This is a genomic window from Candidatus Poriferisodalis sp. (assembly GCF_965237655.1).
Classification (GTDB): Bacteria; Actinomycetota; Acidimicrobiia; order Acidimicrobiales; family Poriferisodalaceae; genus Poriferisodalis.
Genome location: NZ_CBDEGB010000001.1, coordinates 1,476,255 through 1,533,925, shown reverse-complemented (window position 1 = coordinate 1,533,925; position 57,671 = coordinate 1,476,255). Strand labels below are relative to the sequence as shown.

The following is a 57,671-nucleotide window of genomic DNA, read 5'->3' as shown; positions in this document are numbered from 1 at the left end:
TCCGCCGCCAGGGGACGCAGATCGATCTGGGAGGCGAGTGCCTCAGAGATAGCCGATGACACCGGTCGGTCCCAACCATCGGAGTACGACGGGCCTGAGCGCTCCACCACCACCACGTACCTGATGCCGAACGACCCCAGCAGCCTCCCCAACCGCAGCGTGTCGCCCGCCAGCCCGATCCGAACAGCTTCAAGCAAGCGCTCGGTGCCGGGTGCCTGCGGAGTCGCCCACGAGTGCCTCACGTCGGGGTACCCCCGCACCGAAGTTCCCGCCGCAAGTCCCTCCACGCCGAGATCGGTGCCACGCAACGGCAAGACCTCTGGAGCGCCGATCCAAAGGACTCGGTAGTCGGGTCCGACATCCCGGTCGTCGACCAGTCCCAACGGCACTCGGTGGTCGAAACCCGGAGCTGACCAATTGCCGTCGACCGATGCCCACACCGTAGGGAGCACCATGGCCCCGACAGCGATGCCGCACAGCAAGACCATCGCACTGCGAATCCGGGGCGGCGTGTCGCCGTCGTCGGCTGCGAGCGCCGCCGGTCCCGACGTCGCCGCCCAACACAGACCCACGGCCCCCAGCGCCAGCGACACCTCCGCCAGCGAGTGTCCCAACAACGTCTCGCCCACCAGGACGTCGGCCCATCCTGCGACGATGGCCCATGCAAGGGCGAAGCCGGCGAGCCCTACCAGCCAGCCGCGCACCGCCCACCACAACCGAGCGCCGCGTGCGACCAGGAGGGGCACAGCTGCAGCAGCCACCAGCCCCCAGTTGAGCGGCAACTCGCCGAGCGGACCGGTCTGGAATCGCAGCAGCTCAGGCAGCGATGATGGCGTCGAGGCCGTGCGATTGCCGAGTGAGGCATCGAAGTAGGCCTGCAATGAGCCGAACTCGATCAGCCAGGGAAGGTGCGCAACGAAAGCGAGCGCCACTGCGCCGACAACCTGCAGCAATCCGGCAAGCGGTGTACCGATCGGCTCGCGGCTCGCCGTTCGCCTCATCAACTCCACAACGGCGAGGGCCAACGCCGCAGCCAGGGCCAGCACGACGATGAACGGCTCGAAGGCCGCTGCCACGGCGAGGAGCAACCCAAGCGATGCCACCCTGGCCGAGGTGCCGCGCCGGCTTCCGTCGCGGGGGCCCCGAGCGGGGGACGCGCCGATCAGCCGGCTCACGAGCAACACAACTACCGGTGCAGTCCCGTAGGCCAGCAACACGTCCCAGCGACCGCCGGCGAACGCGTTGTACGGCAGCGGGCAGGCGGCGTACAGCACCAGTGCGACCAACCTGCCATTGCGGCTCGGTGAGGACGCGCACAGTCTCCAGATGCCGACAAGGCCGGCCAGGACCAGGCCCCAGACGGCGATACCTCTCAACAGTCCTGTGGCACCCAGCGCGACGGTCCCGCCGAGGCCCAGCAGGCCCATTGCCGGATGGCCGATGCCCGCGGCACCGACACCGCTGTCGCGCCAACCGTCGAGATACGCCCCGAGCATCGTGCCGGCGTCGGCGAACGCTGAGAACTGACCGTATGCGGGGATGCCTCCCCGCAGCAGGTGGCGGGAGCCGAAGACAATGGAGCCGAGCACGAGCAGCCAGACCACCCACACCGATCGGTGGGCGTTACGTCGCCATGTGCCCAAGATGCTCTCGTCGATGGTGGTTCGTGCAGCCAGACCTCCTTCGGGACTCAGGCGGTATCGGAGCCAGTCGGCGACTCGCACTGAACCGCCCTGCTGCAATCGACGCAGATCGGCGTCGCGTACCCGCCGGTAACGCTTGGCGGCACCTCGCAGCGCGAATGTGCCTCCCACATGGCGCACGTTCCACACCCAGGCCAGTGTCACATCGGCGGCCTGAGCGAACCTCCCGCGCAGCGCCGAAAACAGCACCTCACCCGCTGCGAGCAAGGCTGCGAGCGCCGCAGCCGGCAGCAGGTGCACCCACCCGTAGCACTTGAACAGGGTGCGAAGCCGAGCACGGTGGTCGTGCTGGCGCACCGAGGGACCGTGCGCAACGCGTGCGGGTCCGGGCCCCAGCAGCCCGGTTGCGGCCGGTACGACACGGACGCGAGCACCGGACAGCTGAATCCGCCAGCACAAGTCGACGACGGCGCCGTCGCCTTCGAGAGCAGGATCGAACCCGCCGACGATACGGAAGTAGTCCTCACGCACCAGGAGGGCTTCGGTTGGCGCCACGAACAGATCGCGGGCCTCGTCATGCTGCTGTTGATCCAGCTCGCCTTCGCCGGCGACGGGAATTCGAACGCCGAGACGGTCTGCTGTGCCGCCCAGATCGCGCAGCGTCACGGCGTCGTCGGCGTCCAGCAGCTTGGGGCCGGCGATGCCGACGATTCTGCCTGGGGCATTCTCGGCGTCTTCAATCAGGGTGCTGATGGCGTCGGCTGCCAGCGCGACGCGATCGGACAAGAACAGGAGATAGTCCGCTCCGCGCACCAGCGACGCGCCCCGATTGTTGACTGCTCCCGTGCGCTGGCGGTGCGGGCCGCGGCTGCGATTCCGTCGTGACGACACTCGATTTGCGACAGCGGCGGTTGGGAACGCTTCCTGAACACGGCGGCCCTGTGCGCCCTCCGCATCGCACAGCACCAGCACGGCGAGCCGCGGATAGTCCTGCGCAGCCAATGCGCGCAAGGTGGCCTCGGTGTCGGACCATCGCGATCCCATCGTGACGATGGCTGCTACCGCCGGTGGAGGTGCCAGGACTGCCGGACCCACGGCGCCCTCGGACGACAGTCCGGTGGAGACGGGCGAAGTCATGGCGATGTCACGTTTCGCACAGTTGCTTACCGCACCGATTCGGCAGCAACGACGCCGGAACCCGCCCGAGAGGTGCGGTAGTCCGGCGCATCTCCGTAGTTGAAACTGGTTCCGTCACTCCATACCAACCAGTAGCCGTCACCAGTAGCAGTGCCGGCGATGGCGACCGTCCGCAGACGGTTCTGCCGGTCCGCCCGGTCATCGTGGTGCTCGGCCGACCCGACCGCATGCACCGCGGTATCAGCCCCGGCGAGCCAGTAGCCCTCGCCATCAGGCTTGACGGCTAAGCCGACCGCAACCCCGTCGGCGCTGAGTGGCGCACCGCAGCCGCCGTCATACGCATCGCCAAACGCCAGCACTCGACCGTCGGCGAGTGCCAGCCAGTAGCCGTCACCCGTCGGTGCGGCTTCGATGTCCACCACTGACGACGCCAAACGCAAGTGAGCGACGCCACCCCAGTGTCCGGCGGCACCAAATGCGAACACCGTGCCGTCGCCGGTCGCGAGCCAGTAACCGGCGCCCCCAGGGTGTGCAGCCATTGCCACGACAGGCTCCGCAAGGTTGACACCCATCGCATCACCGTGATCGCCAGCGTCCCCGAATCGGTGAACGTCGCCATCGGATGTGGCCAACCAATAGCCCTCGCCGCCGGGTTGCCCAGCCATCGCGACGAAGCGAGTCGACGAAGACGTGCCATTGCCGAAGTGCTCAGCGGCGCCGTCGGCGAGGACCGTCCCGTCTGATTTCAACACCCACAAGCCTGGACCGCTCGCTTCTACGGGTGTATCGCCCGACCCCGGCTCGCACGTGAAGCTCGGATCGAACTGCGAGAAGCGGTACCAGTCCGACCTCAGCGAGAACGCCCGCCGAAACGGATCGCGGGCCCATCGGCCCCATCGCCCGTCGGTAACACCCCTGTAGTCCTCGAAGTCCTCGACGCCGTTCGTCCCGACGAGACGGAGCCCGCGCGTCCGACCCCCCCAGGCACCGTTCCCGTTCCGGTGCGTCACCTCGATGCAGATCAGCTGGCCGATGTCCGGGAACTTGGTCTCGATGTCCGAGCGACGGATCCCACTTTCCCATGCGTGATTCGGGTTGCCTTGCGTGGCATCGCCGAGATCCTCAACACCCGGGAAGTGGGATCCCTCGTCGATTCCGGCGGTCCAGCCGCCACTGGAAGAATGGAACTCGGCGAACGCAATCCGGCCGTCGGAGTGAACGAGAACTCGCCCGGCGGTATTGATGATGGCCGTGTTGGTGTGGATGTAGCGGGTGCCATGGTCAAGGCCCTGCCCGCTCTTGGCGGCACCTGCATAGACCTGACAATTCCAGTAGTCGCAAGTGTCGGTGAACATGCCGCGGCGTTCACGTGCAGCAGCGAGCGACAGCACATAGGACCGGGCCGCGACGGCCTGGGCTTCCAACGCCGCTATGCCGCGTCCGTCGCCTGCTGCACCCCACTCGGGGATGCTCTCGCGCGGCACCACGCCGCGCAAGTACTGCTCTAGCGGAACTCGGTTGACGGCAACTGGACCGTTTTGATCGACCACTGCGAGCGAGCCGCGGTACGCGACACGCATCGATTCCACTGCTGAATCGGTGTCGTCGCAATAGATCATCACGAGCATCTGAGACTGGTCGTCGACACCGAAGTCATCGTTGCTGGGCAGCACCTCCACAAAACGATCTCCGCGACGGCTCGATGCTGTCAGCCCATCGGCGACGAGGTTGCCCCTCGCTCCGCAACCGCTGTTCGAGCGGACCCAGAAGTCGCCACCGCTGACGCCGACTCGAACGACGGCCCCGCCGCCGAAGTCGCGACCGGCAATGCTGAACGCAGATTCGGAGGTGACGAGCAGGTCGCCACGGTTGCGCGTCAGGTGGACCCAAATGTCCCGTTCTGCGATGTCGATTTGCGAGGTATTGCTGTAGTAGTGGCCAAGGATGCGTTCGCTGGTCCAGCCGTAGTCCAGCGCATAGCCGAGCGCTCCCCATTGGCTCAGACCATTGCCGTGGCCGAAGCCGCGGCCCTCCACGATGATCACGTCGGGCGCCAGTCGGTATTCGTTCTGCTGAGCACCCGCACTAGGTGCCGCTACTGCCAGCGTGGCGGCCAGCACTGCCGCGGCGACGATCGCCCGTATGGCACGCGTCGGCATCGAGTCCATCACTGCAGCTTGCGCCGCTCGATCTCGAGGTCGTGGGAGACCATCGTTGTCACCAATTCGTCGAATGTCATCCGAGGTTCCCATCCCAAGACCCGTTTGGCCTTGGATGCGTCGCCCACCAGCAGGTCGACCTCAGCTGGGCGAAAGAACCGGGGGTCGATCCGAATGTGGCGCTCCCAGTCGTCGATGCCCGCTGCGGCAAATGCAAGCTGGACGAAGTCGCGCACAGCGTGGGTGTGCCCGGTCGCAATCACGTAGTCGTCGGGCTCGGGCTGCGCCAGCATGAGGTGCATCGCCCGCACGTAGTCGCCGGCGAAACCCCAGTCGCGCTTGGCGTCGAGGTTTCCGAGCGCTACTTCGTCCTGCAGGCCCAGCTTGATGCGCGCAACGGCGTTGGTGACCTTGCGGGTCACGAACTCGAGGCCGCGTCGCGGCGACTCGTGGTTGAACAGGATGCCGCTGCAGGCGTACAGCCCGTAGCTCTCGCGGTAGTTGACGGTGGTGTTATGGCCGAACACTTTGGCTGAGCCATATGGACTACGCGGGTGCAATGGAGTCAGCTCGTTCTGAGGGGTCTCGCGCACCTTGCCGAACATCTCGCTCGAAGAGGCCTGGTAGAAGCGGATCGGATTCTCCACCCCGCCCACAAGGCGGATTGCCTCAAGCAGTCGAAGCACGCCCAGACCGGAGATGTTGGCGGTCAACTCGGGCTGCTTGAACGACAGCGCCACGAAACTGATCGCGCCAAGGTTGTAGACCTCGTCGGGCTGGGTGTACTCGAGCGCGGCGATGAGGGACCCGAGGTCGGCGAGGTCGCCGGGCACGAGCTCGACATAGGGCAGGTCGGCAGCCATCGCCTCAGAGCGCGGATTGCGCTGGCCGGTGATGAGCCCGACGACCCGGTAGCCCTCGCCGTGCAGGAACTCAGCCAGATACTGGCCGTCCTGGCCGGTGATTCCGGTGATGAAGGCCGTCGGCACGAGTCGGCTCCGGATCGGGTGGGTGGAGTGCGGGCGTCGGGGCGCGGCGGCGTTCGGGACCGGACCGATGGAGGTCGTTCCGGCTGAGAGGCGAGTCCCGGGTGCGGGATTGTGGCGCCTCGGTTCAGGGTACGGGGCACCGGCATCGCTGTGAAGTCACGTGGGATCGCTCTGAGGCTCACCCGTATGACCGACGGGTTCCGATACCGTGCCGCGGATGGCACTCCGCCCGCCCGCCAGCCGGCGGCGCCCACCGCTCGCAGTGGTGGCCGCAATGCTGGCTGCAACGGCCGTCGTAGGAGTCGGGACTTCGGCTGGCGCTGCGTCGCAGATCGAATCGAATCGGCTGTGGGGGGCCGACCGATACGAGACTGCGGTGGAAATCGCCACCGAATTCGTCTCCGAGGCCGGCGCGATCGACACCGTCATCGTGGCCTCCGGGGAGTCCTTCGCCGACGCCCTGGCAGCCACCCCGCTGGCGAACGTGCTCGATGCACCGATCCTGCTGACGCCCTCAGACGTGCTCCATCAAGCGACGCGCAAGTTCATCGAGAGCCATCGCATCACCGACCTCATCATCGCGGGGGGCCCTGCCGCGATCTCAACCGATGTCGAGGACTCGCTGTCTGAGCTGATCGACGGTGCGCCTGAACGGCTGGAAGGCGTGAATCGCTACCGGACGGTGACAACGATTGCGCGCAAGATCGGCGCCAACGAGATCGGCAGCTTCTGCGGGGACGGCCTCCGGACGGCTTTGCTTGCCAACGGGGAGACATTTGCCGATGCTCTAGCGCTGTCGCCGCTCGCCTTCGCAGGCCCGCATCCGGCTCTTCTGACGAAGCGCGACCGGCTTCCCGAGGCGGTCAAGGAATACGTCGTGGACCTTGAGATCGAGCAGGTCGTGATTGCCGGCGGACCGGCCGCGATCGACGTCTCGGTCGCCGAGGAACTCGAGGAACTGGGAATCGAAGTTCAGCGCCTGTGGGGCCAGGATCGCTTTGGGACGGCAGTCGAGATCGCTCAATCGCTGACCGATCGCTGCTTCGACACTGACGAATTCGGCCTCGCGAACGGCTGGAAATTCCCCGATGCGCTGGTTGGCGGGACGCTGTTGGGCCTGCTGCACGCTCCGTTGCTGCTCTCCGAGCAGGTCCTGCCGGACCCGACATGCGGCTTCTTGGGGAGTCCGACTCCCGATGCAGATGCTGTCAAGCTCACGATCTTCGGCGGGTCCGCAGCTGTCGCCGATTCCGTTGTCGAGGCTGCAATCGACGCCCTGCGCCGGCTGGACCCGGACTGCGATCCGCGCACCGACAGGCCCGGGGTGCCACGCGACTTCGCTGTGCGACCGCGAGACCGGGGATTAGAGGTCAGTTGGAGGCCGCCATTGAACGTCGGCAGTGCCGAGCCGTCCGGCTACCGAGTCAGATACCGGCCAGTGGGCGGGTCGTGGACGACGATGCGCAATGTCAGCTCGCCAACAGAGATCACCGGCTTGCAGAACACGACGCTCTATGAGGTCCAAGTGCAAGCAGACGGCGATTCCTACGGCATCTGGACACCCAGTGCTTGGGCATCACCCTCCAGCGCTGCGACACCGGGTCGCTAGCGTCACAGGCTGTGTTGGGGGCTGAACGACCGACTGCTGATGGCGCAGCGGATTCGGTCGCCGTCCTCGCCGGCGGGGTGGGGGCAGCCCGGTTCCTCAGCGGGCTGCTGCGCGTCCGCCGACCCGCGGAGGTGACCGCGATCGTCAATGTGGGCGACGACTTCACTCTGTACGGCCTGAACATCAGCCCCGACCTCGACACCGTCACGTACACGCTCGCCAGCCAGATCGATCCCGAGACCGGCTGGGGACGGGCCGGCGAGACCTGGCGCGTGCTCACCGAGCTGGGGCGCCTCGGCGGACAGGACTGGTTCAAGCTCGGCGACCTGGACTTGGCGCTGCACCTGTTCCGCACCCAGCGTCGCAGCGAGGGCGCATCCCTGTCGCAGGTGACCGGCGAGATCGCCGCCAGATTCGGACTTGAACTGACACTGCTGCCGGTCAGCGACGATCCGATCCAGACACGGATCACACCGGCAGAGCCCGTCGGGGCCGCTGAGATCGACTTTCAGGACTATTTCGTCGCCCGTCAGCACGGCATCGCGGTGAGCGCGGTTCGCTTCGCGGGCATCGATGCCGCTAGGCCCGCGCCGGGAGTGCTCCGAGCCCTGCAGGACGCCGAGACCATCGTGGTGGCGCCGTCCAATCCGTTTGTCTCGATCGGCCCGGTGGTGGACGTGCCACAGGTGCGCGAGACCCTGTGCCGCCGACGCGACAGCGTCGTCGCCGTGTCGCCCATCGTGGGCGGCACATCGATCAAAGGGCCCGCTGGCGCCATGATGCGTGAGCTGGGCCACGAGCCCAGCGTTGCGGGCGTCGCACGGCTGTACGCCGACTTCGCCGGCACATTGGTGATCGACCATGCCGATGACGACCTCGCCCCCGCAGTGGCCGAAGCGGGGATGACGCCCGTCGTCACCGACACGATCATGGCCGACCCGGACCGCGCTGCCGCGCTGGCCCGGGCAACGCTCGAAGCTGCGAGTGCGAAGGGAACCACGTGACCATCGAATTGCACCCTGTCGAAGGCATCGGCGAGATCACCTTCGGTGCCGATCTCGGAGCGGTCATCTCAAGCGCCTGCGCGGGGTTGCCCGCGGGCTTGCGTGACGGCGACGTGCTCGTGGTGACGCAAAAGATCGTCTCCAAGGCCGAGGGCGCGATGGAGACCATCGATCCCGACGACCCGCTGTCGCATAAGCCGCTCGTCGAGCGCGAATCGGTGCGTATCCTGCGCCGCCGCGGCGATCTCATCATCAGCGAGACCAAGCACGGCTTCATCTGCGCGAACGCCGGAATCGACCTGTCCAACGTCGAACGGGGCTACGCCGCGCTGCTGCCCGACGACAGCGACCGTTCCGCCAACAAGATCCGCGATCGAATCCGGGCACTCTCGGGCCGCACCGTCGGAGTCATCATCTCCGACACGTTCGGACGCCCATGGCGGCGCGGCGTCACCGACGTCGCCATCGGCTGCGCGGGCATCGCCGCCGTCGTCGACCTGAAGGGCACTGCCGATGCACTGGGCCGCGAGCTCATGGTCACCGAGGTGTGCGTGGCCGACGAGATTGCCTCCGCAGCCGACTTGGTGTGCGGCAAGGCGCTAGGCGTGCCGGTCGCCATCGTGCGGGGCGTCGATCCCAGCTGGTTGCGACGTGCCTCAGTGCGCTCGGAAATCATCCGAGATCCCGCCGAGGACCTGTTTCGCTAGTCGTCAGACGGCGGCCGTCGCAGGCTGGGCCGCCCAGCGCACCCCGGCCGGCACCCTCGGCTGAACAGCCTGGCTGACTCGTCCGCGACCGGAAAATCGAGCCCGTTTCCGTCTGGCGCGGCGCTACGGTCGCGGGCGGATTGCCGCGCCTAGCCGCGGCCGACTGCGCAGCCAGCGGCCCAGCCCGAACGGCGGTACCCGAACCGCCGAGCCCGAGCCGCAAAGCCCAGCCGCCGCTGGTGCGCGCGCTCATCGAGCGTGCCCGCACGCCGTCGCGGCCTGCCGCGTCCGGCAGGGCCACGAAAGGGAGTCATCTGTGACTGAACAAGAACGATCTCGGCTCTACGCTTGGTTCTGTGACCACGCCGACGAGCCGCTCGCGGAGTACCTGATGTCGTGCCTGGCGCCCGCTCCGCTCGCGGACATCGCGACCAAGGCCGACATAGGCGACCTCGCCGCCAGAATCGACGCACTCGCAGCACAACGCGAAACCGACCGCACAGAACTGGCAGCACAACGCGAAGCCGACCGCATCGTGACCAAGGCCGACATGCGCGACCTCGCCGCCAGAATTGACGCACTCGCAGCACAACGCGAAACCGACCGCATAGAAGCAGCAGCACAGCGCGAGGCCGATGTGCGCACGTCACGACATCGCCACTACTGGGCTGTGGGCATCATGACGACGCTGTTCGGGGCGAACATGGCAGTGGTGCTGGGCTCGCTGCTGAACGCGCTCTAGCAGACAGCGCTAGCTGGCGGGCTGCGTGTCGAAGGTGGTGACGCGGTTTCTGCCCCGGTCGAAGCCGGAGTCCAACGATGCCTGTATGTAGTACCTGGTGCCGGGCGCAAGCCCGGTGAGGGTGACCGACGCAGTGCTCGACGAAACTTGCACGTAGCGGTACTGCCACCCGATGGTGTTGGTGGCGTAGCCGAAGTACACCAGTGTGTTGTCGGCGTTGTGGATCGGCACGATGACGGTCGCCGTGGTGGACCCGATGGCGCTCACCACGATGTCGCCGAGCGTGATCGCCGGAGCGGTGCCGACACAGTTGGGCTCGGACAGCTCGGTCGGCTGAGGGGTGACGGTGATGCGGTTGGCGCCCGTGGCGGTGTGGTCGTATCCCACGAGCACGCTGGTGGAATAGGTCGGGTCGGCGTCGCGGCGGATCGTGACGATGCGATATTCCTGCCGGATCGTCACGAATGCGTCGTCTCCTGCTTCGGCCGAACTCAACCTCACTCCTGAGGGCCGGGTGACATAGACGGTGCCGTCATCGCGCTCATAGGTGCTGGGGCTGCCCAGGTCCACGAAGCTGAGCTGGGACGGGCTCACCGAGAACTCCTCGACGACGTGCCGTTCTTGGGCCTGCTCGAAGTCCCACTCGTGGACTTTGTTAAAGAACGTCAGCTGGTCCACCCCAGCAGGATCCCTGTAGCAGTAGTGGGTGCGCCGTTCCACCAGGTAGCCCATCACATCAGCCGTCTGCGCCACGAGTGCGTTCCATGCCAGCCTCACACGCGCTTGCACATAACCGTTCGTCTCATCGACCACGGCAGTGCTCGCATCGCCGCCCCCGGGGCTCAGTGATTCACAGCCATCAGCTGTCTCACACCACGTTGACAGAGGGGGGAACTGTTCAGCCGTTTCCTAGGCTGGCTGCAACGGTGGAATCCCCTCGACGATCCGATCGACACGCTCCGTCAGAGCACGCAAGTCGACCCAGAGCTCATCAAACCGACGGTCGACGCCATCGACACGCTTGTCCAGGGCATCGAACCGCGAATCGACCGCATCGAACCGCGAATCGACCGCATCGAACCGCGAATCGACCGCATCGAACCGCGAATCGACTGCGTCAAAACGGGCATCGAAACGCGCTATGAGTGCCTCGAAGCGGGAATCGACCGCATCGAAGCGGGCATCGAAACGCTCCGCGAGTTCGACGCGTATCACCTTCAGCACCGCCCACATAGCGCCCGCCAAAGCAACGAGCGACGCCAGGACCACAGTGAGCAGCGGCGGCACCGACCCCCAATCCATAGACCGATGCTACTTCTCGCCCAGACGCCGAGACAGCGATTTTTCGCGCAGCACCAATGCTCAGGCGGGCGGCTGCCGCTGCGCGCGCAGGACGGCGCCCGGGGCGATTCGCTCGCCGCTGCCGACCACCGAGTACGCAGAGAGCATTGCCCCAGCGCCTACAACCGCGCCTGTGCCGAGCACCGAGTCGATCACGACAGCACCGGCGGCGAGGCGGCAGCCGTCCCCCACTACTGATCGCTGCACGACGGCGTCGGGTCCGATTTCGCATCCGCTGCCAATGACCGACGTTCGGATGCGCGCATGGGGATGGATGCTCCCAGACGCCACCGTGCTGGCGTCGACCACTCTGGCACCGGCACGCCGGCCGTCGAGGATGTCGAGATTGGCTGCCAGATACTGCTGCGGCGTGCCCGTGTCGAGCCAGTAGGTATCTGAGACCAGCGCCGCCAGCGTCCCGTCTGCGACCAGCTGCCCGAAGATCTCCCGCTCGATGGAGACGGGCCGGTCGGGCGCGATGCGATCGAGCACTGCTGGGGTCAGCACGTAGGTGCCGGCGCTGATGGTGGGCCGTTCGCCACGCGGCAGTGCGCTTCGAGCGACGCCCGATTCCGGCTTTTCCGAGAACGACAGCACCCGGCCTTCCGGATCGGCCGCCACCAAGCCATACGGCGTCGGATCGGCGACCGGCTGCAGCGCAATGGTGGCTTCCGCTCCCAAGCTCGCATGGAAACGTGCGAGGGCTCCGATGTCGAGGTCGGTCAGCACGTCCCCGTTGAGCACCAAGAACGATCCGGTGATGCCGCTGGCCTCCGCGGCAAACCGCACCGCTCCCGCAGTGCCCCGCGGTTCCGGCTCTACCGCCACCTCGTACGCCAGCCGGCCGATGCGACCCTGCGGGTACGCCTTGGTGAACGCATCGGCTCGGTAGCCCAGCGAGAGCACCACTTCGTTCACACCGTGTTGGCTGAGATGCTCGCAGACCCACTCGATCATCGGACGCCCGCACACAGGCAGCATCTGTTTCGGAGTGTCGTTGGTCAGCGGCCGCAGCCGGGTGCCCGAACCTCCCAGCAGCAGGATCGCCTTCATCTCGAGGTCCCCGGTGCTGGCCCTCAGGGTGTCGCGGCAGCCGGCTCGCCGCCCATCGAGTTCTCGTCGGTGCCGGGCTCGACAGTCTCATTGGGTTCAGACGTGACCGGCAGGTCGCCTTCGAAGGGCTCGCTCCCGCCTCCGTCATCGAGTACCGGTCCCTCTTCGACCGAGCCATCGGTGAGCGGTTGGTCCTCTGACGGCAGGTTGAGGTAGGAACGCAGGAACGCGTCGTCGGGTCGCGGAACGTCGGCGTTTTCGACGCTCGGATGGACGTAGGCGAACACGAAGATCTGGCCGTCGCCCAAGAAGCGCACATCTCGCAGGTCCTCTGTGAAGGCCAGCGCCTTTTCGGCCTGCAAGGTCTCCCAGCGCATGATGCGCAACTCCGCTCCCGGTTCAGAGATGTCCGGGTCGTCGCTGTCGGGATCAGGCGACGCACATCCCTCGCCGGATTCGTCGAGAATCGTCCCGTCGGGCAGCTCGATCGTCGAGTCGTCCAACTGGAACTCGATCTCACCCATGAATTCACCGACGGTGGCGAACTGCCCTGTCACGCCGGTATGGAACGGATGGATGTGGATGAGCCGGTCGCCGTGAGTGTGTATGCCCGACAGGTCATCGACATCGTTGGGGTAGAGGTCGAGGTTGAATTCGTCACAGTCGTAGATCGCGTAGAGCGAGTGCCAGTGGTCGCCCAGGCGCGGAGGACCAGCGGGGGCATTCGTGGACCGTTCATTTCGGGCCATCAGAATCAGTACGACGCCCAGAATGACGACGAGGAGCATCGCCGCCGGGAACAGAAGGTCGCGCCGAGGGCGGAAGCCTCTGCCGCTTCCGCCGGCGCTCGCCGCTTTGGCGACTTTCTTGGCAGCGGCTGATCTCGCCATACGGGGCGACAAGCTACCGGCGCGCCCGCCCGGTCCGGCTCAGCGAAGGCGTTAGCGCCTGCCGAGGCCTTCGTAAGTGAAGCCTGCTGCGCGCAGCTGGACGGGATCGAGCAGGTTGCGGGCATCCACGATGCGAGCAGCAGCCATCTCGGCGGCCGCCCGGGCCCAGTCCAGCGTCGCGAACTCTGGCCACTCGGTGAGCACAACGGCCACATCGGCGCCGCGCAGGGCCTCGAACGCAGAACTGCGAACGGTCAGGGCCGCCGGCAGCTGTGCGGAGATGTCGGGTCGAGCGTCGAGGTCGTCGCCCAACGCTGGGTCGTACGCCACGAGTTGCGCTCCCACAACTCCAAGCCGGTCGGCCACCCTGAGTGCGGGAGAGCCTCGCAGGTCATCGGTGCCCGCCTTGAAGGTCAGGCCGAGCACCGCCACCGTCACACCATCGAGACACCGAACGTCGGCCTCGGGTGCGCTGGCGCCGAGATCGGATGGCGGGGCAAGCTCGATGCCGACTACGCGAGCAACCTTGTCGACCACTCGGTCGAGCTGCTGCTCGTTCACCGCGATGACTCCTTCGAGCAGATGGAAGACGTAACCAGCGTCATTTGCGACCGACACCAAGGCGCGAGTGTCCTTCGGCAGGCACGAACCGCCCCAGCCGGGGCCGGGTTGCAGGTACGCAGAACCGATGCGGTGATCAGAGCCGACCCCCTCGAGCACCGAGTCGACGTCGGCCCCGACTGCTTCGCACACAGCGGCGAGCGCGTTCACGAACGAGACCTTGGCGGCCAGAAAGGCATTCGCCGCGTACTTGACCGTTTCGGCTGACGTCGGATCGCTGAGAATCACCGGCGCATCCATGCCCGCATACAGCGCTGCGACCCGGTGCGCCGCCGAGAGGTCGTCGGCCCCGATGACGATTCGATCGGGTGCCAGGAAGTCGGCCACCGCCGACCCTTCCCGCAGGAACTCGGGATTCGACGCCAGCGCTACATCGGTCCGTCCCAGCGCCGCCGCGATCTTGGGTGCAGTGCCGACCGGCACGGTCGACTTGGTCACCAGCACCGAGCCAGGCCGCAGTCGTGACGCCACCGAATCGAGTGCAGCCATGAGATAGCTGAGCTCCGTCTCACCGTCAGCACGCAATGGCGTCGGGACGCACAGGAAGGCGAAATCGCATGTGGCCGCAACAGCCTCCGCCGAGATCACGAAGCGGAGGCGACGCTGTGCGATGCCCTCAGCGACCAGCCGGTCGAGATCGGTTTCGCGAATCGGCACGACGCCAGCTGACAGCGACGCCACCTTGGCACGATCGATGTCGGCACAGATGACGTCATGGCCAAGGTGGGCGAAGCACGCCGCCGTCGTGAGGCCGACGTAGCCGGCGCCGACGACGAGGATCCGCTGCGGGGGCGCTGTTTCGCTCATGGCACAAGTTGTTCAGCAGTCGGCACGTCAACCCGCCGGTAGCCCGCATCGACGCGCAGTGGCCGCTCGCCTGCGTGCAGGATCACCGTGGTTGCATCGAGGTCGTCATGGCCGGCGAAGTCTGGCACAGGCACGAGGTGACTGGCGAGCAGTCCCGCTGCAAGGCGACCCTCAGAAGAGAGATAGACGACCGTGCCGACCGGAGGGCGATCAACGCCTTCGGGTATCGCTCCCGCGGCCTCCGCGTCGAAGCCGAGCTCGCTCAGCTCTGCTGCAAGCCGATGGCGCGCCGTGCCCGTGACGTACACCGTCACGCGTGACTCCACAATGTCGTCCCAGCCGATGCCCCGGAACACATCCAGCACCCGCTGGTTGTGGGGGTCGGGCGTGAGCCCCAGCGACCACCGCACGGGATCGTGGACATCCTGCACCCGCAGCTCATATTCCTCGATGTCGGCATCGAAGTCGATGCCCGGGAATCTCGACGCGAGACGCCGGCCATCGTTCACAATGCTCAGAGTGTCAGAGGTCGACAGATGGTCGGCTGCGATGTCAAGAATCGAGAGCAACTTGATCGGACTCGCGAGAAGTCCCGGTGCGACTTGCTCGGCGGCAATACGCATGAACTCGCGTTGGCGGTCGTTGCGAGCGAGATCATTCCAGATTCCATGGCGGTGCCACGTGCCGTCAGGAGACTGCTCTTCGAGGTGGCGGCTCCGTACGTACGCCAGTGCCTGCCGGCCGTCAAGGACGTGCGTGCCAGCCTTGGTGACGAAGCCACTACGGCTCTCAGTCGGACTGCTCGTACCGCCGTTCGGTTGATCTCTGAGGGGCTGGCTAAACGTCATCTGAACGCCGCCGACTGCGTCCACGAGTCGTAGGAAGGCCTGGAAGTCGACTTCGATGAAGTGCTGCAAGGTGATCTCGAGATTCTCCTCCACGGTGTCGATCATTCGTGCAGCGCGACCAGCGGTCGTTCGGTCACGGTTGTAGGCGCTATTTATCTTGGCAATCTGACCGATGCCTGCGATGTCGCTGGTGCCTGCGATCTCGGCGGCGAGATCGCGCGGGATCGACATCATTGCGGCCGTCCCGTCATCGCGCAGCCGAATCACCATGATCACGTCTGCGAGTCGGCTGAAGTCTGAATGGCCCGCGCGCAAAGGGTCGTCCGCTGGGAGCCCCAACGTGCTGTCGATGCCCACGAGCAGGTAGTTCTCGCCCGTCGGGCTGCCTGGGAGCACTGGCTGCCCTGGGGATAGGTTGTCTGTACCAGCCGATCCCGATGCCGCGTCGGCCTCATCGGCTGCTCCGTCGCCATCTCCCGTCGTGCCGCCTCCGCCGCCCTCAGCTGTGTGTCCAAGGGGCTCACCATCGGGATTCCCGAACGCTGTCGACGTCTGGCCGATCACGACATCGGCCGCCGTCACTGGCTGCTGAGGCGCTGAGGTGAGCACGTCTGCGAGGGGGTGACGTTCGATCCGCCCGAGCTGGAGCAGCACGAATGCAGAGCCAGCGGTCGCGACTGCTCCCAGCAGGGTCAACGCCGCCAGCGAAATAAGAATGAGGCGAGCCCGCCAACTGCGGTGGCTCACTCGGCGGCCTCAGGCCTACTCACTCGGCTGCCTCGCAGAGGGCCTCGCTCAGGGATGGATATACGAACAGGCTCTCGGCGATGTCCTGGACTCGCAGGTTCGCGCTCACAGCCAGCGCCACCACCGAGATCAGCTCGGCTGCATGGCGGCCCACGATCGATCCGCCCAGGACCTGGCCGGTCAGCGGGTCTGAGACGATCTTGACGAAGCCACGAGGATTCTCCTCGATCAGCGCCTTGGCATTGGCACCGAACGGCACCTTGGTGACGCGGATCTTGCGGCCCGTGGCAAACGCCTCGGCCTCGGCAAGTCCGACATCGGCGATCTCGGGCTCGGTGAAGATGGCCGACGCGGCCTTGTCGTAGTCGAGGTGCCGATGGGGCCGGCTGTCGTGCGGGCCCATCGAATGCTCGACGATCTTGCGCCCCTGCATGGCCGCCACCGACGACAGCGGCAGCTTGCCGGACAAGTCGCCGGCCGCATAAATGCTCGGAACCGACGAGCAGAGGTTGTGATCGACCTCGACGAATCCGTGCTCGTCGACGCGCACGTCGGTGTTCTCGAGACCCAGCCCGTCGCTGTTGGGGATCGAGCCGATGGCAATCAGCGCATGCGATGCCTGCACCGTTCGCCCATCGCTGCAGACGACTTCTACGGCGTCGCCGTCACGCACGATGCTCACCGCACGTGCGCCCTTGAGCATGTGCACGCCGAGATCGCCGAAGGTCTGCTCGAGCACAGCGGCGGCCTCGGGATCTTTGTGCGGCAGCACCTGCTGTCGGCTGACGATCAGCGTCACCTTCGAGCCCAGCGAGGTGAACATGTGCACGAACTCCACACCGGTCACACCGGAGCCCACGACGACGAGGTGCTCAGGAAGCTCCGCTGGCGGGTACGCGTCACGGGTAGTGAGAATCCGCTCACCGTCGATGGGTGCCCAGTCGGGGATCCGGGGACGGCTGCCGGTCGACAGCACGATCACGTCGGCGGACAGCTCGACCGCTCCGTCGGATGTGTCGGCGCAGACCTCGTTGAGCCCGAGCAGCCGACCTGAGCCAGACAAGATCCGCACACCCTGTCTGACCAGCATCTGCCGGGCCACGTCCGCGAGGCGGTCCTCGATATCGCCGATGCGCTGGCGCAGGTGCGGCGTGTCGACCGACGTGGAGACATTGGCTAAGCCCATGTCGTCAAGGTGGCCGGCGAAGCTGAGCGCGGAGCCCGTCGCGATCATGATCTTGGACGGCACGCAATCGCGCAGGTGCGCAGAACCGCCGACGATGTCACGCTCGATGAGCGTCACCTCTGCGCCGTAGCGCGCCGCGTAGGTTGCCGCCGAATGGCCCGCCGGGCCACCGCCGATCACGACGAAGCGCTTCTGGGCCATGAGTGGGCAGCGTACCGGTGGCTCCCGGCCCCTCTGTCGTCGCGGCCCCGGAGCGGGACGGGCTCAGCTCAGCGTGGGGCTGCAGAGACCGTCGAGCTCGCTGACCCTGATGCGTTCGCGATTGGCGTAGGTCACCTCGTTGGAGGGGTCGGGCCGCAGCCGGAACTCGCGGAACGACATCTCCAGCGAGTCGAACGCGATGATGCGACCCGCCAAGCCGTCGCCGATGCCCAGGATCAGCTTGATCGTCTCGAGCGCCTGGATCGACCCGACGATGCCTGGCAGCACGCCGAGCACGCCAGCTTCAGCGCACGAGGGAGCAAGTTCTGCCGGCGGGGGCTCGGGCAGGTAATCGCGATAGGTCGGACCGTTGTGCGGGTCGAAGACCGTGATCTGGCCCTCGAAGCGGAAGATCGAACCGTGCACCACCGGAATGCCCAGCTTCACCGACGCGTCATTGAGCAGGTAGCGGCTCGGGAAATTGTCGGCGCCGTCCACGACGACATCCCAGCCCGACAAGACATCGAGCACGTTATCGGCTCCGAGCCGGGTGTCGTAGGTGACCACGTTGACGTCAGGGTTCAGGGCAGTGAGGGTCTTCTTGGCCGAATCCACCTTGCGGTCGCCTACCCGGTCGACGTTGTGGAGGATCTGGCGCTGCAGGTTGGACTCGTCCACCACGTCCATGTCGATGATGCCGATGGTGCCGACGCCGGCCGCAGCCAGGTACAGCGCTGCGGGAGAGCCGAGGCCGCCGGCGCCCAGCATGAGCACCTTGGCGTCGAGCAGCTTGAGCTGTCCGGCCTCGCCCACCTCGGGCAGCAGCAGGTGACGCAGGTAGCGGTTGCGCTGTTCGGCGCCGAGGGAGGCAGGCGTGGCCCACGGACGACCTTCGTCCTTCCAGCGGCCAAAGCCGCCATCCATGGAGACCGAGTTGGGGTACCCGAGTTCGGCGAGTGTCTTGGCCGCAAAGGCCGAGCGAACGCCGCCGGCGCAATAGATGATGATCTCGGCGTCGTGATCGAGCACTCGGTTCTCGATCTGCGCCTCGAGATGCCCGCGCGGGATATGGATCGCATCGGTGAGCGCACCCTGCTCGTACTCGTCGGGCTCGCGCACGTCAAGCACGACCGGTGAACGGTCGGAGATCCACTCGGCGGCGGTGGCCGTGTCGATCTCGGTGATCTCGCGTTTGGTCGCTGTCAGCAGTTCGCGGAACGAGGGCATCTGGGCCTCCCTGTTCGTGACTCGGCGTCGCGTCCGGTACGACCTGATCAACCGATCAGGCTCGGATCCTAAATCCTACCTATCTGGTCAAGAATTAGTCACCCCGGACGCCACGCGGGTGTCAGCTCAGGCGGGCGATGCCGCCGCAGATTCGCGGCAGCACCTCAGAGATGGACATCCGCAGGACCATGTCGGCTAGGTGATCCATCTCGGTGGGCTCGGCGTTGACGATCACCACGCGTGCATCGGCCGACTTGGCTGTGGGTACAACCGCAGCGATGGGGTATACGGCCAGCGTCGTGCCCACGGCCAGCATCAGGTCGCAGTTTTCGGCCGCGATCTGAGCGCGCAGCAGGTCTCGTGCAACGAGCTGCTGGCCGAAGCTGATCGTGGCGCTCTTGAGAATCCCGCCGCACTCGGGGCATGGTGGGTCGTCCGCGCCGAGCCGAACCCGGTCCAGCGCGATTCCCATGTCGTCGCGGTAGTCGCACTCCAGGCACGCAACCTCGCGGATGGTGCCGTGCACCTCCACGATCTTGTCGGGGTCTGATCCGGCGTCGTGGTGCAGCCCATCCACGTTCTGCGTCAAGAGCGACACCAACTTGCGACGGCGCTCCAGCTGCACGAGGGCCCGATGACCGTCGTTGGGCTCGGCGCCCCAGGCCCGGTGGTCCATGCGAGCTCGCCACGCCAAGACGCGCACCTCGGGATCGGCCAAGTAGTTCTGCAGCGTCGCCTGCTTCTCGGCGGCGGGGTTCTTCGTCCACACGCCATTGGGACCGCGAAAGTCCGGAATGCCTGAATCGGTGGAGATGCCTGCACCGGTGAGCACCGTGATGGCACGTGCTTCGTCGATCCATCCAGCCACAGTTCGCACGTCGTCGACTGCGGAACTCGAATCGGCCCCAGTGTTCATCTCATCCGGGTTCATCTCACCCAGTCTGACCCATCGCGCAGGACTCGATCTGACGAGCGTTGTAGCACTTCCAATAATTTTCATGTTATTTTAATCTTTTTTGATATACAAGTATTCCGTTCCAGGTGAATGGCAGTCGCGCGAGAACGTGAGGGAGATCCCAGTGCCAGCTGAACAGAGGCCCACAGTCCCCGTCCGCTCGGCCGCTCCAGATGGGGCCACCCCAGCCGCGCTGCAACTGGTCGGCGGCACTGCAACCGGGCCGGGGGGCACCGCACACAACGGAACTGCGGCGGAGCCACTGCGGGTCCTGCAGGTACAGCCTTGGGACGATCCCAACCTGCACCGCGATGGCCACGACCCGCGCTCGGCCTACGTGGAGCGCTTCTGGATCGCTGTGCTCGGCCCCAGTGCGGTCTGGCTGCTGCGGCTGCTTGCGCGCGAATTCGACGAACTGGCCCCAGGTGAGATTCTGCGCCTAGACCTCGAGTCCACCGCGCAGCGACTCGGTCTTCAGCACCGCGGCGGTCGCCAGAGCACGTTCATGAGAACCATCGACCGCTGCCGTATGTTCGATCTGGCCCGCTTCGAGAACGACGCCGTCCTGATTGTGCGCAGGCAGATGCCGCCGGTACCACGCAGGCTGCACGTTCGCATGCCACGCGAACTGCGCGACGAGATCGGTCGCTGGACTCGCACCGTTGGACATACGGACTTTTCCGTGGGCGAAACGCGGCTGCTTGCGACGTGCATGCTGATGCTTGGTCACGGCCTCCACGAATCCGCAGAGCGGCTCGTGATGCTGGGATTGGCGCCGAGGGTCGCCAACGAGGCAACCGCGTGGGCGTGGGCGGAACGCTGCGTACGGCCTCACGCAACCCGAGGTGTGTGACGCGACCAGCCGGGGCGCCGACGCTCTCCTGCACATACAGCGCGGCACCCAATCACCAATTGCAGACCAGTTCGACCAGCGTGCGCACACCGAAGCCGGACGCACCCTTGGACAGCTCGCCAGCATCAGAATCGGCTCGTACTGGCCCGGCAATGTCGAGATGCACCCAGGGGGTCTCGCCGACGAATTCCGACAGGAAGATGCCGGCCACGAGCGTGCCCCCGTAGCGGCCTTTGCCGATGTTGCGCAGGTCGGCAATCGGCGAATCCAGCTGCTCGCGATACTCCGCCGGCAGCGGCAGATGCCACAGGTGCTCCCCCGCAGCATGCGCCGCAGCCTCGGTGCGCCGGATCGCCGACGCGTTGTTGCCCATCAGCCCCGCGTACCTGTCGCCCAGGGCGACGAGGCAAGCGCCCGTGAGCGTGGCGAGATCTACCACGAGGTCAGGCTCCTCTTCGACCGCCAGCGAAAGGCCGTCCGCGAGGACGAGCCGGCCCTCGGCGTCCGTGTTCAGCACCTCGACCGTCTTGCCATTGCGGATGCGCAGCACATCGCCGGGCTTGGTGGCCGTGGGTCCGGGTTGATTGTCCGTGCAGCAGCAGATGCCGGTGACTGCGACGTCGGGTGCCAATCGGGCGATGGCGCTCATCGCCCCGATGACTGCCGCAGCACCGCCCATGTCCACCTTCATCCACTCCATGCCTTCGAACGACTTGAGGTTGAGCCCACCGGTATCGAAAGTGATGCCTTTTCCGACGAGATGGACAACCGCACGCGGAGTGGCCGCCGGCTGCCATCGCATGCGGACGAGGGTGGGGGGCTCTGTCGAGCCTGCGTTGACGCCGAGCAGCCCGCCGCATCGTTCGGCTGCGAGCCGTTCGCGGTCCCATACCTCGACCGACGCCGTGCCCGCTGCGGGATCGCCATCTGCCGCAGCTGCTTCGATTGCATCGACTGCGGCAGTGGCGAGGCCGCTCGCGGTGAGCGCCCCGGCTGGCTGGTTCACGAGGTCGCGGGCCAGCGCGATCCCGCCGGCCATGGTGGCGGCACGTGCAATGGCTGCTGCCGCGTCGGTGCCATCGGGCGCCGCGAGCGCTATCCGCCCGAGCGCAGCCGGCGCCGGCGGGTCGCCCTTGTGCTCGTTGAACCCGTAGGACGCCAGCAGCATGCCTTCGACGACTGCGCCGAGAGCGACATCAGCGCCAACGTCGTCAGACGCTGCAGCCGCCAGCGCCGAGGTCAATGAGTCGAGCTTCGAGGCGGCACGCCAGAGACAGGCCGACGCCTTGCGGATGTCTGCCGTGGTCAGATCCTCTGAACCCAGCCCGACTGCAATTGGAAGCATGTCGTCTGCAGTAAGGGACGCACCGGCCATGAGCGCCGTGCTGCCCAGGGAGCCGTCGAATCCGCTGGCGGCCAAGTAGTTGGGCGTTGCACCCAGCGTGTCCAGGGCATCGCTGCGCACCGGCCGGTCGCTGGCGGCCGTGGGCGGCGCAGCAGCAGGATCGGTGACAACCTCGAATGCGTCGATCGAAATGGTCAGCGGCACGGCATCCTCGCTCTGTTGGTGTTGACGCGGTGTTAGCGGGCGGGGTCCCGCAGCGCGGTTCTACCCGACACCGAGTCTGGGCACAGGAGAGTCTCGCCCAGCGTCGACCACTAGTGGGCCGAGCGCAGATGCACGACATCGCCGACAGCCACTGTGTGGGTAGCGCCGGCGTCATCGGTGACCAACAATCGCCCTTCAGCATCGAGGTCAGTCGCGAATCCTTCGAGGACGCGCGAGGTCCTTGTCGCATCAAACGAGATGCGAACGATCGACGGCCGAGCGTGGCCGAATTCTGCCGCGCCTCTTCCAGCACTTCAGTTGTCCCGGTGGCGTCGCTGGCGCCTTCGCCGCTGTAGCAGAGGCGCTCGTATCGAGCTTCGAGTCCCTCAAGCACCCGGCGCGCCAGCAGCGTTCGGTCCACTGGAACACCAGATTCCAGGTTGAGGCTGGTCGCAATGCCGTCCAGTTCTGCGGGCATCTCCGGCCACCCGGTGTTGAGGCCCATGCCCACAACAAGTGCGGTGATCTGTCCTTGGGTGCTGATGGACTCAGCCAGGATGCCGGCGAGCTTGCGGTCTTGAAGGGTTGTGCCAAAGCCCGTATCGCCAGCGATCACAAGGTCGTTGGGCCACTTCAGCTGGGGTCGGACGCCGCTCGTCTGCTCGCATGCGTCGGCTGTGGCAAGCGCGACTGCAAGCGTCACCAAGGCCGCACGAGCAGGAGGCAGCGGACCCGCTGGCGGTCGCAGCAGCACGGACATCATCAACGAGCTGCCCGGCGGCGCCGTCCACCTGCGGCCGCGGCGACCGCGACCGGCGGTCTGGCGGTCCGCGATCAGCACGACCCCTTCGGGTGCGCCGCGTCGGGCCCGATCGAGCAGTTCGGTATTGGTGGAGCCGATCTCGTCGTGCCACTCGACATCGGTGAAACGGGTGCCGTCGACACTGCTGAAGTGCGGTGAGTCGAACTGCCCCGGATCCTGCTCGGCAGGCACGCAGCGACAGTATCGGTAGCGAACAGGAGCGGAGCGCAATAACGTCGCCGATCGATGTTCTGCCTATCCGCGCGGCCTGTTAGGACCTGATTCGTGTTCAGCAAGCTCCTCATCGCCAACCGGGGCGAGATCGCGGTGCGTGTCATACGGGCCTGCCGCGAGCTGGGCATCTCATCGGTCGCCGTCTACAGCGAACTGGACCGCGACGCCATGCATGTGCGGCTCGCGGATGAGGCGTTCGCCCTCGGCGGCCGGACGGCAGCCGAGAGCTACCTCAACACCGAAGCAATCCTGGACGTGATCTCCCGCAGCGGGGCTGACGCAGTCCATCCCGGCTACGGCTTCTATTCCGAGAACGCCGACTTCGCGCGGGCCATCACCTCCCGGGGTGTGGCCTTCGTGGGACCGCCACCGGAAGCCATCGAGGTGATGGGCGACAAGATCTCGGCGCGCCTCGCTGCCCAACGGTCCGGGGTCGCCGGCGTTCCGGGCACCACCGAAGTGATCACCTCGACCGACGAGGTCGCTGCTTTTGGGGCAACCCATGGCTACCCCATCGCCATCAAGGCGGCTTACGGCGGCGGCGGCCGCGGCATGAAGGTCGTTGGCGGGCCTGACGAGATCGAAGCCGCGCTGGAGTCTGCGCAGCGCGAGGCCGCGGCGTTCTTCGGACGCGACGAGTGCTACATGGAGCGCTACCTCACCTGGCCGCGCCACATCGAGGTGCAGATCATCGCCGACCATCACGGCAACGCCGTCTGGCTGGGCGAGCGTGACTGCTCCGCTCAGCGCAGGCACCAGAAGCTGGTTGAAGAAAGTCCCGCGCCGCTTCTCGATGACACCGTTCGCAAGGCGATGGGAGACGCAGCGGTGGCGGTTGCCCGAGGCTGCGACTACACGAACGCAGGCACCGTCGAATTCCTCTACCAGGACGGCGAGTTCTTCTACTTGGAAATGAATACCCGGCTGCAGGTGGAGCACCCGGTAACGGAGATGGTGACCGGCGTCGATCTGGTCCGCGAACAGATCCGGGTGGCCGCCGGCGAGCCGCTGTCGTTCACGCAGTCGGAGGTGACCTCGGTCGGGCACGCCATCGAGGCGCGTATCAACGCCGAGGATCCCGCAGGCGGGCGATTCCTGCCCTCACCCGGGTCGCTGACGTCACTGCGTGTGCCCGACGGTTTCGGCGTTCGCTGGGACGGCGGGTACGAGGCAGGCGACACCATCAGCCAATACTACGACAACCTCATCGGCAAGCTCATCGTGTGGGGCTTGGACCGCCCGACAGCAATCGCTCGCATGCAGCGGGCGCTGGGCGAATTGAGCATCGGCGGCGTTGCGACAACTGTTGCCGCCCACACCGTGATCATGGCGTCGGAAGATTTCCGGGCCGGCACCCACAGCACCAAATGGGTTGAGGAACAACTCGACCTGAGTGGTGTGAGCGGCAAGGCCGACGTCGAGCCCCCCGTCGGGTCTGGTGGCACATCCGACAGCGACGACATGCCGCGCGTGCGGCGCGACGTCGTCGTCGAGGTCGATGGCAAGCGATTCTCGGTGAGCGCATGGGTGCCCGAGGCCGCCTCGTCCGCCACCGCTGCGACTGCTTCGGCGCGCCCGAGGCGCGCGAGCAGCGCCGCGTCAGCCGGCACCGGTACGGGTCAGGTGACCGTCCCGATGCAAGGCACCATCGTCGAGATCCTTGTTGAGGTCGGCCAAGAGGTCACCAGCGGTGACGGCGTGGTCGTGCTCGAAGCCATGAAGATGGAGAACAGCATCAACGCGGACCGCTCCGGAACCATCACCGAGATCAAGGTCGCGCCAGGCGACACCGTGGGCGCCGGCGACGTCGTGATCGTTATCTCGTAGCCGCGGAGCCCCCTGGCGCGGCGGGTGGCGGAGGAGCCCCCTGCTCCGGGAATCCAGCAGGTTCCAACCTCGCAGGGTTCTCCTCCGCCACCCGCTTGTCACTAGTGAGGGTGCCGACGTCGAGCTCGATGGCACGAACCCGGCGCAGCGTTCGCTCGGCAATCACCCGGTTGGCTCGCAGCAGGTCCGCTAGGACACCGAGCATCAGCAACTGCATCGCCACCAGCAACGCAACCGCGCCGATGATGAGCGACTGCACGTGGCCCGAACCGTCCGAGGTCACCAGGAACCATCCGAAGCGGGCGAACAGGAAGACGCCGACCGCCGCGAACCCCGCAGCCAACACGGCAAAAACCCGCAGTGGCTCGTGCATGGCGTACACGCGGACGATGGTGCCCGCGGCCCTGCGCACGTACTGCCGCTTGGATTTGAAGAGCCGGGACGGGCGGGTAGTGGGATTCACCCGAACCGGCACATCGGTGACGGCCAAGTCCGACTTGCCGGCCTGGATCACCGTCTCGAGCGTGTACGTGAAGCGCGACACCACGTTCGCTGCGAGCGCCGCCTCCCGGTTGTAGGCACGGAATCCGGAGGTGACGTCGGCCACATCGGTGGCCGAAGCCTGGCGCACGGTCCACGAGCCGAGTCGTTGCAGCCGCTTCTTGAGCGGTGAGAACTCAGGGTGATTGCGGATGTCCCGTGAGCCGATGACCAGGTCGGCCCGACCCGCCACGATCGGTTCGGTGAGCCGGCTGATGTCTGCCGCGTTGTATTGGTTGTCGCCGTCGGTGTTGACGATGACGTCGGCACCCATGCGCAGCGCTGCGTCGACGCCGGTGGCAAAGGCCACCGCGAGCCCCTTGTTCTGCGTCAGGCTCACGACTGCGTCGGCGCCATGAGTCCATGCCACGTCGACCGTGTCATCGGTCGAGCCGTCGTCGATGACCAGCCACAGCACTTCGCTGAAGCCCTCCACCTGGCGCGGCAGCGCGCTCAGGGTCTCACCCAGCGTCTCTGCCTCATTGAGACAGGGGATCTGGATCACCAAGCGCACCCGCACATTGTGTCGGGTCAACCCGACACTGGGGGAACTCGGGCTCTGAGAGGCCGCGCGGATAGGTGACGTCTCGGAAAGTTGCTGTCACGCTTTCTTTGTGCAATTTTGCCGTCTGTGGCGGCATTTCTGCGCAAAGTCCAGGCCGTCGGGGCTGCCGGGCATCGCCGCCTATCCGCTGAGGCACTTAGGAGCCGAGCCGGTAGGTGTGTTTGTCACTGGTTTGCCCAGCGGTTGCGGTGGTCGATGAGGCGTGCGGTGATCAAGACGGTGGTGGCCAGGCACAGGGCGGCGTGGCGGTGGATGGTCTTGCGGTCGGTGTTGCGCCGCAGCTGCCCGTAGTTGGACCACCAGGTGTTGGTGGCCTCGACGATCCAGCGAAGCCCGAGGCTGAGCCGGTGCGGCGTGCCGGGCGGCGGTTTGGTGCCGCGTCGTTGGATGTCGAGGTCGGTGATCCCGCGGGCGGCGAGCCCGGCGCGCACCGTGGGGTAGTCGTAGCCGCGGTCCAGGCTCAAGGTGCCGATGTCGTGGTGCAGCCCGGTGGCGTTCACGGCGTCGAGGGTGGGTTCGAGCAAGGCGACGTCGTTGCGGTTGGCGCCGTCGATGCTCCACGCGATCGGGATGCCGTGGCGTTCGGCGGCCACTGACCATTTCCAGCCCAGTTTCCCCCGGTCCACGGGGCTTTTGCCGGTCCCTTCGCCGCCGCAGGGCGCCTTGTGGATCGACCCGTCCAGCGCCACGACACCCAGGTCGAGCCCGATGATTCGGTCGAACGCGGCCAGCGCCTCGCAGCGCAGCCGCTCGAACACCCCAGCAGCGATCCACTCGTCGCGTCGGCGCCGCAGCGTGGTGTCCGACACCACGCGGCCCATGATCGCTTCGATGTCGGTCCACGACGCGCCCGTCACCAGCCGGATCACGATCCCCCGAAAGCACACCTCGTCGGGAATTCTGGGGTTGTGGCAGCCCAACGGATGAGAGTCATCAGGCGGCGGAACCAGCGGCTCCACCGCCGCCCAGATCGCGTCTGACACCTCTGGGTCCATAGCGCGTGTCATGATCCCGAAAGCCTCCACTGGTCGTTGGCGGGTGAATGCACTCGCAATCAAACGCGAGACACACCAACGACCGGTGGATGCCACCTACCCGCGCGGGTCCTTAGTCCACGTTGATATGCCTGAGGCGCAACGCGGCGAGACCGAGGCTCGCGACCGACACGCAGGCGAGCACCACGATGGCCGTGACCCCACGGTTGGGATCGAAACCCAGGTCGACGTCGGCGATCTGGGCGAGCACCGAACGGGCATAGCCGCGCAGCGAGAGCCGCGCAGCGAACTCGCCGAGACCGACCGCCAATCCTTCCCACAGCAGCACGTAGGCGATCCCCCACAGCACCGCCTTGCGGAACAGCAGCCCGACGAGCACGAACAAGCACGAATACGCCACCGTTCCCAGCGCCGCCGCAGCCAAGATCCCGACTGCAAGGTCTCCCGACCCTGCGGCGCCGCCTGATGCCAGCCAGCCCCCCAGCACCGTCGGTGCAACGCACAGCGGCAGCGCCGCCGTCATGGCGACCGCGGCCGCGGCGGCTGCCACAGGCGCGCGACCCATCGGACGCAGCCACAAGTACACGAGCGTGCCGTCATCGCGGGCATCACCCAGCGAGGCCGCGGCGAACACCAACGACACGATCGGGACGATCACGATCAAGCCGAACGCATCGGCGTAGCCCGCCCCGTCACGCAACATCTCCGCTGCGCTGAGGTCCCGGTCAGCCGCAGCGATCCCCGCGACCCAGCCGACCACGATCATGATTGCTCCGAGAGCGGCGAGCGCCGCGAGCCGGCCGGCCGTCACGATCTGGCGGATCAGGACTCGGTAGCACAGCACAGTCGCCCGTACGGATCCGACACGACGGCGTTGCACGGTCGTCTGCGCCGTGTCGATGGCTTCGCTCATCGTCGTTCCACCAGGTAGCGAAATACCGATTCGAGGTCCTCGTCCAGCGGTATGACGCGTCGCAGACGGGTGCCGAGGCCCTTCGCCAATGGCGCTATCTCACGCCCGAGCCGATCCACGTCCAGCGTGTCTGCCACCACCACATCGCCGTTGATGCGCACGCCCACGACGGTGCCCGAGCTGACAAGCGCAGCGGCGAGAGCACGAGGCTGGTCTGCTTCGATGCTGATGCGGTGCGGGCGATCGTCCATCAGCTCCCGGAGATCGCGGTAATCGCCGCTCGCCACCAGACGGCCTTGGGCGATCACCAGGATGCGTGACCCCAGGCGAGCGACCTCTTCGAGCACATGCGAGGACACGAGCACGCAGCGTCCCTGCGCGCCCAAGCCCTCGAGCAGTTCGATCATGCGACGTCGCTGGACTGGATCGAGGCCGTTGAGCGGCTCGTCCAGAATCAGCACCTCAGGATCGTGGACGAGTGCGGCAGCCAGCTTGGTGCGCTGGCGCATGCCCTTGGAATAGCCCGACACCGGCCGATGATCGTCCGGGTCGAGTTCGACAACTCCCAGCGCATGGCGTCCGGCAGCTCTCGGGTCAGCCACGCCCTGGGTTGCCGCGGCAATGCTCACGAAGTCGAGTGCGTCGAGCCGGTCGAAGAGGGCGTCCTGCTGGGGCGAGAGACCAATGCGGCCTCGCACGTCGCGATCTCCCCGGGCGTCGGCTCCCAGCACTCGCACCGTTCCACGCGATGGCGGGGTGAGCCCGCACATCATGCGAAAGAGCGTCGACTTGCCCGCACCGTTGGGACCGAGCAGCGCGGTGACGCCGGCGCGAACCGTGAACGTCACGTCCGACACGGCCACCACGTCACCGAAGAACTTCGACACTCCATACACCTCGACCATGCCGGAGGGCGTGGCGTCATTCGGGGAGTCCGTCGAGGGGTCAGCGGATCCGCTGCTGGGCGAGGGCCGTCCGGTCGTCGAGTCGGGTTCGGGTGCGGGCACCGGACGGGGGCGCGCGTTCATCAGCTCCCCTCGATCCGCCGGTAGCGCCACCAGACCACTGCCGCGCCTGCTGCGACCCAAGCCGCGTTCACCGCCACGACGAAGATCGTCGACAGCTCGCTGAGGCGCTGGCCCGGCGACCCTTCGCCTGCCCCCAACGGGGGCGGCGGACCGACGCCGTAGATGCGGTCCTTCAGCGCCGCACCGATTTCGCCGAGGTTGAACGCGTACACCCGTGCGTCGAGCTCGGCGGTTTCGACGAGCACGCTGGTAACGAGATTGCTGCCCAGCAAGAGCAGGACGACGCCGATCACTGCGAAAGCGCGCCGGTCGGTGAGGCTCGAAATGGCCAGGCTGGCCGCGGTGATGGTGGCGGCGATGGCGATGCCGGAACCCAAGATGCGCACGAGCACGATCAGCCAGTCCCCCAGCCCATCAGGACCCGATCCCTCCACGGTGTAGGCAATGAGCAGGAACAGCAGCGGCCCGATGGTGATGACCGCCAACGTCACGGCCACCGCGACCGACTTCGAGACGAGATAGCTCCACAGCCGCAGCGGCGTCGACAAGTACAGCGGCAGCATCCCGTTGCGGCGGTCGGCGACCAGGATCTCCGGCACCACGATGCCGCAGTAGAAGAACAGCGCCGCCTGAATCAAGCCGTAGTACTGGTGGTAGTCGGGCAGGATCTGCTCGGAGATCATGTCGACGTCGATCACGGTGGCGATGCCGACGAACACAATGGCAGGAACCAGTGCGATCACCACAGCCAGCCACGGCAGGAACTTATGGCGCGCCGGTCGCCCGAATCCCAGCGTGAACCTGAATGACGACCCGACGACGGCGCGCATTGCGCCGGCAAGCCCGCGACGGGGGCCGCTGTAGGGCCGGTAGCGCTGGTCGAGAATCTGTGCAGCGTCGTCGGCGGCTTCGGTCACCATCGTGCGGGCGTCGTTCGTGTCGTTCATATGGCTGACGCTTCGAACAGGTCGGCCAAGGTGCGGCGGCGGGTCTCGAGACGCCGGATACGCGCTCCTGCTTCCGCTACCGCGTCGCGAGCCCGGTCGCACAGCTCGTCGCGGTCAACGCCTCCCAGCCGCAGCGTGGCGCCCGAGCGCTCCACCTCGATGCCGGCACCAAGCAGCATGCTTACGACCGCGTCCACCGACCCCGAGGGCGCGGCAATGTCGACGAGTTCCAAGGTGACGCCCTCGCCGTCGCCGATCAGCTCGGCGATCGGCCCTTCGGCAACTAGGCGACCCGTGTCAAGTGCCACGATGTGGTCGCAGACCCGTTCGACCTCCTCGAGCAGGTGCGACGACAGCACGACGCTCACCGAGTGCTCGTTGCTGATCTCGCCGATCAGGGTCAGCATGTCGCTGCGTTGCGTCGGATCGAGCCCAGAGGTCGGCTCGTCGAGCAGCACCAGTTGAGGATCTGACGCCATGGCTTGTGCCAGCTTGACCCGCTGGCGCTGACCGGTGGACATCGTGCCGAGCGTGCGTGTGCGCTCCTCGCCCAGGCCGACCAGCCACAGGCTGTCCGAGGCACGGGTGCGCGCCTCGCTACGAGGCAGGCCGCGCACTTGTGCCAGATGGCGCACGAAGTCCACGGCGCGCATCTCGTCGGGTAGCACGTCACGTTCGGGAGCGAACCCCACTTTCGCCCGCAAGGCCGCACCCTGGCTGCGTGGATCCAGTCCCAGCACCGTCGCCGAGCCCGAGGTCGGGATGCGCAGGCCGAGCAGGGCGTTGAGCAAGGTGGTCTTGCCCGCGCCGTTCGCGCCCACCAGCCCGGTGACTCCGGGTCGCATGCGCACGTCCAGCGTGTCAAGCGCCACGGTCGACCCGAAGCGTTGCGTGAGCGCCGATGTCTCGACGATCACCGCATTGTCATCGGTGCCGCCGCTCACCTGCTCAACGTACCTGCCATGCTTCGAACTGACCGGTCAATGGGGGAGGCCGCTGAAATCGTCCCGGCCCACCAGTGCTAGTGAGCCGGCTCGGAGAGGCCTGCGACCGCGAGTGCCTCTTGCTTGGCGGCGTCGAGGTCGTAGTGCCTGCGCGTAACGATGCGCTGGGCGTACAGCCCCCCGCCCGCCTGCAGGTTGGTCACGAATTTCCAGCCGCCGTAGGAGTCCGCGGTGAGATCCCGGATGGTGTGCATGAGCCGCGCCCGGTACTCGCCGTCGGGTCCCGGCAACGGGCGGCATCGGGAGCCGGCGCAGCGGGTGCGCTAGAACGACTCGCATGACCGATCCTTCCTACAGGGGCCCTGTGCCTGACACCTCGGATCCCGACGCGGCTGCCACGTACGAGCTCGACGGGCACATCGCCACGATCACCTACAACCGGCCCGAGGCCATGAACGCCATCAACGGCGACATGCGCCAATGCCTGAATGCGGCGTGGATGGAGTTCTACAACGACCCCGATGCCTGGGTGGCGATCATGACCGGCACCGGGCGGGCATTCTGCGCCGGCGCCGACCTGCGCGACCCGACCCGGGGCTCGGCAGGATCGTGGGCGGGGTCGTACTTCGAGATCCCGACCGTCAACAGCCTCGAAAGTGGTCTTGAACTGTTCAAGCCCGTCATTGCGGCCGTCAACGGGGCATGCATCGGCTACGGGCTAACAGGGGCACTGGTAGCGGACTTCCTGATCGCGTCGGACCGCGCCGTATTCGGCATGCCCGAGGTGAAGATCGGCGTGCCGACCATCGTGGGATCGATGCGGATGCCGCACAAGATCGGCTGGGCGAACGCCATGGAGATCCTGCTGACGGGCGACAACATCGACGCCGAACGCGCCCGCGAGATGGGCCTGGCATGGAAGGTCGTGCCGCACGACACGCTCATGGACGAAGCAGGTTCGCTGGCGGCGCGCCTGTGCCAGGGAGCGCCGCTGGCAGTACGGGCCGTCAAGGAAGTGGCGTGGCGAAGCCAGCGGATGGGCTGGACCGAGGCCCTGCGCATGGGTGAGTCGATTCGCAGGATCGTGGGCGACAGCGACGATGCGAAAGAGGGCGGACGTGCATTCGCGGAGAAGCGCCCGCCCGAATGGACCGGCACCTGAGGGGCGCTAACCGGTCAGGGTGAGGCGGGCGACGAGGTCGGTGCCGAATCCGGTGAGGATGGCCAGGTAGAGCAGCCCGGTGGCAGCCATGACGGCCGCGACGCGCCGCTCCAAGGGCGGATTCAATCGGTGGTCGCAACACCGGTTTGTCGGTGGGAGCGTAGGTGCTCGTCGAGGGCTTCGGCGAGTGTGCGCCGGCCGAGGGTCTTGCCAGGCTGTTCTTGGTGCGGGCGATGACGCCGTAGCCGTGTTCGCGTGGCAGGTGGATCAGCATGGTGAAGCGGGTGGTGCGCTCGACCAGCTCCCGGCGCAGCGCCCCGCGGCCCTCCACGCAGAGGGCCTGATAGATCGCCTCGTGACTGATCCGCATGGACCCGTCATCGGCGAAATCGACACGCAGCCGGTTCGAGATCTGCTGCGGGCTCCAGCCCTGCACCCAACGGCGGTCCCCACGATGAGGCTTGTTGGTGCCCTTCCACCGCGGACCTTGGGGACCCAGCACCCGACCGTGTGGGTCTCGAAGGTCCCCTGAGAGCCGCTCGGCCACATACGTGCGCAACCGCTCGTTCCCGACCAGCTTGGCTGGCTTGGGTCGCCGGGAGCGCCGCTCGGCGTGCCACTGCGCGACCGATGCCTTGTACTCGAGACACCACGTTCTCGTCGACGCGTTGCGGCGAAGCTCCCGCGAGACCCCCGACGCACTCCGACCGAGCCTCCGCGCGATCTCACCCACACCGAGACCCTGAGCCCGAAACAGCGCGATGTCCTCCCGCTCCGAGGATGACAGACAGCGGCCCGACACCGTCGGGCACAGACAAGGATTCACCCCGCCAGCATGACGGAACCACCTAAACGCGACCGGCGACGACACCCCAGCCTCCACCGCCGTGACCTCGGTCTTCGCGCTACCCGCGATCGCCGCCCAGAACCTGACCCGATCCTGCCGCCACGCCACCGTCGGCCGCCCCGGCGACAGCACCTGGCCCCGATACAACTGCACCTCCCGCTGGCGCTCCCGCATCGTCCCCATCCCACACCCCCACAATCAAGGTGTCGCAACGACCAGTTGAATCCGCCCAGCGATCCACTGGCGGCTATGCCGTCGTCGACCTGGCTACACCCCCATCGAGGTGCTGAGCCAGCGGGACGAGACACCAACCGCTAGCCGGCGAGGGTGAGTCGAGCGACGAGGTCGGTGCCAAAGCCGGTGAGGATCGCAAGGTACAGCAGCCCGGTGGCAGCCATGACGGCTGCGTACTGGCGCTCGCGCAGCGCGGCCATGGCCACCGCGGCGAGCGCCACCGTGGTGACGGCGCAGGCAACCCAGAACCAGCCCAGCAGCCCGCCGTAGCCGTCGTCGATGCTCCCGCTGAGCACCGAGACCATGCCGGTGGGCAGCAACAGCAAACCCACTTCGACCGGCCAGATGGCGCCGAGATGCCGCACGAGCCCGCGCAGCGGCTCCCGGCGCAGGCCTGGCTGCACCAGATACCAGTGGCCCAGCAGCATCGAATTGCTGACCACGCCGAGGAAGGCTGCCCCGGCGACGACGCGCGCGAGGTGCAGAACCGGGTTGATGTCTCCGCTGGCGCCGAGTCCCGCAGCCACCACGCCCACCACGCCAGCGAGCGGTGCCGCAAGATCCCAGCGCGGGTCGAAGCCCTCGATCGTCCTCCTCGGGGAGGTATCAGCTGGTGCTGCACCGTCGCTGTCGATGCCTCCGGCTGGCTCCCGGGGGCCCGCTGCGGGCACGTTGGGCAGTGCCGAGCGCAAGAGCGTCGCGCCTGCGCACGCGGCCATCGCGATGGATGCCAGGTCGCGCACGGCATCGGGCTGGAACACGAATCCCGTGACGGCCGCGATGACGGCGATCGCCCCGTACAGCGACCGCAGAAGCCAGCCATAGCCGAGCCCTACTTCGCCTCGCCGTGTGGTCACCCACAGGTACGCCAGTCCCCCTGCGGCCCACTGGCACATCACCGTGGCCACATCGACGGGCGCACCCTCACCCACTAGGGGCCAATCTCAGTCGTATGGACCCAAGAACTTGGATCCGTCGAAGTGAATGAGATGATCAGGCGATTCGGCAATCCAGACTTCGGTTTCCCATGCGATGTCTGCGACGTACTGACGGAAGGTTGCGCGATCTGAGAACGCTGTGACGAAGACGAGTTCGAGACGCGACGATTGCAAGAGCTGGTCCAGCTCGGCTCGGCGCTTCGGATCGATGGGTCCGTGAGATGTCACGGCCTCGACAACGACGAGCCACGACTCGTCCACATGCTCGACGATGACATCGGGCATCTTGCCGTGATGGGGAACACTGATACGAGCACGCACGAATGCATTCTTGTCGTAGACCGCAAACTTCTCATCGGCATCGCCGATGTACCAAACGGCTCCTCCGGGCGTGAATCTTGGACAGAACCCTTGGATGATCTCCTTGATGAGGGGGTTCTGGCCTCCCAGCGACAGATCCACCGAATTGCCGTCAGGCAGACGCACCGGAATGCGACGCAGTCGGCGCTGGCGCTCAAGCTGGTCGGCGAGCGTCCCTACCCGCTCGAGATAGGTGTCCAGTCGTTCTGACCAAGCGTCGGTGCCGTGCGCCTTGGCCAACGTCCAGGCAATGCCGTTGACCTGGTAGACGGTCTTGCCGCTGTTGGTGGGGCGGTCGGGATCGTCGGGGTTCTTTGTAGCCAAACCGGCTGCGCAGAACTGGTGAATTGTCTGGCGTCGAACCCTCTCGCGGGTATTGGGCGCATAGTCCTTGCCGTAGTGGACGCGCATGAACTTCATCATCTCGGTGATGCCCCGCAGCGGGGTGCTCGCCGCCGCCCACGGCATGTCGGGCTTCACGTCAAGAAGCGCGAGGAAGGCAAGTGCAGAGCGCTCGTTGCTCTGCGCAGGAGGGAATCCGAGTTCCTTGAGAATCCACTGCGCCTCGGAGATGCGCTGGGTGATCTGGTGGTTCACCGGACACCTTCGAGAGCCGGGACGTGGCGTTCCACCAGCAAGTCTGTGGCTGCCTGCTCGAAATTAGCTGAGCGTGCCTCGGCACCCAAGGCCAGGAGGGACGGAACGTCCGGATATCGAAGCGACTCCAAATCGGCAGCGTTCACTTGTGTATGCCCGTTGAACTGCCGGAAGAACAGGTCGACAGCCGTCGAGTTGAGGTAGGCCGCCAATCCCCATGCGAGATCGCGTTCCATGCCTCGGTTCGAGACGTGCAGCACGTTGACGTGATTCTCCATGGCGACGACATCGCTCGGCAAATCCGCGTGTTCAAGCACTGCCGCCACGACGCGTCGGCGTTCCTCTTTTGATGAGAAGCGCTTGACCAGCACGTAGTCACCCGATGGCAGGAACATGCCTTCGGTTGCCGGCGACACCGCAATCGCGCACGGCTTGGAGTTGGATTCACCCGGCCAGTTGATCCTGCCTCGCCGCAAGTGTCCGGGGTAGATCAACGGGATCGCGTCGCCGTCGCAGTCTTCACGTAAGTGCTCCCGCGACCGGAAGTCCACCACCCGGCCTGTCGAGGCTGTGACACCCAATCCCGCCAGCGTCTGCGGGAGGCCTCCTAGGTGCTCTGCCAGCACGACGCTCGCGCGGTCCTCGGGTATGCGAATAAAGAGACGTGGATCCTTCGGGTGGACGACTGAGTCGGCACTGACTTCATGTCGGCGGGGTTCGTCGAGACCCGAGCCCGAACTGACGGCGATCTGCACCGGCGGGCGCTGAGCGGACCGAACGATCCTGAAGATGATGTTCTCTTGCAGCACCGCACCGTCGCGAAATGCAGCGTCGCGGGATTCGAAGACGTGGATATCCCGTAACGCGCAGTCGTCCAGCAGGGCATTCCGGAATGACCTGAAATACGACCCGTTGCAGAAACTCCTAGGGGTGATCGCGACCAGCTGACCACTGGGAGCGAGCAAGCGGCTGGCGAGCCAGACAAAGGCCGAATACAGGTTGCTCGTGCGAATGCCGAGACGTCGAAGCCGTTCATGAGTCGACGAAGCCGTGCGCAGCTTGCCGTACGGCGGGTTCATGATGACGAGATCGAACTGCTGAAGCTCTTGCTGAAACACCTCAGGCGCTGCGTGGGCCGCGGCCCATGTCAGGAAATCCGAATTCACAGCACGACCCTGTGCAGAGGGCATCACATCGCAGCAGTCGCTGAGTGTCGCTTCGAGACCTTGCAGCAGGCGACCGTCGACTTCCACTGCCGTCACGTCCAACGAGCATCGCCATCCCTCGCTGGCTGCTCGTTCAACCAGCGCAGCCGAGAGCGAACCGACACCGGCACCGGGGTCCAGCACGCGTACCCGTCCCTCCGGCGGTTCGAACATGTCGGCCAGCAGTCTCGCTATGGGGGCGGGTGTGAAGTACTGGCCAAGCTCCGAACGACAATCCGCGGTCAGCCCCTCGGTCTGCGCGATGCGGCGTTGCTCGGCACGCGTCAGCGGCCCGGCCGCAAGCAGATCATCGACAACTGCCGCCACGCGACCTCACCAAACCAGTCGGGTTCGAAACCTGTCGGCAGCATAGGTAAGCCTCAGCTTCGCTACGCGGAATGTTTCAGGTTGCCTGGGTCTGGCGCGCTACGCCGGCACTTGCTGGCGGCTTGGTCCGAGCTGCACGGCTGAGGCCGATTCGGCGGCGTGGTAGCTGGAACGGGTCAGCGGGCTGGACTCAACGTGATCAAGCCCCAAAGCAATTCCGACCTCTCGCCAACGGCTGAACGAGATAGGCGGCACCCAGCGGGCGATAGGGATGTGGTGGCTGGTCGGCCGCAAGTACTGGCCGATCGTCACGATGCTGACCCCAACTGCCGCGAGATCGGCCAAGGTGACGTCGACTTCGGCATCGTCCTCGCCCATGCCGACGATGATGCCCGATTTCGTGACGAGCCCGGCCGAAGCGCTGCGGGCCAGCACCGCCAGGCTGCGGGCATAGCCCGCCGATGGGCGAACGGCTCGCTGCAGCCGGGCCACGGTCTCCATGTTGTGGTTCAGGATGTCGGGGCCTGCGTCGAGGACTGTCTGGAGGGCCGCGGCATCGCCGCCGAAATCGGGCACCAGCACCTCGATTGTCGTGCTTGGCGATTGCGCCTTGATCGCCGCGATGGTCTCGGCGAACGCAGCCGCCCCGCCGTCGGGCAGATCATCCCGGGCAACCGCGGTGACGACGGCGTGGCCGAGATTCATCTCGGCGACCGCTTCGGCCACCCGGCGAGGCTCACCGGGATCGAGCGGCGCCGGCAGGCGGGTGTCGACCAAGCAGAAACCGCACGCCCGCGTGCACCGCTCCCCGTTGAGCATGAAGGTGGCTGTGCCCGCACCCCAGCATTCGAAGATGTTCGGGCAGCCCGCCTCCTCGCACACCGTCACCAAGTCGTGCTGGCGCATCGCCCGGCGCAGCCGCAGGTAACCCTCATTGGGGTCCATGCGGGCTCGCAGCCACGGCGGCTTCCGCTCGGCGAGACCGAGACCGCCGTTCACCCCGGCTTCTGTCAACCTGGCTCGGCTACGCGGCGGAGGGATCTCGACCTGACCGGGACCAAGGCCACGGCTGAAGGCGCTGAGATCGGACGGGCGGTGCCGCCACGCCACATCTGCACGCTCGAAGCCTGTGGGCGACCACCGTTCGGCTGCACGCCGGACCACCGCGTCCACCACCTCGCGCATCGTCGCCGTGCAACCTTCGGCCCGCAGCGATGTCGGTCGGAAATCACGGATGCCGCACGGGATGATCCGCTCGAACCACGACAAGTCGGTGTCGACGTTCAGCCCGAAGCCGTGCATGGTGCGGCCGCGGCTGAGTCGAACGCCGATCGCGGCGAGCTTGCGAGGCGTGCCGTCGAGGTCGAGCCACACGCCCGGATAGCCCCGCAGCCGGCCGCAGCCGGTGAGACCGAGGTCTGCCAGTGCGTCGATGAGCACTTGTTCCAAGTCGCACACGTACGCAGCAGTCTCCGCCAGTCCGCCGCCCCGGTTGCCTGGCAAGGACAGGATCGGATAGCCGACGAGCTGGCCGGGACCGTGGTAGGTGAAGTCGCCGCCACGATCGATACGCACGCAGTCGGCGCCGACCTCAGCCGGATCGACCAGCAAATTCGCCTCGTCGGCACTCGGGCCCGCCGTGAAGACGTGATCGTGTTCGAGCAGCAGCAAGTAGTCATCCACGCTGTGCGTCCACAGGCGTCGCTGCAAATCCAGCGCCTCGCGGAAGCGAACCCGCCCCAGCCACCGCACCTGAAGCATCGGACTAGAGCTCCGCTCCCCAGTCGTGCTGTTCCAGCATCTGACGGATGTGCCCCAAGAATCCAGCTGCATAGCTGCCGTCGAACGCACGGTGATCCCAGCCCATCGCCAAGTGGCCTACCGAGTGCACCACGATGCTCTCATTGCCGAATCGATCTGCGACCACGACCGGGCGGCGGGCAACGCCGTCGGTCGAGAGCACCGCAACCTGGGGTTGGTTGATGATTGCCGCGGTCGTGTAGGTGCCGAACGAGCCGTTGTTGGAGATGGTGAAGGTGCCGCCGGTGATGTCGTCGGGCGTCAGGCGTCGCTCGCGGGCCCGCGTCGCGAGTTCGTTCATGGTGCGGGCGACCCCTCGCAAGCTCAGCGAGTCGGCGTCCCGCAGCACCGGAACGATGAGGCCGTCGTAATCGAGGTCGACGGCAACGCCGATGTTGCGACGTCGCCGGATGCGCAGCCCGCCGTCTTCCACCGAGGAGTTGAGGCGGGGCCAGTGAGCCAATGCGTCGGCCACGGCGACGACGATGAAGGGCAGGTAGGTGAGGCTGAATCCCTCTGATGCTCGCCACGCTTCGCGGTGCGCCCGGCGCACCTGCTCGACGTTCTCGTAGTCGACTTCGACAACGGTGAGAGCGTGGGGCGAGGTGGCGACCGAGTTGACCATGTGTTCGCCGGTCCGGCGCCGGATGTTGTTGAATGCTTCGAAACGTGAGTCGCCGTCGGTCCACTCAGCGGCGGCAGCAGCAGCTACCGGTGCCGGCACCGAAGGCGAGCTCGGAGCGGCGGCGCGTTCGCCTGCTGGCGATGTTGCTCTCGCTGCTGCAGTCGGGGCGGTTGCAGCCGCCGAGCGCTGCCGCTCGTCGATGGCGTTGAGCACATCGGACCGGGTGATGCGACCGCCTACACCTGAGCCGACCAGTGCAGCGGGATCCAAGCTGTGCTCTCGTACGAGGCGCCGCACCACCGGAGACAGCAGCCGACCACCTCCATTGCGTGCCGAACCGCTGGTTGAGCCATCGGTCGACGCGGCCGCAGCGGCTGCGGCCACTGGGGCCGCAGATTCTGCTGTGGGTGCCGGTTCCGCCGGCGGCGGAGCGGGTGAGGCGGCTGCGGCCGCGCCGGTGTCGGCGACGGGCGCAACAGGCGGCGGCACGACGGCACCCTCGCTTACCTCGACAATGGCCAGCACCGTCCCGACGTCCACCGTCTCGCCCACGGGCACCCGGATCTCGCTGATGACCCCCTCCATGGGCGACGGCACCTCGCTGTCCACTTTGTCGGTGGACACCTCATAGAGCACCTCGCCCACCGTGATCGAGTCGCCGATGCCCTTGAACCAGCGGGTGATGGTCCCTTCGGTGACCGTCTCGCCGAGTTGCGGCAGCACCAGGTCAGCCATATCGCTGCCTCGGTCGGCGTCGGGTGCCCGCACGCCGGCTCATCCGTGGAGTCCCCGACCTGTGAGCGCCATCATCGTCTCGCCGAACAGCTCGGACAGCGTTGGATGCGGCTGCACCAATGCGGCCACCTCGGAGACCGTGGCCTCCCAGTTGACCGCCAGGTAGCCCTGACCGAGCTGCTCGGTGACCCATGGCCCCATCATGTGAACGCCGAGCACGCGCCCTGCGGTGCCGTCGGCATCACGCTCGGCCACGATCTTGACGAGGCCCTCGGTGTCGTTGACGATCATCGCCCGGGAGTTGCCGCTGTAGCGGTGCTTGGACGACACCACCTCATAGCCGGCTTCGCGAGCCGCCGCTTCGGACAGCCCGGTGAAGGCCACCTCGGGATGGCAGTAGATCGCCCACGGCACATTGGGGTAGTCCACCGGCGCGGGGTCCTCGCCCAGGATGTCCTTCACCGCCACGATCGCCTCTGCGAAGCCGACATGGGCCAATTGCGGCGTATTGATGAGGTCGCCCACGGCGTAGACGCCGGACATCGTGGTGCGGCAGAGTTCGTCAGCGACGACGAAGCCCCGCTCGTCGAGCGTGACCTCGGTGTCATCGAGGCCGAGGTGGTCTGGGTACGGCCGCCGTCCCACCGATACCACCACGGCGTCCACTTCCAGCTCGGCCGTATCGGCGTCGTCGCCCTCTGACGCAGCTGTCGTGTATCGCACGGTCGTGCCGCCGCCATCCAGCGGCGAGTGACCGGTGACCCCGCAGCCCGTCCGCACGTTGATGCCCCGCTTGGCAAACGCCCGGGTCAAGGCCTTGGAGATGTCCCCATCGACGCCGGGAATGATCTGCGGCGCGTACTCGAGCACGGTCACATCGGCGCCGAGGTCGGCCAGCATCGAAGCGAACTCGCAGCCGATGGCCCCGCCGCCAATCACGGCGACGCGACCTGGCACCTCGTCCAGCGCCAAGACTTCATCCGAAGTCATGACGAGCGTTCCATCGCGATCGAATCCCGGCAGTGTGATGGGCACCGAGCCTGCCGCCAGCAAGACGTGGTCTCCATGCAGCGTCTGGGTCTCGGACTCGCCGTTGCGCACCGCGACCGACCGGTCGGAGGCCAGCCGGCCCGTCCCTTCGTGCACCGCGACCTTGCGGCGCCGCAGCAGCCCCTTCACCCCGGCCTCGAGGCCGTCCACGATGCGTTGCTTGCGGCCCTGCGAGACGCTGAAGTCCAGCTCGGGCGGCTCGGTGTTCACGCCGAACTCGGCTGCTTCGCTCACCGTGCGCCACACGGCTGCCGTCTCAAGCAACTCCTTGGCGGGTATGCAGCCCCGGTGCAAGCACGTGCCGCCCAGCCGGTCCCGCTCCACCAGCGCGACCTTCATGCCCGCCGCGCCGGCATACAGCGCCGCCCCGTAGCCCGCGGGCCCGCCGCCGATCACGACGAGGTCGTAACGAACAGGGGCGCTCGATTCGCCGGAATTCGCTTCATCTGCCATCGCGCGACGAGGGTACGCCTCAAGGCTCAGCCGTTTGCACCGGGGCGATCATCTGTCCAGACCGGCGCCGAACGCCTCAGAACGGCACCAGCACCCGGATTGCGAACGCGACGAGTATCGCTAGTGCCGTGACCAACGCCATTGTGATCAACGCCCGGGTGCTCACCGTGCCGAATGTAGCCACGATCTCGACCGAGACCCCGTGGCCTCAGCGGTAGCATTCGCACCGTGACACCATCCGCTCGGCACGCCGTGGCCGCATGCGCCGTCAGCCTTGTCGTGCTGGTGGGTTGCGGCGCGAGCGAAGACGCGTCTTCGACAGCGTCTCCGACGGATGTCGCCGAGACATACGAGCCTTCGAGCGCAGCCGCTGCTGAAAGTGTCGAATCGGCATCTGCCGCTGAAAGCGTCGAACCGGCATCTGCCGCCGAAAGCGTCGAACCCGCAGCAGCCGACGGTGGCGCAAATGCCTCCGCCACTGAAGGATCATCGGCAGACGAGAGCGCCTCAGCGGCCGAAACCCGGCCCGAGATCCTCCTGCTCGACACGAGCCAGGTTGATGGGCAGCCCTTCGAGCTGGCTGCTGCGGTAGGCAACGACGTGCTGCTGTGGTTCTGGGCTCCGTGGTGACCGGCCTGCCGGAGAGAAGCTCCTGCGGTCGCAGAGCTGAAAGCAGAACACGGGGATGACTTGGTGATCGTGGGCGTTGCCGCGCACGACTCCATTGCTGCCTTCGAGGGATTCGTGAGCTCTCACGGGCTCGAGCAGATGCCTCACTTCGGTGACGAGAGCGGAGATCTGTGGGACGCGTTCGGCGTACGGTCCCAACCCACCTGGATGCTCGTACGAGCCGACGGCACTACTGAGCGCGGCCAGGGCCATATTCCTGGCGAAATCGTCACCGACGCTCTGTCGCCGGCCTGACCGAAGCCATGGCCAAGAGCGAGCAGCGCAGCGTCAGCGTCGAGCGCCACATCGCCGCACCGGCTGAGGCGATCTTTGCGGTGCTAGCCGATGCCAGCCGTCACTGCGAGATCGACGGCTCGGGGAGGCTGGTTCGGGCGACCAGCAGCAACACCCCATTGACGCTCGGCAGCACATTTTCGATGCGAGTGCGTCTCGGCGTCACGTACCCCACCAAGAACCGGGTCCTGGAGTTCGAGGAGAACCGGCTGATCGCGTGGGCGCACTGGCAGGGGCAACGCTGGCGATACGAGCTCGAGCCCTCCGACGACGACGGCACGCTGGTGCGCGAGACCTTTGAATGGGGAACTGCACGCTGGCCGCGCAGCATCGAACTTGTGGGAGCTCACAAGAAGAACGTGCCGTCCATGGAAGTCACGCTCGAGCGACTGGCAGCCATCGTCGAGACGCCTCCCGCCGCGACCCCCGACACAGACGCTGACAACGCCGCCTGAGCAACCGGCCCGGATGGCCCGCTGCTGCTAGTCGGGCTCGATGACCCACACGTCCCCGCCGAGCGCTTCTTCCAGGCGCCGGTGCAGGTCCGCCAGCGTGCGGTCGCCGGCTCGGCGAACGAGGATCGCTTCGTCGCAGTTGTGCATGAACCACGTGTCCCGCCGCCGCATCGCCTTGCCGAACGCCTCGCCGTCGACTGGTGACTTGGCACCGAGCATGAATTCGTGGGCTGCTTGCTGGCGGAGCTCGGCGAAGCGTTGACGCGACGGCCCCGGCCACCGTCGTTCGACGCCCTCGAATGCAAGCACCACGGCATATGGCACACCAGCCGCCAGCGCAGCCTCGGCACCCAGTGTCTCGGCACCAAGCCCGAGGCCCGTCGCGACCACGAGATCAGGATGCATCTGGCGCTTGGCAGCGAGTACGTCGCTCAGCTGCCGGAGCACCTTGCGTAAGATCGGGTTCTCGTTGTACCCGCCGAGCTCCGGCGGCCGGTGGCCGAGCACGGTCACGACGTGACCGGCGATTTCCCGGTTCCCCGATGTCGGCTCGTCGGTGCTGACGGTGCCCTTCGGGGAGCCGTGCGACCCCGACCGCCCGTCAGCGAGCTGATCGAGCACGTCATCGTCGAATCGCTTGCCCCGGAGCCCGGCACCAGCGCTCGCAGCGTGCACGGCCAGGGCATCGGCAGCGGAATTCAACCGCTGGCCGGCGTGACCCTTCACCCAAGCAAACTCGACGTCGCCCCGCGCCAGCACGGCATCGATGAACGGCTCCCACAGGTCTCGGTTGGCCACCGGCTTCTTCGCGGTGTTCAGCCAATTGCGCCGGTGCCAGCCCTTCCACCATTCGTCGGTGAAGCACTTCACCACGTAGGTGGAGTCGCTCATGATACGTAGCGGCCCGTCCAGCACCTCGACGGCCTGAGCCGCAGCGGTGACCTCCATCCGCTGGTTCGTTGTCCTGGGTTCGTGACCGCACGCCCACGGCCCGCCGTCAATCACGTACGCCCAGCCGCCCGGTCCCGGATTACCCAGGCACGACCCGTCAGTGAAGACTTCGCGGGCTTGGGCGTTCGGCTGGGGACTCATCCAAGTGCGACACTAGAACCCATGCTCTTTGACGGGTTGCATGAGCAGATCCCCGACATCGATCCCGACGAGACCGACGACTGGCTGCAGTCGTTCAAAGCGGTTGTCGAGGAACGGGGCAAGAACCGGGCACGCTTTCTGATCCGGCGTCTGATGTCCAAGGCCCGCGAGCTGCAGGTCGACTTCCCTGCAACTGTCTCGACCCCCTACATCAACACCATCGCCCCCGAAGACGAGCCGTGGTTCCCGGGCGATGAAGGGATCGAGAAGCGCCTGCGAGCCTTCATCCGCTGGAACGCCGTCGCAATGGTCACCCATGCCAACTCGTGGGCCGACGGCATCGGCGGCCACCTGTCCACGTTTGCCAGCTCCGCGGCGCTCTATGACGTGGGCTTCAACCACTTCTGGCAAGGCAAGGACGACGGCGAGCCCGGCGACCACATCTACATCCAGGGCCACGCCGCACCTGGCATCTACGCCCGGGCCTATCTCGAGGGCCGCCTCGACGACACCGACCTCGAGCACTTCCGGCGCGAGATCGGCCGCACCGGTCTGTCGTCGTACCCCCATCCGCGTCTCATGCCCGACTTCTGGGAGTTCCCGACGGTCTCGATGGGCCTCGGGCCGATCATGGCGATCTACCACGCCCGCTTCAACCGCTACCTGCACAACCGTCGTATCGACAACACGGCCGAGTCGAAGGTGTGGTGCTTTGTGGGCGACGGCGAGACCGACGAGCCCGAGACGCTCGGGGCGCTGCACCTCGCAGCCCGAGAGCGGCTCGACAACCTCATCTTCGTCGTGAACTGCAACCTGCAGCGGCTCGACGGGCCCGTGCGGGGCAACGGGAAGATCATCCAGGAACTCGAAGCCAACTTCCGCGGCTCGGGCTGGAACGTCATCAAGGTGATCTGGGGAGGCCGCTGGGACGACTTGCTGGCCCGCGACCGTGACGGCGTTCTGCTCAACAAGATGAACGAGACCATCGACGGCGAGTACCAGCGTTACTCGGTGGAAAGCGGGGCCTACATCCGCGAGCGGTTCTTCGGGCCCGATCCCCGGTTGCGAGAGATGGTCCAGCACCTCTCCGACGAGGAGCTGCAGACCCTGCCCCGAGGCGGTCACGACTACAAGAAGCTGTACGCGGCCTACCAGGCGGCGGTCGAGCACGAGGGCAGCCCGACCGTCATCTTGACCAAGACCGTGAAGGGCTGGTCACTGGGGCCTGACCTCGAAGCACGCAACGCCACCCACCAGATCAAGAAGCTGACCCGGACCCAGCTCATGACCATCCGGGAGCGCTTGCGGCTCCACAACGAGATCGACGCCGAGTTCGACCCTGACGATCCGCCCTATTGCCGCCCCCAGCCCGGCAGCGCCGAGCACGAGTACTTGGTGGCCCGCCGCAAGGCTCTGGGCGGCCCGTTGCCCAAGCGCATCCGCAACTGGTCCCGCAAGGCACTGCCGATGCCGAGCTCGAAGCCGTTCGAGGAGTTCTCGGCGGGCTCGGGCAAGATGGCGGTGTCGACCACCATGGCCTTCACCCGGATGCTGCGGGCGATGACGCGAGAGCCGGGCTTCGGCGACCGTGTGGTGCCGATCATTCCCGACGAGGCCCGCACGTTCGGCATGGATTCGCTGTTCCGCGAACTCGGCATCTACGCCAGCCAGGGCCAGCTGTACGAGCCCGTCGACCACGACCTGCTGCTGTCATACACCGAGCACATCGACGGCCAGATCCTCGAGGAGGGCATCACCGAGGCCGGGGCGCTGGCCAGCTTCACCGCCGCCGCCACCTCCTATGCCGTCCGCGGCGTGGCGATGGTGCCCTTTTACACCTTCTATTCGATGTTCGGCTTCCAACGTGTGGGCGACATGATCTGGGCGCTGGCCGACATGAGGGGTCGCGGTTTCCTCATGGGGGCCACGGCCGGACGCACCACGCTGATGGGCGAGGGCCTGCAGCACCAGGACGGCCACTCGCCGCTGCTGGCCTCGGTCGTGCCGCCGTGCCAGGCCTACGATCCGGCGTTCGCCTATGAGCTGGCGATGATCGTGCGCGACGGGATCCGGCGGATGTACGGCGTGGGCGAGGACATCTTCTACTACCTGACGATCTACAACGAGAACTACATCCAGCCTCCTGAGCCGGACGACCTCTCGACATCGGATCTGCTCGCTGGGCTGTATCGCTTTGCCCCTGCTCCGGAAGGCCGCTCGCACGCCGGCACCATCCTGTTCTCGGGTTCAGCGCAAGGTGCTGCCCGGGCGGCAGCCGACCTGCTGGCCGCCGAGCACGACGTCGGCGTCGACCTGTGGAGTGCCCCCTCGTACAAAGCGCTGCGCGAGGAGGCGCTGTCGTGCGAGCGGTGGAACACGCTGCATCCCGACGATCCCCAGCAGGTGCCGTTCGTGACCCGGCAGCTGGCCGACGGCTCCGGGCCGGTCGTGGCCGTGACCGACTTCATGCGAGCCGTGCCCGACCAGGTGTCACGCTGGATCGGCCGCGATTACACCTCGCTGGGAACCGACGGCTTCGGTCGCAGCGACACTCGCAGCCGGCTGCGGGAGCACTTCGAGGTGACCGCCGAGCACATCACAGTGGCGGTGCTGTGGCGCCTTGCCGAGCTCGGCGAGATCGACGCGACTGCGGCGGCCGAGGCCATCAAGCGCTACGGCCTGACCACTGACAGCGCCGATCCTTGGTCGTCGGCAACGCACTGAGCCGACCGCCCTCCACGATTCCCGACGCTGCGAGGGCGGCGCGTGCAGACTGTCACGATGCCCAGCGACATTCCCTGCCCGCAGCGATGGTTCGACGACTACGAGGCCGGTGAACGTTTCACGTTCGGAACGACGACGATCGACGAGGCCGAGATCATCGAATTCGGCCGCAAGTTCGACCCGCAGCCATTCCACATCGATCCTGAGGCCGCCCGTAACACCGTCTACGGCCAGTTGATCGCCTCGGGTTGGCATACCGGCTCGATCATGATGAGGATGCTGGGTGAATACCTGTTGGGGCCATCGAGCATGGGCTCGCCTGGTCTCGACGAACTGCGCTGGCTGGCACCGGTGTATCCAGGCGACCCTCTCACCCTCGTGGTCGAGATTCTGGAGGTTCGCCCGAGCCGCTCCAAGCCCGACCGCGGCATCATCAAGATGACCCACGAACTCGTCAACCAAGACGGCACCACGGTGGTGCGCGCGGTGGCGAACATGATGATGGCCCGCCACCCCGCTGATCCAGCCTGACCCGGACCGGTCAGCGGTCAGCGGTCAGTCGAGGATCACGGCGGGAACTGCCTCAAAATCACGGTAGAAATGCCTGCAATTTCACGGTAGTGTTGCTGGGACTGGCGTTGGAGCCTGCGTGACGACACTGATTGAGCGACGTATCGAGGACATCGCGCAGCAGCGAATGGGCGAGAACCCGGTGCTGCTGCTGCAGGGGCCGCGTACTGTCGGCAAGTCGACGCTGCTGCGCGCCCTCGCCGAACGTCACGACGCTCAGGTGGTCGACCTCGACGATCCGGCCATGCGCGAGGCCGCATCGGACGATCCGGCCCTGATCGTGTCCGGACCGGGCCCGCTGTTCGTGGACGAGTACCAACATGTCCCTGAACTGCTTGACGCGATCAAGTCCCAACTGAATCGCGACAGCTCGCCAGGCCGTTTCGTGCTTGCAGGGTCCACACGGTTCACCGCGCTGCCGCTCGTATCGCAATCGCTCACCGGACGCCTGCACCGCATTGAGTTGCACCCCTTCTCCCAAGGCGAGATCGACGCCAAACACGAGTCCCTGATCGAGATGCTGTTCGAAGACCCCGCCACAGCGGTGAGCTCGGCACCGTCCACGACAACGCGAGACGACTACGCCGAGCGCATCTCCCAGGGCGGCCTTCCTCTGGCGCTAGTTCGCTCGGGCGCCGCGCGCGACCGCTGGTTCGACGACTTCCTCGCTCTGTGCCTTGAACGTGACCTGCTCGAACCGGGCCGGGTGCGTCAGCCCGAGCGCGCTCGCGCCGTTGCTCTCGCGCGTCGCAGCCCAGACCGCGCAGGTGCTCAACATGTCTCGCGCCGGGGACGACGTCGGGCTCGCAGCCTCCACGGCAGCCGACTACATCAGGCTCTTCGAAGCCAGCTTCCTCGTCAGGCTGCTCCCCGCATGGGGTCGAACACAGCGAGCCGTCATCTCGAAGCGGCCCAAAGCGCATATGGTCGATTCGGGCGTCGCGGCGCGGCTGTTGCGCCTTCCCCCAGAGAAGCTGGGGCGCCTCGACCCGGCCGTGCTACAACAGTTCGGTCACCTCGTTGAGACGTTCGTGGTGGGAGAAGTACTCAAGCAGGCGTCATGGCTGGAGCATCGCCCGAACGTCGGCCACTGGCGAACCCGCGATGGCACCGAAGTCGACCTGGTGCTCGAAAGCGGCTACGACGGCGCCGTCGTGGGCATCGAGATCAAGGCAGGCAGCCGGCTGCGGCCGGCCGACCGTCGCGGACTCACGAAGCTGCGGTCGATGGTGGGCGACCGTTTCCGAGCCGGCGTCATCTTCCATACCGGCCCCTACTGCGCACGCTTGGACGACACCGGCCGCCTGATCGCACTGCCCATCGATCGCCTCTGGACCCCGATCGAGTCCAAGTGACCGACAATGACATCTGACGCCATCGGCGGTGCAGATCGGCCGAGATGGGCGGGCCAGTGGACGGGGTGAGAGGGCCAATAGGCGGGGACGGGAGAGCCAGTGGACGGGACCGAGGGCTGGTCCGCTCCATCGCCAACATGATGATCGCCCGCCACCCCGCCCAGTCGGACTGACGTTGTAGTGCAGTATCATTATTTTTCAATCTATTATAATAAATTTTATGAAGTCACGGATCCACCCAAACAAGGAGATCCGCAAAGCGCTTCGCGAAATCGAGCGAGCAGGGTGGAGCATCGAGCTCGCGACGGGCCGCTCAGCGCACAGATGGGGTACGGCCTACTGCCCCGTCCGAAATCCAGACTGCACGACGGGCATCGCCGGATCGCCTCGGGTACCCGAGAACCAGGCGAGTAGGCTCAGAAAGAGTCTCTTGCGCTGCGAGTGCAAGGCATCAGACCCCGCGAGGAGATCGTGATGGACAGGCGCAGCGTCCACTACTTTGAGCTAGAGACTGACCGCACCGTCGACCTCTTGGACGACGCCTGTTTCGATGCGCTCTACGAGGCAGGCTGTGACGACGCCCTCATCGGCCACTACAGACTCGACTTCGCGCGTGAGGCGGAATCGCTGGAAGCGGCGCTCTCGTCGGCCAAGGCCGACGCGGAGTCGGTAGCAGGCGTTCGCATTGTGGCGGCCAAGATTGGCGCCGACGACATCGACTTCACACCGTCGCCGGACGGCCCGGCCGTGTTGAATGCACCAGCTTCAGCCGAGAGCCGAGCCGTCGCGATCTAGCTGAGGGCAGTTCCGCAAGAGTCCACACGGCCCTACAGATCGCGTCGGCGCACCGCTCAGCAGGGCGCAGCGTTCTAGGCGTACTGGGCAGCGGCTTGGTGCTCCAGCCAGCCCAGCAGGATGGCGACGGCTCGGGGGTCGTGGCGGATGCGGTGATCTGCCCCCGCGATGAGGCGCAGCTCAGCACTGGGGTGCAGCGAGGCGAGGTGGCGGGCCTCTTCGTAGGGCACCTGCCGGTCATTGATGCCGTGCAGGATCAGCAGCGGCCGGTCGGTGAGCCGCTGCACTGCGTCCACCGCCCTGTTCTGCTTCAACTCGCGGTTCCACGCGCTTGGCGAGCGCGGGAAGTCCTCGGACCTGATGACACCGACATTGCGGCAGTGCGCCAGGAAAGCCTTGGGGTCGCCTGCCCAGTCGTCGAAGTCGGCCCTGGGCGCCATGGCTGCCACGCCGCGCACCCGGGGGTCGCGTGCAGCAGCAAGGATGGCCACCGAGCCCCCGGTCGTGGAGCCCACCAGCCACACACCGCGGCAGCCGTCTTCCAAGACGTGCTCGATCGAGCGCCCGACATCGTCGATCCATCCGAGCAGGGAAAAGTCGCCGTCGGACTCGCCGCAGCCCCGCATGCTGACCGCGAGCACCGTCCAGCCCTGTGCTTCGGCAATGCGCTCCGCGAAGAGCTGGTACGTGCGGTTCGGTATGCCAGGTCGCTGCTTGGAGGGGAAACCGTGACACAGCACCACCGCCGGTCCGCTTCCCGTCGAGCGTGACGGCCGAACCATCAACGCCGCAAGATGCGGGCTGCCCTCGATCGTGATCTCGGTGACGGTGGTGCTCACCGCGCTGCGTTTCGACCGGGGCGGCGCGACGGTAGCGCCGTAGGGGGGGGCATCGGCGACTCCTAGCGACAGAGCCGCGACAGCCGATAGCCGCGGTTGCGCGCTTCAGGCAGCTCGTCGGGTCCGAAGGTGGCGTAGGACTGCGCCGTCACGATGTCGGCAACGGCCGCAGCCAGCTGTTCGTCAACGGCGGGATCGTCTGTTGTCACTTTCATGTCGTAGACGATCTGGTTGCGCTTGTCGCCGACGAATCGACAGCCGGCGAGCTCCCTCGGGATGTCCATGTTCACATTCTGCCGTCCAGCGCACGCTCCCCTCGCCTGAGCTGTGGCCAACATGGCCCGAACGGGAGAGATTCGGCCCAAGACTCAGCCACCGTCGGGGGAGACGGCGGCGAGGGCGCCGATCCGGCGCAGGTATTCCAAGTGCGCGTCCACGACGGCGTAGACCTGTTCGAGCGTCACTTCGAGGCCATCGCGACGGACGGAGCGGTACAGGTCGGCCGCAGACGAACGATCCTCGGTGATCGTCGTGCTCGCGTCACTGGCAGTCCCGTCGGTGTCGCCTGCCGCGACGCCAGCCGACTCAGCGGGACCGAACTGCAGCTGATTGAGATGCTGCCGAAGCAGCGCTTCAAGCTCGTCGGCGTCCAGCGAGGCAGCGATGTCGAACGGCAGCAGATCGGAGACGAACTCCGCTGCCTCGGCGAGACGCCACACCGGCTCTCGTCGCTGGCGGCCAAGCCGCTGAGCCTGCGTGCCGACGACGCCCGCGGCGACGACGAAGCCGATCACCAATGAGATGACGATGACCGTGACGATCACCGATGCCTCCTCGGTCTCAAACGTGTCATGCGGCGCACCGGCCGCGTTGCGTTCTGTGTTGTCTGGTCTACAGGCCGATGCGCTGCGCCAGCTGCTCCCGGTGGTACGCGGGATCGCCGAAGATCAGCTCGGAGCTCTTCGCGCGCTTGAAGTAGAGGTGCGCAGGGTGCTCCCAGGTGAAGCCGATGCCGCCGTGGATCTGGATGTTCTCCGCGGCACAGTGGAAGTAGGCCTCGGAGCAGTACGCCTTGGCCAGCGATGCCACCGATGGCAGCTCGTCATTCATCTCTGCGGCGCACCACGCGGCGTAGTACGCAGCCGACTTGGCCGACTCGACCTCGAGCAGCATGTCGGCGCACTTGTGCTTGATGGCCTGGAACGAGCCGATCGGACGACCGAACTGCACGCGGTCCTTCGCGTACTGCACCGCCATGTCGAGCACGAATTGCGCACCGCCCACCTGCTCGTTCGCGAGGGCCACAGCAGCGAGGTCGAGCACTCTTTCGATGTAGGCGAAGTTGTCGGTGTCGCACAGGTGCTTCCCAGGCGTGTTGTTGAATGAGATCCGGGCCTGCTTGCGGGTCTGGTCCATCGTGGCGAGATTCTCCCGGCTGAGGCCAGCCGCATCGCCCGCGACTGTGAACAGGTGAATGCCGCCGTTGCAACGGGCCGCCACGATGAACAAGTTCGCTGTGCCGCCGTCGGTCACAAACATCTTCTCGCCAGTGATGGTCGCCGAGTCGCCCGTGTCGGTGGCCTCTACCTCGATGCCCTCGGCATCCCAGCGACCGTTTGCCTCGGCCAGGGCCAGCGTTGCGATGATCTCGCCGGAGGCGATGCCCTCGAGCAGCTCTTCCTTGGCCTTCTCATTGCCGGAGTGCAGGATGGCGTTGCCGGCCAGCACCACGGTGGAGAAATAGGGCGAGCACAGCAGGCTGCGGCCCATCTCTTCCAGCACGATGCCAAGCTCCACGTAGCTGGCACCCTGCCCGCCGTATTCCTCGGGGATGATCAGCGCCTGCAAGCCGAGCTGTTCGGCCATCTGCGACCAGACGGCAGTGTCGTAGCCGTCGTCGGTCTCCATCAGCTCGCGTACGGCGGTCTCCGGGGACTTCTCCTCAAGGAACGAGCGGACAAAGTTGCGGAGCTCTTCCTGCTCCTCGGTGAATGCGAAGTTCACGGACACGCCTCCGGGCCGGGTGCAGCCAGTGCAATCTGATCACCGGTGCAATAGTCAGGCGAAGTTCTATCACCCAGACACAGGAACGGCTCAGTGCGACTCACGCAGACGGCGTGGAACCTGCAGCGCGAGCCGGGCGTTAGCTTTCGTGACGAGCTTCCCGCATACAAGCGAGGCGGATCGCAAGGCTGATCCGCAAGCGAACATGACTCAACAACGACAGCCCATTCGCCACAGTTCGGGCAATGCGGCCAGCGAGGCGGTGCAGCAATGAGCGACGGGTCCAGCCAGACCCCAGACGCGGATACGCCGGAAACGGACACGGTCGCGTCGGCCGCATCGAATGGCGGCGCGGTGCGCCGGCTTATCGGGCGGCCAGGTGCCGGTGCCGGTTTGCTGGCCGGCATTGCGGGTGCCGCCGTGGCGTTGGCGTTCGGGGAGCTGATCGACGGACTGGTCGACACGATCCCGTCGCTGGTGGTCGCCGTCGGCGAGGCGTTGGTGGACTACTCGCCTGACTGGGCCGTGAAGCTGAGCATCGAGTTGTTCGGCGAAAAGGACAAGGCGGTGCTGGCGATCGGCATCGTCGGGGTCTCGCTGTTCATCGGCGGCCTGCTGGGCGCCTGCGCCATGGCGTCACGCCGACGCTGGGTGCCGTTCGCAGGCTTCGCAGCGTTCGCCGTCATCGGCGGATGGACTGCAGCCCGCAACCCGATGAGCCCGTTCGTCGGCTCGTGGATCGTTGCCGTGATCGCAGCAGCGCTCGGCTACGTCACGCTGAGAATGCTGTTGCGATTTGCCCCAGCCCACAGTCCCCCACACAGCGACGATCAACCGCCCCTCGAATCTGCCGCTGGGGAAGCTCCGGATCCGGCTCCCGATGCCAGCCGACGGGCGTTCCTGCTCGGCGTCGGCGGCGCCGGCGTGGCGGCTGTAGGCCTTGTGGCGCTGGGACGGGGCGTACGCGGCCCCTCGGCGGCGGAGACCGCCCGGGCCAACGTCAACCTGAATCCGTCCGCGCCCCCCACCACCGCTGCCGCCGCAGGCGCCGCAACCGCAGCAGAGACAACCGCCACGACTGCGGCCCGCCGATCAGCAGCCGCCGAGGTGGCCGCGCTGGACACGCTCGACGAGGTCGCCGGCATCTCTCGCTACCTGACGCCCAATGACGACTTCTATCGGATCGACACGGCGCTGACGGTGCCGCAGGTCGACCCGGCCAACTGGAAGCTCCGCTTTACCGGCATGGTCGACAACCCCTACGAGCTGACCTTTGACGAGATCTTGGCGATGGACCTGTCCGAACACGTCATCACGCTGTCGTGCGTGTCGAATCGTGTCGGCGGCACGCTCGTCGGCAACGCCATCTGGACCGGCGTGCCGCTGGTGGACCTGCTCGACCGGGCAGGGGTGCAAGACGGTGCCGATCAGGTCGTCGGTCGCTCGGTGGACGACTGGACCGCTGGATTCCCGACGAGGGTCCTGCGCGACGGCCGCAACGCAGTGCTGGCTGTCGGCATGAACGGTGAGCCGTTGCCCACCGCACACGGCTTCCCTGCCCGCCTGGTGGTGGCGGGCTTGTATGGCTACGTGTCAGCGGTGAAGTGGATCGAGGAGATCCACCTCACCACCTGGGACGCCTTCGATGGCTACTGGGTGCCGCGGGGATGGTCCAAGCGGGGGCCCATGAAGACGCAGAGCCGCATCGACGTACCCGGCAACGGCGACCGGCCTGTCGCCGGAACTCCGACCGCCATTGCAGGTATCGCCTGGGCGCCGACTCGAGGCATCAGCACTGTCGAGGTACGCATCGACGACGGCCCGTGGCAGCAATGCGAGCTGGGCGAGGCGCTGGGTGACGAGAGCTGGGTGCAGTGGCACCTGGCCTGGACGCCCACCGCAGGCACGCACTCGCTGCAGGTTCGGGCCATCGACGGCACCGGTATGACGCAGCCCGAGGGTCCCAAGGACGTCCGGCCCGACGGCGCTGAGGGCTGGCACCGGGTCGCCGTGCGCGTGGACGCAGCCTGAGCCAACTCCAGCGAGGAGGTTCGCCCATCCGCGCTGACTCCGAGAGGCGAAGCCGTGGCCCGAGCGGCCCGTGAGCGCAGCGAACAAGAGCGGGGAGCAATGGGTTCGTCAGCGAGGAGGTTCGCCCAACCGCGCTGCCTCTTAGGATGCGGTCATGGCATTGCACTGGTCCGGCACCGGCATCGAGGTCCACAAGCACGTCGTGCGTCCCGTCGATGGCGACTTGCCGCAAGGCTTCCCCGACGACTTCGACAACAACGTCTTCACCATTCGCTGCACCGAAACCGGCGAAGCGCTGCTCATCGACGCCGCGAACGAGCACGAGCGGCTGCTCGAGGTGTGCCAGGCGCTCGGCGTGACCAAGGTTGTCGAGACGCACGGTCATTGGGATCACATACAGGCGGTCCCGGCCATTCGCGATGCGGGCATCGAGGTCGGCATTACTTCCGAAGACTCGTCGATGCTGCCGAGTTACGACTTCATTCTCGAAGACGACTCGGTCATTGAGGTGGGTCGCCTGCGGATCCGCACCATCCACAACCCCGGTCACACCGCTGGCTCCATGAGCTTCCACATCGTGGGCACGCCGCTGCTGTTCTCCGGCGACACGCTCTTCCCGGGCGGACCCGGCGCAACGGGATTCGGCGGCGACTTCGATCAGATCATCCGCAGCATCGAGGACCGGATGTTCTCGGCGTTCGGGGGCGACACGATGGTGCTGCCCGGTCACGGCCTCGACACCACGATCGGCAACGAGTCACCGCATCTGCAGGAGTGGATCGACCGAGGCTGGTAAGCCGCTGGGTCTCACACGTCGCTACGCGGCGGCCGTGTCTAACCCGTCGCCACCCGGCGGCCGAGCGACCTGAATGCGATGTAGAAGGTCACGATGGCGAGCCCCACGATTGAGGCGGCTCCCTTGAGGATCATGAGCCCGTCCCAGCCTTCGAACAGGATCGCCCGCATCGCCTCCATGAGATAGGTGACCGGGTTCCACGCCGCCACCGTGCGGAGCCAGCCTGACATCAGCTCTCGAGGCAGGAATGACGGCGTCAGGAACGCGAACGGGAAGAAGATCAAGAACGACGAGTTCACCGCCGCCGGATTCCCGGTTCGTAGCGCAACCGTGTAGGGGATGCCGCTGTACGCAATGCTCCAGGCAATTGCGAGCAGCAAGAAGACCAAGAACCCCAAGAAGCCGGTCTCGAACCACACCCCGAAGGCGAGGCCCATCGCGACCACGAACAGGGCCAGTCCGAGCGCCATCACGATGTCAGCCACCATCAGCCCGAACAGCAGCGTGGACCGGCGAATCGGCGTTACGAGCATCCGGTCGAGATAGCCGGACTGAATGTCGATCACGAGCACGCTCGCCCGAGAAATGCCCGTGACAGCAAAGATGATCGCGACCGGAAGCTGGAACGCCCGGTAGTCGAGGCCGACATTGCTCCCCGAAGGCGCCTGACCCTCCACGAACGACTCCAAGGCGCCGGTATTCACGACAAAGAAGAAGACGGGGATGATCAGCGCTGGGATCAGGTACTCGGGTTCGCGCACCACGCTTCGGACAGCCCGCCTGGAGATCGTCGCTATGTCGGTCAGGAAGCCGACGCCGTGGGTCAGGCCTCCCCCCGGGGCGACAGCGGCTTCGGTCATGACCCGTCTCCCGCTGCGGCGTGCACGCCGTCGGGGTGTGTGCCTGGAGCGACCGAATCGGCCTGGTCTGCCGCAGCCTCTTCGGCTGCGGCTGTGCTCTCTGCCGCAGCCTCTTCGGCTGCGGCCATGCGGTAGCCCGTCGCCTGCAGGAACACGTCGTCCAGCGAGGGTGTCCGCACGGTGAGCGCTGTTGGATGCACGTCGGCACCGGCCAGTGCCACAGCGACGGCACCGACGAGCCCCGCGCCATCCGAAGTCGCAATGGTGATGCCGTGGCGACCCGCAGTCACATCGTCAGCCTGAGGCACGGACTTCGCAGCCTCCGCCGCGCGAGCGATGACTTCGGGCTCGAGATCCACCACGATCACGTCGGCGCCCACGGCCCGCTTCAGCTCGGTGGGCGTGCCCTGTTGCACGATGCGCCCGTCGGCCAGGATCGCCACCCGATCGGCCAGCACATCGGCTTCTTCCAGGTATTGCGTCGTCAGGAAGACCGTCACGCCCAGCTCGTCATTGAGGCGGCGCACCTCGTCCCACACCTGGGTTCGGCTCACAGGGTCGAGGCCCGTTGTGGGCTCGTCCAAGAAGATCACCTCAGGGGCGTGGATCAACGACGCCGCTAGGTCCAGCCGCCGTTTCATGCCGCCGCTGTAGGTGGAGATACGGGCATCGATGGCGTCGCCGATGTCGGCGAGGTCGATAGCCCGCTCAATGGATGCAGCCCGGTCGGCGGGGCGCAGCCCATAGAGCCGGGCCTGCAGGTCAAGGATCTCGCGGCCGGTCTGCTTCTCGTCGAGCGCTGCGTCTTGCATGGCGACGCCGATGCGGATCCGCACCTCACCGGGGCTCTTCGCCACGTCATAGCCGGCGACCCTGGCGGTGCCCGCCGTCGGGCGCAGCAGCGTGCACAGCATTCGCACGGTCGTGCTCTTGCCGGCGCCATTCGGTCCCAGAAAGCCGAAGATCTCACCTTGGCGGACCAGCAGATCAACGCCGTCGACGGCCCTTTTAGAGCCGAAGTCGCGGACGAGTCCATGGGCCTCAACGGCCGTTACTGACCCGTCAGACGTCGCCTCAGACACGGGCGGCAGGCTACCGAGCCGCCTGCCGAGCAGACGGACGCTCTCGGGGGTTCAGGATGTTGGGGACAGCGGCGGGAGCACGTCGATGTGGCGGGTGACGGACTCCCAAGCGTGAGCGAGTTCAAGCACTGAGCGGTCGGCGCGATGGCGGCCGACCAGCTGCAGGCCGACGGGCAGGCCGTCAGCCGTGAAGCCAGCCGGCACTGAGATGGCGGGGTGGGTCGTGACGGTGATGTCGCTGCACGAGCGCATCCAGTCGATGTAGGTCTCGAATTCGACCCCGTCGATTTCGGTGGGGTATTCGACCTCGACATCGAAGGGCGGCACCTGGGTAGTCGGGCACGCAAGGAACTCGAAGCCGCCATCGGCAGGGGACATGAACGCATCGACGCCGGCGAATAACTGGGTGTGGCGGCGGCAGGCGTCGGCGTACTCGCTGATGGACATGGCGAGACCCTGTTCGATGTTCCACGCCACGGTGTGTTTCAGCTGGTCCCGGTACTGCTCCAGCAGCGGCCCGAAGCCGACAGCGAACAGCCACGCCCGCCGGGCCTGGAAGATCTGCGGGGCATCGGACAGGTCCGGCCAGGCCTCGACGACCTCGCAGCCCAAGTCGCTGAGCACATCAGACACGTTCGCCGTCGCGGCCCGCACCGCAGGATCGATGGGCAGTCCGCCCGCATCGGGCGACCACGCCACCCGCACGCCG

Annotated in this window: 51 protein-coding genes and 3 pseudogenes (2 of these 54 cut by a window edge); 17 read left to right on the top strand and 37 right to left on the bottom strand. The window is 66.5% G+C overall.

Translation table 11 applies throughout. From position 1 onward, the window contains the following. The 3 genes in view from ACPXYO_RS07410 to ACPXYO_RS07400 are tightly spaced (at most 26 nt apart) and all read right to left on the bottom strand, a layout consistent with a single transcriptional unit that may run on beyond the window. Nucleotides 1-2,780, bottom strand: the 5' portion of a protein-coding gene (locus ACPXYO_RS07410) for a hypothetical protein (RefSeq protein WP_423918343.1). 457 nt of this gene lie to the left of the window's left edge; 2,780 of the gene's 3,237 nt are visible here — the first part of the coding sequence; its start codon is at nucleotides 2,778-2,780; its stop codon lies off the left edge, out of view. 26 nt (nucleotides 2,781-2,806) lie between these two features. Beyond that, entirely contained in the window at nucleotides 2,807-4,948 is a 2,142-nt protein-coding gene (locus ACPXYO_RS07405; protein ID WP_423918340.1) for a SpoIID/LytB domain-containing protein, read from the bottom strand. Continuing rightward, nucleotides 4,948-5,928, bottom strand: a complete 981-nt coding sequence (locus ACPXYO_RS07400) for a GDP-mannose 4,6-dehydratase (RefSeq protein ID WP_423918337.1) — start codon at nucleotides 5,926-5,928, stop codon at nucleotides 4,948-4,950. Before ACPXYO_RS07400 ends, ACPXYO_RS07405 begins: the two co-directional genes overlap by 1 nt. A gap of 217 nt (nucleotides 5,929-6,145) precedes the next feature. Between ACPXYO_RS07400 and ACPXYO_RS07395 the strand changes: the two genes are divergently transcribed. The 4 genes from ACPXYO_RS07395 (at nucleotide 6,146) to ACPXYO_RS07380 (ending at nucleotide 9,990) form a co-directional block, all read left to right on the top strand. After that, complete coding sequence (locus ACPXYO_RS07395) at nucleotides 6,146-7,537, top strand: cell wall-binding repeat-containing protein (RefSeq protein ID WP_423918335.1); 1,392 nt, start codon at nucleotides 6,146-6,148, stop codon at nucleotides 7,535-7,537. Nucleotides 7,538-7,548: 11 nt separating this feature from the next. After that, nucleotides 7,549-8,541: a 2-phospho-L-lactate transferase gene (cofD, locus tag ACPXYO_RS07390; protein ID WP_423918333.1), complete on the top strand. Its 993-nt coding sequence runs from the start codon at nucleotides 7,549-7,551 to the stop codon at nucleotides 8,539-8,541. Then, entirely contained in the window at nucleotides 8,538-9,248 is a 711-nt protein-coding gene (cofE, locus tag ACPXYO_RS07385) for a coenzyme F420-0:L-glutamate ligase (RefSeq protein WP_423918330.1), read from the top strand. The genes cofD and cofE overlap by 4 nt, the downstream gene beginning before the upstream one ends. Before the next feature lie 316 nt (nucleotides 9,249-9,564). Further along, the gene (locus tag ACPXYO_RS07380; RefSeq protein ID WP_423918327.1) at nucleotides 9,565-9,990 is read left to right on the top strand and encodes a hypothetical protein; all 426 of its coding nucleotides are present in this window, start codon (nucleotides 9,565-9,567) and stop codon (nucleotides 9,988-9,990) included. Nucleotides 9,991-9,999: 9 nt separating this feature from the next. Here the strand turns inward: ACPXYO_RS07380 and ACPXYO_RS07375 are convergent, their stop codons facing one another. From ACPXYO_RS07375 to ACPXYO_RS07335, 9 genes are all read right to left on the bottom strand, one after another. Next, complete coding sequence (locus ACPXYO_RS07375) at nucleotides 10,000-10,803, bottom strand: fibronectin type III domain-containing protein (RefSeq protein ID WP_423918324.1); 804 nt, start codon at nucleotides 10,801-10,803, stop codon at nucleotides 10,000-10,002. 96 nt (nucleotides 10,804-10,899) lie between these two features. Further along, nucleotides 10,900-11,292 carry a response regulator gene (locus ACPXYO_RS07370; RefSeq protein WP_423918322.1) on the bottom strand — a complete coding sequence of 131 codons (393 nt, stop codon included), beginning with the start codon at nucleotides 11,290-11,292 and terminating at the stop codon, nucleotides 10,900-10,902. Between the two features lie 60 nt (nucleotides 11,293-11,352). Further along, nucleotides 11,353-12,384, bottom strand: coding sequence for a sugar phosphate nucleotidyltransferase (locus tag ACPXYO_RS07365; RefSeq protein ID WP_423918319.1), 1,032 nt, complete (start codon nucleotides 12,382-12,384; stop codon nucleotides 11,353-11,355). Nucleotides 12,385-12,407: 23 nt separating this feature from the next. Beyond that, a complete protein-coding gene (locus ACPXYO_RS07360; RefSeq protein WP_423918317.1) occupies nucleotides 12,408-13,274 on the bottom strand; it encodes a hypothetical protein in 867 nt (288 codons plus the stop codon). Between the two features lie 51 nt (nucleotides 13,275-13,325). Further along, nucleotides 13,326-14,702, bottom strand: coding sequence for a UDP-glucose dehydrogenase family protein (locus ACPXYO_RS07355; RefSeq protein WP_423918315.1), 1,377 nt, complete (start codon nucleotides 14,700-14,702; stop codon nucleotides 13,326-13,328). Further along, nucleotides 14,699-16,297: an LCP family protein gene (locus tag ACPXYO_RS07350; protein WP_423918313.1), complete on the bottom strand. Its 1,599-nt coding sequence runs from the start codon at nucleotides 16,295-16,297 to the stop codon at nucleotides 14,699-14,701. Before ACPXYO_RS07350 ends, ACPXYO_RS07355 begins: the two co-directional genes overlap by 4 nt. 19 nt (nucleotides 16,298-16,316) lie before the next feature. Further along, entirely contained in the window at nucleotides 16,317-17,684 is a 1,368-nt protein-coding gene (locus ACPXYO_RS07345; RefSeq protein ID WP_420623101.1) for an FAD-dependent oxidoreductase, read from the bottom strand. Nucleotides 17,685-17,747: 63 nt separating this feature from the next. After that, nucleotides 17,748-18,911, bottom strand: a complete 1,164-nt coding sequence (gene moeB, locus ACPXYO_RS07340; RefSeq protein ID WP_423918310.1) for a molybdopterin-synthase adenylyltransferase MoeB — start codon at nucleotides 18,909-18,911, stop codon at nucleotides 17,748-17,750. A gap of 121 nt (nucleotides 18,912-19,032) precedes the next feature. Further along, nucleotides 19,033-19,842: an SIR2 family NAD-dependent protein deacylase gene (locus ACPXYO_RS07335; protein WP_423918307.1), complete on the bottom strand. Its 810-nt coding sequence runs from the start codon at nucleotides 19,840-19,842 to the stop codon at nucleotides 19,033-19,035. Between the two features lie 148 nt (nucleotides 19,843-19,990). Here ACPXYO_RS07335 and ACPXYO_RS07330 point away from each other — a divergent pair, with 148 nt between their 5' ends. Further along, nucleotides 19,991-20,719: a hypothetical protein gene (locus ACPXYO_RS07330; RefSeq protein ID WP_423918304.1), complete on the top strand. Its 729-nt coding sequence runs from the start codon at nucleotides 19,991-19,993 to the stop codon at nucleotides 20,717-20,719. Between the two features lie 52 nt (nucleotides 20,720-20,771). Here the strand turns inward: ACPXYO_RS07330 and ACPXYO_RS07325 are convergent, their stop codons facing one another. The 3 genes and pseudogenes from ACPXYO_RS07325 to ACPXYO_RS07315 all read right to left on the bottom strand — a co-directional run. Next, complete coding sequence (locus tag ACPXYO_RS07325) at nucleotides 20,772-22,268, bottom strand: leucyl aminopeptidase (protein WP_423918301.1); 1,497 nt, start codon at nucleotides 22,266-22,268, stop codon at nucleotides 20,772-20,774. A gap of 110 nt (nucleotides 22,269-22,378) precedes the next feature. After that, nucleotides 22,379-22,528 carry a hypothetical protein gene (locus ACPXYO_RS07320; protein ID WP_423918740.1) on the bottom strand — a complete coding sequence of 50 codons (150 nt, stop codon included), beginning with the start codon at nucleotides 22,526-22,528 and terminating at the stop codon, nucleotides 22,379-22,381. A gap of 110 nt (nucleotides 22,529-22,638) precedes the next feature. After that, nucleotides 22,639-23,262, bottom strand: a pseudogene (locus tag ACPXYO_RS07315) (biotin--[acetyl-CoA-carboxylase] ligase); the annotation flags it as partial. 93 nt (nucleotides 23,263-23,355) lie between these two features. Between ACPXYO_RS07315 and ACPXYO_RS07310 the strand changes: the two are divergent. Next, the gene (locus tag ACPXYO_RS07310; RefSeq protein ID WP_423918299.1) at nucleotides 23,356-25,131 is read left to right on the top strand and encodes an acetyl/propionyl/methylcrotonyl-CoA carboxylase subunit alpha; all 1,776 of its coding nucleotides are present in this window, start codon (nucleotides 23,356-23,358) and stop codon (nucleotides 25,129-25,131) included. Here the strand turns inward: ACPXYO_RS07310 and ACPXYO_RS07305 are convergent. The 7 genes from ACPXYO_RS07305 to ACPXYO_RS07275 all read right to left on the bottom strand — a co-directional run bounded on the left by ACPXYO_RS07305 (nucleotide 25,121) and on the right by ACPXYO_RS07275 (nucleotide 31,353). Next, nucleotides 25,121-26,185, bottom strand: a complete 1,065-nt coding sequence (locus ACPXYO_RS07305; RefSeq protein ID WP_423918296.1) for a glycosyltransferase family 2 protein — start codon at nucleotides 26,183-26,185, stop codon at nucleotides 25,121-25,123. The two genes, ACPXYO_RS07310 and ACPXYO_RS07305, sit on opposite strands and share 11 nt — an antisense overlap. 215 nt (nucleotides 26,186-26,400) lie before the next feature. Then, nucleotides 26,401-27,231, bottom strand: coding sequence for an IS5 family transposase (locus ACPXYO_RS07300; RefSeq protein ID WP_423918737.1), 831 nt, complete (start codon nucleotides 27,229-27,231; stop codon nucleotides 26,401-26,403). Between the two features lie 112 nt (nucleotides 27,232-27,343). Then, a complete protein-coding gene (locus tag ACPXYO_RS07295; RefSeq protein WP_423918293.1) occupies nucleotides 27,344-28,144 on the bottom strand; it encodes an ABC transporter permease in 801 nt (266 codons plus the stop codon). Further along, nucleotides 28,141-29,172 carry an ABC transporter ATP-binding protein gene (locus ACPXYO_RS07290; protein WP_423918290.1) on the bottom strand — a complete coding sequence of 344 codons (1,032 nt, stop codon included), beginning with the start codon at nucleotides 29,170-29,172 and terminating at the stop codon, nucleotides 28,141-28,143. The genes ACPXYO_RS07295 and ACPXYO_RS07290 overlap by 4 nt, the downstream gene beginning before the upstream one ends. Next, a complete protein-coding gene (locus ACPXYO_RS07285) occupies nucleotides 29,172-30,119 on the bottom strand; it encodes an ABC transporter permease (protein WP_423918287.1) in 948 nt (315 codons plus the stop codon). The genes ACPXYO_RS07290 and ACPXYO_RS07285 overlap by 1 nt, the downstream gene beginning before the upstream one ends. Beyond that, nucleotides 30,116-31,063, bottom strand: a complete 948-nt coding sequence (locus tag ACPXYO_RS07280) for an ABC transporter ATP-binding protein (RefSeq protein WP_423918284.1) — start codon at nucleotides 31,061-31,063, stop codon at nucleotides 30,116-30,118. The genes ACPXYO_RS07285 and ACPXYO_RS07280 overlap by 4 nt, the downstream gene beginning before the upstream one ends. A gap of 77 nt (nucleotides 31,064-31,140) precedes the next feature. After that, nucleotides 31,141-31,353, bottom strand: a complete 213-nt coding sequence (locus ACPXYO_RS07275; RefSeq protein ID WP_423918281.1) for a 4-hydroxyphenylacetate 3-hydroxylase C-terminal domain-containing protein — start codon at nucleotides 31,351-31,353, stop codon at nucleotides 31,141-31,143. Nucleotides 31,354-31,400: 47 nt separating this feature from the next. On the opposite strand from ACPXYO_RS07275, the gene ACPXYO_RS07270 reads away from it, so the two are divergent. Continuing rightward, nucleotides 31,401-32,225, top strand: a complete 825-nt coding sequence (locus ACPXYO_RS07270) for an enoyl-CoA hydratase/isomerase family protein (RefSeq protein WP_423918279.1) — start codon at nucleotides 31,401-31,403, stop codon at nucleotides 32,223-32,225. Between the two features lie 190 nt (nucleotides 32,226-32,415). Here the strand turns inward: ACPXYO_RS07270 and ACPXYO_RS07265 are convergent. The 7 genes and pseudogenes from ACPXYO_RS07265 to lpdA all read right to left on the bottom strand — a co-directional run. Then, a pseudogene (locus ACPXYO_RS07265) lies at nucleotides 32,416-33,255 on the bottom strand (transposase); the annotation flags it as partial. 131 nt (nucleotides 33,256-33,386) lie between these two features. Further along, a complete protein-coding gene (locus tag ACPXYO_RS07260; protein ID WP_423918276.1) occupies nucleotides 33,387-34,238 on the bottom strand; it encodes a hypothetical protein in 852 nt (283 codons plus the stop codon). A gap of 12 nt (nucleotides 34,239-34,250) precedes the next feature. After that, nucleotides 34,251-35,201, bottom strand: coding sequence for a BsuBI/PstI family type II restriction endonuclease (locus tag ACPXYO_RS07255; RefSeq protein WP_423918273.1), 951 nt, complete (start codon nucleotides 35,199-35,201; stop codon nucleotides 34,251-34,253). Next, a complete protein-coding gene (locus tag ACPXYO_RS07250; protein ID WP_423918270.1) occupies nucleotides 35,198-36,733 on the bottom strand; it encodes an Eco57I restriction-modification methylase domain-containing protein in 1,536 nt (511 codons plus the stop codon). The genes ACPXYO_RS07255 and ACPXYO_RS07250 overlap by 4 nt, the downstream gene beginning before the upstream one ends. A gap of 99 nt (nucleotides 36,734-36,832) precedes the next feature. Further along, a complete protein-coding gene (lipA, locus tag ACPXYO_RS07245; RefSeq protein ID WP_423918267.1) occupies nucleotides 36,833-38,494 on the bottom strand; it encodes a lipoyl synthase in 1,662 nt (553 codons plus the stop codon). 4 nt (nucleotides 38,495-38,498) lie between these two features. Next, nucleotides 38,499-39,926 carry a dihydrolipoamide acetyltransferase family protein gene (locus ACPXYO_RS07240; protein ID WP_423918265.1) on the bottom strand — a complete coding sequence of 476 codons (1,428 nt, stop codon included), beginning with the start codon at nucleotides 39,924-39,926 and terminating at the stop codon, nucleotides 38,499-38,501. A gap of 6 nt (nucleotides 39,927-39,932) precedes the next feature. Next, on the bottom strand, nucleotides 39,933-41,396 hold the full coding sequence (gene lpdA / locus ACPXYO_RS07235; RefSeq protein ID WP_423918262.1) for a dihydrolipoyl dehydrogenase: 1,464 nt from the start codon (nucleotides 41,394-41,396) through the stop codon (nucleotides 39,933-39,935). A gap of 228 nt (nucleotides 41,397-41,624) precedes the next feature. On the opposite strand from lpdA, the gene ACPXYO_RS07230 reads away from it, so the two are divergent. From ACPXYO_RS07230 to ACPXYO_RS07220, 3 genes are all read left to right on the top strand, one after another. Continuing rightward, entirely contained in the window at nucleotides 41,625-42,026 is a 402-nt protein-coding gene (locus tag ACPXYO_RS07230) for a hypothetical protein (protein ID WP_423918260.1), read from the top strand. A gap of 63 nt (nucleotides 42,027-42,089) precedes the next feature. Then, nucleotides 42,090-42,320, top strand: a complete 231-nt coding sequence (locus ACPXYO_RS07225; RefSeq protein ID WP_423918257.1) for a TlpA family protein disulfide reductase — start codon at nucleotides 42,090-42,092, stop codon at nucleotides 42,318-42,320. A gap of 8 nt (nucleotides 42,321-42,328) precedes the next feature. Beyond that, nucleotides 42,329-42,814 carry an SRPBCC family protein gene (locus ACPXYO_RS07220; protein ID WP_423918254.1) on the top strand — a complete coding sequence of 162 codons (486 nt, stop codon included), beginning with the start codon at nucleotides 42,329-42,331 and terminating at the stop codon, nucleotides 42,812-42,814. Between the two features lie 27 nt (nucleotides 42,815-42,841). Here the strand turns inward: ACPXYO_RS07220 and ACPXYO_RS07215 are convergent, their stop codons facing one another. Continuing rightward, nucleotides 42,842-43,906, bottom strand: coding sequence for an RNase H family protein (locus ACPXYO_RS07215; RefSeq protein ID WP_423918251.1), 1,065 nt, complete (start codon nucleotides 43,904-43,906; stop codon nucleotides 42,842-42,844). 21 nt (nucleotides 43,907-43,927) lie between these two features. Between ACPXYO_RS07215 and aceE the strand changes: the two genes are divergently transcribed. The 5 genes and pseudogenes from aceE to ACPXYO_RS07190 all read left to right on the top strand — a co-directional run bounded on the left by aceE (nucleotide 43,928) and on the right by ACPXYO_RS07190 (nucleotide 49,350). Further along, nucleotides 43,928-46,630: a pyruvate dehydrogenase (acetyl-transferring), homodimeric type gene (gene aceE, locus ACPXYO_RS07210; protein ID WP_423918248.1), complete on the top strand. Its 2,703-nt coding sequence runs from the start codon at nucleotides 43,928-43,930 to the stop codon at nucleotides 46,628-46,630. A 57-nt stretch (nucleotides 46,631-46,687) separates the two neighbouring features. Continuing rightward, on the top strand, nucleotides 46,688-47,161 hold the full coding sequence (locus ACPXYO_RS07205) for a MaoC family dehydratase (RefSeq protein ID WP_423918245.1): 474 nt from the start codon (nucleotides 46,688-46,690) through the stop codon (nucleotides 47,159-47,161). A 166-nt stretch (nucleotides 47,162-47,327) separates the two neighbouring features. Next, nucleotides 47,328-47,630, top strand: a pseudogene (locus ACPXYO_RS07200) (AAA family ATPase); the annotation flags it as partial. A 346-nt stretch (nucleotides 47,631-47,976) separates the two neighbouring features. After that, entirely contained in the window at nucleotides 47,977-48,555 is a 579-nt protein-coding gene (locus ACPXYO_RS07195) for a DUF4143 domain-containing protein (RefSeq protein ID WP_423918243.1), read from the top strand. A gap of 474 nt (nucleotides 48,556-49,029) precedes the next feature. Further along, the gene (locus tag ACPXYO_RS07190; RefSeq protein WP_420446678.1) at nucleotides 49,030-49,350 is read left to right on the top strand and encodes a hypothetical protein; all 321 of its coding nucleotides are present in this window, start codon (nucleotides 49,030-49,032) and stop codon (nucleotides 49,348-49,350) included. A 74-nt stretch (nucleotides 49,351-49,424) separates the two neighbouring features. On the opposite strand, the gene ACPXYO_RS07185 is transcribed toward ACPXYO_RS07190, so the two are convergent. The 4 genes from ACPXYO_RS07185 to ACPXYO_RS07170 form a co-directional block, all read right to left on the bottom strand. Further along, nucleotides 49,425-50,189: an alpha/beta hydrolase family protein gene (locus ACPXYO_RS07185; protein WP_423918240.1), complete on the bottom strand. Its 765-nt coding sequence runs from the start codon at nucleotides 50,187-50,189 to the stop codon at nucleotides 49,425-49,427. Between the two features lie 62 nt (nucleotides 50,190-50,251). Beyond that, nucleotides 50,252-50,473 carry a hypothetical protein gene (locus ACPXYO_RS07180; RefSeq protein WP_423918238.1) on the bottom strand — a complete coding sequence of 74 codons (222 nt, stop codon included), beginning with the start codon at nucleotides 50,471-50,473 and terminating at the stop codon, nucleotides 50,252-50,254. Between the two features lie 84 nt (nucleotides 50,474-50,557). Then, nucleotides 50,558-51,013: a hypothetical protein gene (locus ACPXYO_RS07175; RefSeq protein ID WP_423918235.1), complete on the bottom strand. Its 456-nt coding sequence runs from the start codon at nucleotides 51,011-51,013 to the stop codon at nucleotides 50,558-50,560. Between the two features lie 67 nt (nucleotides 51,014-51,080). Beyond that, nucleotides 51,081-52,193, bottom strand: coding sequence for an acyl-CoA dehydrogenase family protein (locus tag ACPXYO_RS07170; RefSeq protein WP_423918232.1), 1,113 nt, complete (start codon nucleotides 52,191-52,193; stop codon nucleotides 51,081-51,083). 270 nt (nucleotides 52,194-52,463) lie between these two features. Between ACPXYO_RS07170 and ACPXYO_RS07165 the strand changes: the two genes are divergently transcribed. Continuing rightward, entirely contained in the window at nucleotides 52,464-54,224 is a 1,761-nt protein-coding gene (locus ACPXYO_RS07165; RefSeq protein WP_423918229.1) for a molybdopterin-dependent oxidoreductase, read from the top strand. A 154-nt stretch (nucleotides 54,225-54,378) separates the two neighbouring features. Beyond that, a complete protein-coding gene (locus ACPXYO_RS07160; RefSeq protein ID WP_423918226.1) occupies nucleotides 54,379-55,020 on the top strand; it encodes an MBL fold metallo-hydrolase in 642 nt (213 codons plus the stop codon). Between the two features lie 38 nt (nucleotides 55,021-55,058). Here ACPXYO_RS07160 and ACPXYO_RS07155 read toward each other — a convergent pair whose 3' ends face one another. The 3 genes in view from ACPXYO_RS07155 to ACPXYO_RS07145 are tightly spaced (at most 51 nt apart) and all read right to left on the bottom strand, a layout consistent with a single transcriptional unit that may run on beyond the window. Beyond that, the gene (locus ACPXYO_RS07155; protein ID WP_423918223.1) at nucleotides 55,059-55,880 is read right to left on the bottom strand and encodes an ABC transporter permease; all 822 of its coding nucleotides are present in this window, start codon (nucleotides 55,878-55,880) and stop codon (nucleotides 55,059-55,061) included. Further along, nucleotides 55,877-56,962: an ATP-binding cassette domain-containing protein gene (locus tag ACPXYO_RS07150; RefSeq protein WP_423918221.1), complete on the bottom strand. Its 1,086-nt coding sequence runs from the start codon at nucleotides 56,960-56,962 to the stop codon at nucleotides 55,877-55,879. Before ACPXYO_RS07150 ends, ACPXYO_RS07155 begins: the two co-directional genes overlap by 4 nt. Nucleotides 56,963-57,013: 51 nt before the next feature. After that, nucleotides 57,014-57,671 carry the 3' portion of an amidase gene (locus ACPXYO_RS07145; RefSeq protein WP_423918218.1) on the bottom strand. The gene runs 794 nt beyond the window's last position, so only the last 658 of its 1,452 coding nucleotides appear in the window; its start codon lies off the right edge, out of view; the stop codon is at nucleotides 57,014-57,016.

Coding starts and splice junctions, on each gene's coding strand:
- ACPXYO_RS07155 (WP_423918223.1), bottom strand. CDS start 55,880: ATGACCGAAGCCGCTGTCGCCCCGGGGGGAGGCCTGACCCACGGCGTC.
- ACPXYO_RS07335 (WP_423918307.1), bottom strand. CDS start 19,842: ATGAACCCGGATGAGATGAACACTGGGGCCGATTCGAGTTCCGCAGTC.
- ACPXYO_RS07365 (WP_423918319.1), bottom strand. CDS start 12,384: ATGAAGGCGATCCTGCTGCTGGGAGGTTCGGGCACCCGGCTGCGGCCG.
- ACPXYO_RS07285 (WP_423918287.1), bottom strand. CDS start 30,119: ATGAACGACACGAACGACGCCCGCACGATGGTGACCGAAGCCGCCGAC.
- moeB (WP_423918310.1), bottom strand. CDS start 18,911: ATGCCCTCGTTCCGCGAACTGCTGACAGCGACCAAACGCGAGATCACC.
- ACPXYO_RS07190 (WP_420446678.1), top strand. CDS start 49,030: ATGGACAGGCGCAGCGTCCACTACTTTGAGCTAGAGACTGACCGCACC.
- ACPXYO_RS07355 (WP_423918315.1), bottom strand. CDS start 14,702: ATGAGCGAAACAGCGCCCCCGCAGCGGATCCTCGTCGTCGGCGCCGGC.
- ACPXYO_RS07160 (WP_423918226.1), top strand. CDS start 54,379: ATGGCATTGCACTGGTCCGGCACCGGCATCGAGGTCCACAAGCACGTC.
- ACPXYO_RS07180 (WP_423918238.1), bottom strand. CDS start 50,473: ATGGACATCCCGAGGGAGCTCGCCGGCTGTCGATTCGTCGGCGACAAG.
- ACPXYO_RS07165 (WP_423918229.1), top strand. CDS start 52,464: ATGAGCGACGGGTCCAGCCAGACCCCAGACGCGGATACGCCGGAAACG.
- ACPXYO_RS07215 (WP_423918251.1), bottom strand. CDS start 43,906: ATGAGTCCCCAGCCGAACGCCCAAGCCCGCGAAGTCTTCACTGACGGG.
- lipA (WP_423918267.1), bottom strand. CDS start 38,494: ATGCTTCAGGTGCGGTGGCTGGGGCGGGTTCGCTTCCGCGAGGCGCTG.
- ACPXYO_RS07295 (WP_423918293.1), bottom strand. CDS start 28,144: ATGAGCGAAGCCATCGACACGGCGCAGACGACCGTGCAACGCCGTCGT.
- ACPXYO_RS07290 (WP_423918290.1), bottom strand. CDS start 29,172: ATGAACGCGCGCCCCCGTCCGGTGCCCGCACCCGAACCCGACTCGACG.
- ACPXYO_RS07395 (WP_423918335.1), top strand. CDS start 6,146: ATGGCACTCCGCCCGCCCGCCAGCCGGCGGCGCCCACCGCTCGCAGTG.
- lpdA (WP_423918262.1), bottom strand. CDS start 41,396: ATGGCAGATGAAGCGAATTCCGGCGAATCGAGCGCCCCTGTTCGTTAC.
- ACPXYO_RS07345 (WP_420623101.1), bottom strand. CDS start 17,684: ATGGCCCAGAAGCGCTTCGTCGTGATCGGCGGTGGCCCGGCGGGCCAT.
- ACPXYO_RS07405 (WP_423918340.1), bottom strand. CDS start 4,948: ATGGACTCGATGCCGACGCGTGCCATACGGGCGATCGTCGCCGCGGCA.
- ACPXYO_RS07370 (WP_423918322.1), bottom strand. CDS start 11,292: ATGGATTGGGGGTCGGTGCCGCCGCTGCTCACTGTGGTCCTGGCGTCG.
- aceE (WP_423918248.1), top strand. CDS start 43,928: ATGCTCTTTGACGGGTTGCATGAGCAGATCCCCGACATCGATCCCGAC.
- ACPXYO_RS07195 (WP_423918243.1), top strand. CDS start 47,977: ATGTCTCGCGCCGGGGACGACGTCGGGCTCGCAGCCTCCACGGCAGCC.
- ACPXYO_RS07300 (WP_423918737.1), bottom strand. CDS start 27,231: ATGGACCCAGAGGTGTCAGACGCGATCTGGGCGGCGGTGGAGCCGCTG.
- ACPXYO_RS07360 (WP_423918317.1), bottom strand. CDS start 13,274: ATGGCGAGATCAGCCGCTGCCAAGAAAGTCGCCAAAGCGGCGAGCGCC.
- ACPXYO_RS07220 (WP_423918254.1), top strand. CDS start 42,329: ATGGCCAAGAGCGAGCAGCGCAGCGTCAGCGTCGAGCGCCACATCGCC.
- ACPXYO_RS07270 (WP_423918279.1), top strand. CDS start 31,401: ATGACCGATCCTTCCTACAGGGGCCCTGTGCCTGACACCTCGGATCCC.
- ACPXYO_RS07205 (WP_423918245.1), top strand. CDS start 46,688: ATGCCCAGCGACATTCCCTGCCCGCAGCGATGGTTCGACGACTACGAG.